Annotated in this window: 53 protein-coding genes and 1 riboswitch (2 of these 54 running past the window's edge); of the genes, 29 read left to right on the top strand and 24 right to left on the bottom strand. The window is 62.7% G+C overall.

The features are described 5' to 3' along the window. The 10 genes from V8G57_RS11250 to V8G57_RS11195 all read left to right on the top strand — a co-directional run. A protein-coding gene (locus V8G57_RS11250) for a cytochrome P450 (protein WP_342829452.1) crosses the window boundary here: on the top strand, positions 1-100 show its final stretch. The gene continues 1,187 nt to the left of window position 1, outside the view; 100 of the gene's 1,287 nt are visible here — the last part of the coding sequence; its start codon lies beyond the left edge, outside the window; the stop codon is at positions 98-100. Further along, positions 93-1,301, top strand: coding sequence for an 8-amino-7-oxononanoate synthase (gene bioF / locus V8G57_RS11245; protein WP_342829451.1), 1,209 nt, complete (start codon positions 93-95; stop codon positions 1,299-1,301). The genes V8G57_RS11250 and bioF overlap by 8 nt, the downstream gene beginning before the upstream one ends. Next, a complete protein-coding gene (gene bioA / locus V8G57_RS11240) occupies positions 1,294-2,673 on the top strand; it encodes an adenosylmethionine--8-amino-7-oxononanoate transaminase (protein ID WP_342829450.1) in 1,380 nt (459 codons plus the stop codon). The genes bioF and bioA overlap by 8 nt, the downstream gene beginning before the upstream one ends. Next, positions 2,666-3,412: a dethiobiotin synthase gene (gene bioD, locus V8G57_RS11235; protein WP_342829449.1), complete on the top strand. Its 747-nt coding sequence runs from the start codon at positions 2,666-2,668 to the stop codon at positions 3,410-3,412. The genes bioA and bioD overlap by 8 nt, the downstream gene beginning before the upstream one ends. Before the next feature lie 32 nt (positions 3,413-3,444). Continuing rightward, positions 3,445-4,491 carry a biotin synthase BioB gene (bioB, locus tag V8G57_RS11230; RefSeq protein WP_342829448.1) on the top strand — a complete coding sequence of 349 codons (1,047 nt, stop codon included), beginning with the start codon at positions 3,445-3,447 and terminating at the stop codon, positions 4,489-4,491. 21 nt (positions 4,492-4,512) lie between these two features. Then, complete coding sequence (locus tag V8G57_RS26260; RefSeq protein ID WP_425458264.1) at positions 4,513-6,531, top strand: acetyl/propionyl/methylcrotonyl-CoA carboxylase subunit alpha; 2,019 nt, start codon at positions 4,513-4,515, stop codon at positions 6,529-6,531. Positions 6,532-6,678: 147 nt separating this feature from the next. Then, positions 6,679-7,620 (top strand): 2-hydroxyacid dehydrogenase, encoded by a 942-nt coding sequence (locus tag V8G57_RS11210; protein ID WP_342829447.1) that lies wholly within the window; start codon positions 6,679-6,681, stop codon positions 7,618-7,620. Positions 7,621-7,631: 11 nt separating this feature from the next. Beyond that, positions 7,632-8,540, top strand: a complete 909-nt coding sequence (locus tag V8G57_RS11205) for a hydroxymethylglutaryl-CoA lyase (RefSeq protein WP_342829446.1) — start codon at positions 7,632-7,634, stop codon at positions 8,538-8,540. Positions 8,541-8,578: 38 nt separating this feature from the next. After that, on the top strand, positions 8,579-9,376 hold the full coding sequence (locus V8G57_RS11200; protein WP_092395653.1) for a basic amino acid ABC transporter substrate-binding protein: 798 nt from the start codon (positions 8,579-8,581) through the stop codon (positions 9,374-9,376). A 55-nt stretch (positions 9,377-9,431) separates the two neighbouring features. Continuing rightward, a complete protein-coding gene (locus V8G57_RS11195; protein ID WP_092395651.1) occupies positions 9,432-9,914 on the top strand; it encodes a YbaK/EbsC family protein in 483 nt (160 codons plus the stop codon). 20 nt (positions 9,915-9,934) lie between these two features. On the opposite strand, the gene creD is transcribed toward V8G57_RS11195, so the two are convergent. The 3 genes from creD to creB form a co-directional block, all read right to left on the bottom strand. Then, on the bottom strand, positions 9,935-11,266 hold the full coding sequence (creD, locus tag V8G57_RS11190) for a cell envelope integrity protein CreD (RefSeq protein WP_342829445.1): 1,332 nt from the start codon (positions 11,264-11,266) through the stop codon (positions 9,935-9,937). A gap of 129 nt (positions 11,267-11,395) precedes the next feature. Then, a complete protein-coding gene (gene creC, locus V8G57_RS11185; RefSeq protein WP_092395647.1) occupies positions 11,396-12,835 on the bottom strand; it encodes a two-component system sensor histidine kinase CreC in 1,440 nt (479 codons plus the stop codon). Continuing rightward, on the bottom strand, positions 12,832-13,548 hold the full coding sequence (gene creB / locus V8G57_RS11180) for a two-component system response regulator CreB (RefSeq protein WP_342829444.1): 717 nt from the start codon (positions 13,546-13,548) through the stop codon (positions 12,832-12,834). Before creB ends, creC begins: the two co-directional genes overlap by 4 nt. 82 nt (positions 13,549-13,630) lie before the next feature. On the opposite strand from creB, the gene V8G57_RS11175 reads away from it, so the two are divergent. From V8G57_RS11175 to V8G57_RS11165, 3 genes are all read left to right on the top strand, one after another. Further along, complete coding sequence (locus V8G57_RS11175; protein WP_371326563.1) at positions 13,631-13,855, top strand: DUF1289 domain-containing protein; 225 nt, start codon at positions 13,631-13,633, stop codon at positions 13,853-13,855. Continuing rightward, complete coding sequence (locus V8G57_RS11170) at positions 13,852-14,769, top strand: MBL fold metallo-hydrolase (RefSeq protein ID WP_342829443.1); 918 nt, start codon at positions 13,852-13,854, stop codon at positions 14,767-14,769. Before V8G57_RS11175 ends, V8G57_RS11170 begins: the two co-directional genes overlap by 4 nt. A gap of 133 nt (positions 14,770-14,902) precedes the next feature. Beyond that, positions 14,903-15,862 carry an NAD(P)H-dependent flavin oxidoreductase gene (locus V8G57_RS11165; RefSeq protein WP_342829442.1) on the top strand — a complete coding sequence of 320 codons (960 nt, stop codon included), beginning with the start codon at positions 14,903-14,905 and terminating at the stop codon, positions 15,860-15,862. Here V8G57_RS11165 and V8G57_RS11160 read toward each other — a convergent pair whose 3' ends face one another. The 7 genes from V8G57_RS11160 to hisC all read right to left on the bottom strand — a co-directional run bounded on the left by V8G57_RS11160 (position 15,863) and on the right by hisC (position 23,364). Continuing rightward, complete coding sequence (locus V8G57_RS11160) at positions 15,863-16,240, bottom strand: DUF1850 domain-containing protein (protein ID WP_342829441.1); 378 nt, start codon at positions 16,238-16,240, stop codon at positions 15,863-15,865. A gap of 3 nt (positions 16,241-16,243) precedes the next feature. Continuing rightward, positions 16,244-18,271, bottom strand: a complete 2,028-nt coding sequence (locus V8G57_RS11155) for a TRAP transporter permease (protein WP_342829440.1) — start codon at positions 18,269-18,271, stop codon at positions 16,244-16,246. 117 nt (positions 18,272-18,388) lie between these two features. Continuing rightward, positions 18,389-19,339 carry a TAXI family TRAP transporter solute-binding subunit gene (locus V8G57_RS11150; RefSeq protein ID WP_342829439.1) on the bottom strand — a complete coding sequence of 317 codons (951 nt, stop codon included), beginning with the start codon at positions 19,337-19,339 and terminating at the stop codon, positions 18,389-18,391. Between the two features lie 173 nt (positions 19,340-19,512). Then, positions 19,513-20,241: an alpha/beta fold hydrolase gene (locus tag V8G57_RS11145; RefSeq protein WP_425458263.1), complete on the bottom strand. Its 729-nt coding sequence runs from the start codon at positions 20,239-20,241 to the stop codon at positions 19,513-19,515. Next, positions 20,241-20,981, bottom strand: a complete 741-nt coding sequence (locus tag V8G57_RS11140) for a DUF4377 domain-containing protein (protein WP_342829438.1) — start codon at positions 20,979-20,981, stop codon at positions 20,241-20,243. Before V8G57_RS11140 ends, V8G57_RS11145 begins: the two co-directional genes overlap by 1 nt. A 59-nt stretch (positions 20,982-21,040) precedes the next feature. Beyond that, positions 21,041-22,189, bottom strand: a complete 1,149-nt coding sequence (locus V8G57_RS11135; RefSeq protein ID WP_342829437.1) for an MFS transporter — start codon at positions 22,187-22,189, stop codon at positions 21,041-21,043. 86 nt (positions 22,190-22,275) lie between these two features. Continuing rightward, the gene (gene hisC, locus V8G57_RS11130; protein ID WP_342829436.1) at positions 22,276-23,364 is read right to left on the bottom strand and encodes a histidinol-phosphate transaminase; all 1,089 of its coding nucleotides are present in this window, start codon (positions 23,362-23,364) and stop codon (positions 22,276-22,278) included. A 199-nt stretch (positions 23,365-23,563) separates the two neighbouring features. Here hisC and V8G57_RS11125 point away from each other — a divergent pair, with 199 nt between their 5' ends. From V8G57_RS11125 to V8G57_RS11095, 7 genes are all read left to right on the top strand, one after another. After that, positions 23,564-24,415 (top strand): mechanosensitive ion channel family protein, encoded by an 852-nt coding sequence (locus V8G57_RS11125; protein ID WP_342829435.1) that lies wholly within the window; start codon positions 23,564-23,566, stop codon positions 24,413-24,415. A gap of 308 nt (positions 24,416-24,723) precedes the next feature. Then, a complete protein-coding gene (locus V8G57_RS11120) occupies positions 24,724-25,776 on the top strand; it encodes a type II asparaginase (protein WP_342829473.1) in 1,053 nt (350 codons plus the stop codon). Positions 25,777-25,987: 211 nt separating this feature from the next. Beyond that, positions 25,988-26,959, top strand: a complete 972-nt coding sequence (locus V8G57_RS11115; RefSeq protein WP_342829434.1) for a glycosyltransferase family 2 protein — start codon at positions 25,988-25,990, stop codon at positions 26,957-26,959. 13 nt (positions 26,960-26,972) lie between these two features. Next, positions 26,973-27,398 (top strand): GtrA family protein, encoded by a 426-nt coding sequence (locus tag V8G57_RS11110; protein ID WP_342829433.1) that lies wholly within the window; start codon positions 26,973-26,975, stop codon positions 27,396-27,398. Next, a complete protein-coding gene (locus V8G57_RS11105; protein WP_342829432.1) occupies positions 27,388-29,547 on the top strand; it encodes a DUF6311 domain-containing protein in 2,160 nt (719 codons plus the stop codon). The genes V8G57_RS11110 and V8G57_RS11105 overlap by 11 nt, the downstream gene beginning before the upstream one ends. Positions 29,548-29,613: 66 nt before the next feature. Further along, positions 29,614-30,192 carry a DUF4337 domain-containing protein gene (locus tag V8G57_RS11100; protein ID WP_092395701.1) on the top strand — a complete coding sequence of 193 codons (579 nt, stop codon included), beginning with the start codon at positions 29,614-29,616 and terminating at the stop codon, positions 30,190-30,192. Positions 30,193-30,219: 27 nt separating this feature from the next. Next, positions 30,220-30,438 carry a DUF6500 family protein gene (locus V8G57_RS11095; RefSeq protein WP_342829431.1) on the top strand — a complete coding sequence of 73 codons (219 nt, stop codon included), beginning with the start codon at positions 30,220-30,222 and terminating at the stop codon, positions 30,436-30,438. Positions 30,439-30,499: 61 nt separating this feature from the next. Here V8G57_RS11095 and ettA read toward each other — a convergent pair whose 3' ends face one another. The 6 genes from ettA to V8G57_RS11065 all read right to left on the bottom strand — a co-directional run bounded on the left by ettA (position 30,500) and on the right by V8G57_RS11065 (position 38,480). After that, positions 30,500-32,167 (bottom strand): energy-dependent translational throttle protein EttA, encoded by a 1,668-nt coding sequence (gene ettA / locus V8G57_RS11090; RefSeq protein ID WP_092395611.1) that lies wholly within the window; start codon positions 32,165-32,167, stop codon positions 30,500-30,502. Between the two features lie 77 nt (positions 32,168-32,244). Further along, positions 32,245-33,135: an EamA family transporter RarD gene (gene rarD, locus V8G57_RS11085; protein ID WP_342829430.1), complete on the bottom strand. Its 891-nt coding sequence runs from the start codon at positions 33,133-33,135 to the stop codon at positions 32,245-32,247. A gap of 189 nt (positions 33,136-33,324) precedes the next feature. Then, entirely contained in the window at positions 33,325-34,563 is a 1,239-nt protein-coding gene (locus V8G57_RS11080) for a Bcr/CflA family multidrug efflux MFS transporter (RefSeq protein WP_342829429.1), read from the bottom strand. 182 nt (positions 34,564-34,745) lie between these two features. Beyond that, positions 34,746-35,984, bottom strand: coding sequence for an ArgE/DapE family deacylase (locus V8G57_RS11075; RefSeq protein WP_342829428.1), 1,239 nt, complete (start codon positions 35,982-35,984; stop codon positions 34,746-34,748). 44 nt (positions 35,985-36,028) lie between these two features. Further along, complete coding sequence (gene alr / locus V8G57_RS11070) at positions 36,029-37,135, bottom strand: alanine racemase (protein ID WP_342829427.1); 1,107 nt, start codon at positions 37,133-37,135, stop codon at positions 36,029-36,031. A gap of 58 nt (positions 37,136-37,193) precedes the next feature. Continuing rightward, positions 37,194-38,480 carry a D-amino acid dehydrogenase gene (locus V8G57_RS11065; RefSeq protein ID WP_092395601.1) on the bottom strand — a complete coding sequence of 429 codons (1,287 nt, stop codon included), beginning with the start codon at positions 38,478-38,480 and terminating at the stop codon, positions 37,194-37,196. A 137-nt stretch (positions 38,481-38,617) separates the two neighbouring features. Here V8G57_RS11065 and V8G57_RS11060 point away from each other — a divergent pair, with 137 nt between their 5' ends. Both V8G57_RS11060 and V8G57_RS11055 read left to right on the top strand, forming a co-directional pair. Beyond that, positions 38,618-39,109 (top strand): Lrp/AsnC ligand binding domain-containing protein, encoded by a 492-nt coding sequence (locus V8G57_RS11060; protein ID WP_342829426.1) that lies wholly within the window; start codon positions 38,618-38,620, stop codon positions 39,107-39,109. Positions 39,110-39,172: 63 nt separating this feature from the next. Then, entirely contained in the window at positions 39,173-40,561 is a 1,389-nt protein-coding gene (locus V8G57_RS11055; protein ID WP_342829425.1) for an amidohydrolase family protein, read from the top strand. Between the two features lies 1 nt (position 40,562). On the opposite strand, the gene V8G57_RS11050 is transcribed toward V8G57_RS11055, so the two are convergent. The 3 genes from V8G57_RS11050 to V8G57_RS11040 all read right to left on the bottom strand — a co-directional run bounded on the left by V8G57_RS11050 (position 40,563) and on the right by V8G57_RS11040 (position 42,556). Further along, the gene (locus V8G57_RS11050) at positions 40,563-41,213 is read right to left on the bottom strand and encodes an alanyl-tRNA editing protein (protein ID WP_342829424.1); all 651 of its coding nucleotides are present in this window, start codon (positions 41,211-41,213) and stop codon (positions 40,563-40,565) included. 81 nt (positions 41,214-41,294) lie between these two features. Beyond that, positions 41,295-42,149, bottom strand: a complete 855-nt coding sequence (locus tag V8G57_RS11045; protein WP_092395593.1) for a pirin family protein — start codon at positions 42,147-42,149, stop codon at positions 41,295-41,297. Positions 42,150-42,172: 23 nt separating this feature from the next. Next, the gene (locus V8G57_RS11040; RefSeq protein WP_342829423.1) at positions 42,173-42,556 is read right to left on the bottom strand and encodes a DoxX family protein; all 384 of its coding nucleotides are present in this window, start codon (positions 42,554-42,556) and stop codon (positions 42,173-42,175) included. 187 nt (positions 42,557-42,743) lie between these two features. Between V8G57_RS11040 and V8G57_RS11035 the strand changes: the two genes are divergently transcribed. After that, positions 42,744-43,655: a LysR family transcriptional regulator gene (locus V8G57_RS11035; protein WP_092395589.1), complete on the top strand. Its 912-nt coding sequence runs from the start codon at positions 42,744-42,746 to the stop codon at positions 43,653-43,655. Between the two features lie 39 nt (positions 43,656-43,694). Then, positions 43,695-43,792, top strand: a riboswitch (Fluoride riboswitch). Between the two features lie 75 nt (positions 43,793-43,867). Then, positions 43,868-45,181 (top strand): voltage-gated chloride channel family protein, encoded by a 1,314-nt coding sequence (locus tag V8G57_RS11030; protein WP_342829422.1) that lies wholly within the window; start codon positions 43,868-43,870, stop codon positions 45,179-45,181. Between the two features lie 35 nt (positions 45,182-45,216). Here the strand turns inward: V8G57_RS11030 and V8G57_RS11025 are convergent, their stop codons facing one another. Both V8G57_RS11025 and V8G57_RS11020 read right to left on the bottom strand, forming a co-directional pair. Then, a complete protein-coding gene (locus V8G57_RS11025) occupies positions 45,217-46,467 on the bottom strand; it encodes an Hsp70 family protein (protein ID WP_342829421.1) in 1,251 nt (416 codons plus the stop codon). A 118-nt stretch (positions 46,468-46,585) separates the two neighbouring features. Continuing rightward, complete coding sequence (locus V8G57_RS11020; protein ID WP_254784993.1) at positions 46,586-47,632, bottom strand: DUF2804 domain-containing protein; 1,047 nt, start codon at positions 47,630-47,632, stop codon at positions 46,586-46,588. Positions 47,633-47,983: 351 nt separating this feature from the next. Here V8G57_RS11020 and V8G57_RS11015 point away from each other — a divergent pair, with 351 nt between their 5' ends. The 5 genes from V8G57_RS11015 (at position 47,984) to V8G57_RS10995 (ending at position 55,468) form a co-directional block, all read left to right on the top strand. After that, complete coding sequence (locus V8G57_RS11015; RefSeq protein ID WP_342829419.1) at positions 47,984-49,429, top strand: Wadjet anti-phage system protein JetA family protein; 1,446 nt, start codon at positions 47,984-47,986, stop codon at positions 49,427-49,429. After that, positions 49,416-50,156, top strand: coding sequence for a DUF4194 domain-containing protein (locus V8G57_RS11010; RefSeq protein ID WP_342829417.1), 741 nt, complete (start codon positions 49,416-49,418; stop codon positions 50,154-50,156). Before V8G57_RS11015 ends, V8G57_RS11010 begins: the two co-directional genes overlap by 14 nt. Next, complete coding sequence (locus V8G57_RS11005) at positions 50,153-53,773, top strand: ATP-binding protein (protein ID WP_342829416.1); 3,621 nt, start codon at positions 50,153-50,155, stop codon at positions 53,771-53,773. The genes V8G57_RS11010 and V8G57_RS11005 overlap by 4 nt, the downstream gene beginning before the upstream one ends. A gap of 69 nt (positions 53,774-53,842) precedes the next feature. After that, the gene (locus tag V8G57_RS11000; RefSeq protein ID WP_342829415.1) at positions 53,843-54,391 is read left to right on the top strand and encodes a CcdC protein domain-containing protein; all 549 of its coding nucleotides are present in this window, start codon (positions 53,843-53,845) and stop codon (positions 54,389-54,391) included. A 36-nt stretch (positions 54,392-54,427) separates the two neighbouring features. Continuing rightward, positions 54,428-55,468: a 5'-methylthioadenosine/S-adenosylhomocysteine nucleosidase gene (locus V8G57_RS10995; RefSeq protein WP_342829413.1), complete on the top strand. Its 1,041-nt coding sequence runs from the start codon at positions 54,428-54,430 to the stop codon at positions 55,466-55,468. A gap of 39 nt (positions 55,469-55,507) precedes the next feature. On the opposite strand, the gene V8G57_RS10990 is transcribed toward V8G57_RS10995, so the two are convergent. The 3 genes from V8G57_RS10990 to V8G57_RS10980 all read right to left on the bottom strand — a co-directional run. After that, the gene (locus tag V8G57_RS10990; RefSeq protein WP_342829411.1) at positions 55,508-56,227 is read right to left on the bottom strand and encodes a DsbC family protein; all 720 of its coding nucleotides are present in this window, start codon (positions 56,225-56,227) and stop codon (positions 55,508-55,510) included. A gap of 37 nt (positions 56,228-56,264) precedes the next feature. Next, positions 56,265-56,792: a nuclear transport factor 2 family protein gene (locus V8G57_RS10985; RefSeq protein ID WP_342829410.1), complete on the bottom strand. Its 528-nt coding sequence runs from the start codon at positions 56,790-56,792 to the stop codon at positions 56,265-56,267. A gap of 101 nt (positions 56,793-56,893) precedes the next feature. Beyond that, positions 56,894-56,981, bottom strand: partial view of a hypothetical protein gene (locus tag V8G57_RS10980; RefSeq protein ID WP_342829408.1) — the 3' portion only. The gene runs 842 nt beyond the window's last position; the window shows 88 of its 930 coding nt (coding positions 843-930); its start codon lies off the right edge, out of view; the stop codon is at positions 56,894-56,896.

Genomic DNA, 56,981 nt, shown 5'->3' with positions numbered 1-56,981 from the left:
CGGCAATGCGGTGTACCGCAGCCTGAACCGGCTGCCGCTGTTGTTTGCGCGGCCGCCGGCAGCCGTGCGCGCATCCCAGGCGGAAGCCCAATATGCCTGAGCTGCTGACCCAGATCCGCGACCAGCTGGCGGCGCTGCAAGAGCAGAAGCTGTTGCGCAAGCGGCGTATCGTCGACGGGCCGCAGGGGCCGTTGCTGGAGGTCGAAGGCCGGCAATACCTGGCGTTTTGCAGCAACGATTATCTCGGCCTGGCGAACCATCCGGCGCTGCGCGCCGCCGCGCAGGCCGGGCTCGACCGATACGGGGTCGGCGCCAGCGCGTCGGCCCTGATCAGCGGCCACACCAGCGCAGTCGAGGAGCTGGAGCTGGCGCTGGCGGAATTTGTCGGCATGCCGCGCGCCCTGCATTTTTCGACCGGTTACATGGCCAACATGGGGACGATCCCGGCGTTGGCCGGTCCCGGCGATATCGTCTTCTCGGACCGGCTGAACCACGCTTGCCTGATAGACGGCGCCCGCTTGTCCGGCGCGCAGTTCCGCGTCTATCCGCATGCCGATGTGGAGAGGCTGGAACAATTGCTGGCCAAGAGTGAGCACCCGCGCAAGCTGGTCGTCACCGATGCGGTATTCAGCATGGACGGCGATATCGCCCCCTTGCCGGAGCTGCTGGCGCTGTGTGAAAAATACGATGCCTGGCTGCTGGTCGACGACGCCCACGGTTTTGGCGTGCTGGGTCCGCAAGGGCGCGGCAGCCTGGCGCATTTCGGTTTGCAGTCGCAGCGCATCCTGTACATGGGAACCCTGGGCAAGGCCGCGGGCGTGGCCGGCGCTTTTGTCGCCGGCGATGCGCTGCTGATCGAATGGCTGCTGCAGCGGGCGCGCACCTATGTGTTTACCACCGCCAGCCCGCCGATGCTGGCGAGCGCCTTGCTGGCGTCTGTCAGGCTGATGCAAGAGGAAGACTGGCGGCAGCAGCATTTGCGTGAACTGATTGCGCGCTTGCGCAGCGGGCTGGCCAGCTTGCCATGGCCGCTGCTGCCATCCGAGACGCCGGTGCAGGCGCTGATCGTCGAAGACAACCAGCTGGCGCTGGACCTGATGGCCGGGTTGCGCGAGCAAGGCATCTGGGTGCCGGCCATCCGGCCGCCGACCGTGCCCAAGGGTACGGCGCGCCTGCGCATATCGCTATCGGCGGCGCACAGCATTGAACAGGTGGATCAATTGGCCGGCGCTTTGCAGGCGCTGGCTGCAAATCATGCCGGCGCGGATTCGCGACGCATATCGAGGAGCACCGTTGGATAAAGTAACTGTAACAAATAAGGCAGCACAGCCGAGCCTGGTCCAGCGCAGCCTGGACAGCGTCTGGCATCCGTGCACCCAGATGCAGCACCACGAATCGGTGCCGCTGATCGCGGTCAGCCGCGGCCGCGGCGCCTGGCTGTACGACACCGACGGCAAACGATACCTGGACGGGATCAGTTCCTGGTGGGTCAACCTGTTCGGCCACGCCAATCCGCGCATCAATGCCGCGCTCAAGGACCAGCTCGACCAGCTCGAACATGCGATGCTGGCCGGCTTTACGCATGAACCGGTGGTGCAGTTGTCGGAGCAGCTGGCGGCGCGCACCGGCAATGTGCTGGGCCACTGTTTCTACGCGTCGGACGGCGCCTCGGCGGTTGAAATCGCCCTGAAGATGAGTTTCCACGCCTGGCGCAACGCCGGCTATGCCGACAAGCAGGAATTCGTTTGCCTGAAAGGCAGCTATCACGGCGAAACCATAGGCGCTCTGGCGGTTACCGACGTGCCCCTGTTCCGCGACGCTTATGGCCCCTTGCTGCGCCAGGCGCATGTGGTGGCCTCGCCCGATGCGCGCGGCGCACGCGATGGCGAAAGCGCCGAGGATGTCGCCCTGCGCGCTGCCGCCACGCTGGAAAAACTGCTGCAGCAGCGTTCCAGCCATATCGCCGCCATCATCATCGAACCGCTGGTGCAATGCGCTGCCGGCATGGCGATGCACGATCCGGCCTATCTGCGCGAACTGCGGGCTTTGTGCGACCGCTACAAAGTCCACCTGATCTTTGATGAAATCGCCGTCGGCTGCGGCCGCACCGGCACCTTCTTTGCCTCCGAGCAGGCGGCGGCTCCCGGTGAGCCACCGGTCTGGCCGGACTTCCTGTGCCTGTCGAAGGGCATCAGCGGCGGCTACTTGCCGTTGTCGCTGGTGATGACGCGCGATGAAATCTACCGGGCGTTCTACGATAACGACCTGGCGCGCGGTTTCCTCCATTCCCATTCCTACACAGGCAATCCGCTGGCTTGCCGCGCGGCGCTGGCGACGCTGGCGATTTTCGAGGAAGACGACGTGATCAACGCCAACCGCCGGCGCGCCCAGCGCATCACCGAGGCGCTGGCGCCGCTGGCGCAGCATCCGCAGGTGCGTCATTTCCGCCAGCGCGGCATGATCTGGGCGTTTGACGCGGTTATCGACAACAAAGCCATGGCGGCGACTTTCTCGCGTCGTTTTTTCGCCAGCGCGGTAGAACATGAATTGCTGCTGCGGCCGATCGGCAAGACGGTGTACCTGATGCCGCCGTATATCCTGGACGACCAGGAAATCGATCTGCTGGCAATCCGTACTGCCGCGGTTTTTGAAAGCGTGATCGGCCATGGCTAAATTGATCGCCAATCCGCAACAGGTAGCCTGGTTCATTGCCGGCACCGATACCGAAATCGGCAAGACGCTGATCGCCGGCGCGCTGCTGCACGGGCTGACAAAAACCGGCGTGCGCAGCGCCGGCATGAAGCCGGTCGCCGCCGGCGCCGAACTGCGCGACGGCGCCTGGCGCAACGACGATGCCGATGTCCTGGCGGCGGAAGCCAGCGTGGCGTTGCCGCAGGAACTGAGCACGCCGTTCCTGCTGCGCCAGCCGACCGCACCGCATATCGCTGCGGCGCAGGAGGAACGGAAGATAGAACTGGCGCATATCCTCTCTTGTTATCAGCAGATCTCCGCGCTGGCCGATGCGGTGATCGTCGAAGGCGTCGGCGGCTTCCGCGTGCCGCTCAACGATACGCACGACACCGCCGACCTGGCGCAGCAGCTCGGCTTGCCGGTGGTGCTGGTGGTGGGTTTGCGGCTGGGCTGCATCAGCCACGCGTTGCTGACGGCCGAGGCGATTGCCGCGCGCGGCTTGCAATTGGCCGGCTGGGTCGCCAACACGGTCGACCCGGCGATGCTCAATGCCGACGCCAATATCGCGGCATTGAAGAGCCGCATCGATGCACCGTTTCTAGGCCACGTGCCGCGCATGGGCGAACTGCCGGCCAGGGCGCTGGTCGAGGCCGCCGTCAGCCACCTGGATTTTTCATGTTTGCCGGGTTGGCCTGCGCCATCCGGCACTCACCCGATTTAACCGTATTCCCTCAACACAAAGGAAGTCAGATCATGTCATCGCAACCAATCACATTCCAGCCAGCCGCCAAACCGATGGTGCTGCCGGCAGACGCCAAATGGCCGGTGCAAACCGTGCTCGACCTGTTCAACCTGCCGTTCAACGAACTGCTGTTCAGGGCGCAGCAAATCCACCGCGAAAACTTCGACCCTAACGAGGTCGAACTGGCGACGCTGCTGTCGATCAAGACCGGCGGCTGCCCGGAAGATTGCGGCTACTGCCCGCAGGCGGCGCGCTACGACACCGGCGTCACCGCGCAAAAGATCCTGCCGCTCGATACCGTGCTGGAAGCTGCGCGCCAGGCCAAGGCGCACGGCGCAACCCGTTTCTGCATGGGCGCGGCATGGCGCGAGCCGAAAGACCGCGACCTGGAAAAGGTCGAAGAAATGGTGCGCGAAGTCAAGGCGCTCGGCCTGGAAACCTGCGCTACGCTGGGCATGCTGGGCGAAGGCCAGGCGGAACGCCTGAAGGGCGCCGGGCTTGACTACTACAACCACAATCTCGACACCGCGCCGGAAATCTATGGCGACATCATCACCACCCGCGATTACCAGAACCGCCTCGATACGCTCGACAGCGTGCGCGGCGCCGGCATCAAGGTGTGCTGCGGCGGCATCGTCGGCATGGGCGAATCGCGCCTGCAGCGCGCCGGCCTGGTGGCGCAGCTGGCCAACCTGGAGCCGTATCCGGAATCGGTGCCGGTGAATAACCTGGTGCAGGTCGAAGGCACGCCGCTGCACGGCATCGATCCGATCGACCTGTTCGAATTCGTGCGCACCGTGGCCGTGGCCCGCATCACCATGCCGAAGGCGCGCGTGCGCCTGTCCGCCGGCCGCCGGCAAATGGGCGAGGCGATCCAGTCGCTGTGTTTCCTGGCCGGCGCCAACTCGATTTTCTACGGCGACAAGCTGCTCACTACCGGCAATCCGGAAGTTGAAGAAGACCGCGCCTTGCTGGAAAAACTCGGCATGCATTCGCGTTCGTCGACATTCGATGCACGTTGCGAAGTGACCGCCGACAGCAACACCCAACCGCAATAAATAAAAAAAGGGGGAGACAGCATGTTTACCAAGATCCTGATTGCCAACCGCGGCGAAATCGCCTGCCGCGTGGCAGCCACCGCACGGCGCATGGGCATCAAGACCGTGGCTGTGTATTCGGATGCCGACGCCGGCGCCAAGCACGTTGCGGTATGCGACGAGGCGGTGCTGATCGGACCGGCCGCGGCCAAGGAAAGTTACCTGCGCGCCGACAAGATCATCGAAGTGGCTTTGGCTACCGGCGCGCAAGCCATCCATCCGGGCTACGGTTTCCTGTCCGAAAATGCGCAGTTTGCCCAAGCCTGCGCCAAGGCCGGCCTGGTATTCATTGGCCCGCCGGCTAGCGCCATTTCGGCGATGGGATCGAAGTCGGCCGCCAAGGAGCTGATGGAAAAGGCCAAGGTGCCGCTGGTGCCCGGTTATCACGGTGAAACCCAGGATGCCGATTTCCTGCAGCAGCAAGCCGACAAGATCACCTATCCGGTGCTGCTCAAGGCCAGCGCCGGCGGCGGCGGCAAGGGCATGCGCATCGTCGAGCAAAGCGCCGATTTCAAGGCTGCGCTGGCGTCCTGCAAACGTGAAGCGATCAACAGCTTCGGCGACGACAAGGTGCTGGTCGAACGTTACCTGACCCGTCCGCGCCATATCGAGATCCAGGTGTTTGCCGACAGCCAGGGCGATTGCGTTTACCTGTTCGAACGCGATTGCTCGGTGCAGCGGCGCCACCAGAAAGTGCTGGAAGAGGCGCCGGCGCCGGGCATGACGCCGGAACGCCGGCGCGCCATGGGCGAAGCGGCGGTGGCGGCAGCCAAGGCGGTCGGCTACGTCGGCGCCGGCACCGTGGAGTTCATCGCCAACCAGGACGGTTCTTTCTATTTCATGGAAATGAACACCCGCCTGCAGGTGGAACATCCGGTGACGGAAATGATCACCGGCCTCGACCTGGTCGAGTGGCAATTGCGGGTGGCTTCGGGCGAACCGCTGCCGCTCCGGCAGGATCAGCTGACACTCAGCGGCCATGCGCTGGAAGCGCGGATCTACGCCGAAAACCCGGACAAGGGTTTCCTGCCGTCGATAGGCACGTTGCGCCACCTGCGCACGCCTGCGGCGACCGAATTTGAAGTCAGCCAATCCAGCGCCAGCATCGTGCGCATCGATTCCGGCGTGCGCCAGGGCGACGCCATTTCGCCGTTCTACGATCCGATGATCGCCAAGCTGATTGTCTGGGGCCAGGACCGCCGGCAGGCATTGGCCGCGATGTCGACTGCGCTGGCGCAATACCAGATCGTCGGCCTCGCCAGCAACGTCAAGTTCCTGCAGCGCCTGGTCGCCGGCCAGGCGTTCTCGGAAGCGGACCTGGATACCGGCCTGATCGAACGCCATCACGCTACCTTGTTTCCCGCCGCCGTCCCGGTGGCGATCGAGGTCCTGGCGCTGGCGGCGGCATCGCTGCTGCTGTCGGAGCGCAACGCCGCCAACAATGCCGGCAGCGATCCGTGGACCAGCACCGACGGCTGGCGCCTGAACGGCAGCCTGCAGCGCCGGCTCGCCTTTGTCGACGACGGCCAGCCCAGCCCGCTCGACGTCACCTACGAAACAGGACGCTGGCTGCTGCGCCATGAGCAGTTCGAGGCACAGACCTTCAAGCAAATGACGGTGCTGCAGGAGGACGGCAACGCGATTGAAATCAGCCTGGGCGACAGGACCGTAGCCGGCACCGTGGTGCGGGAAGGCGAGCAGTTCCACGTGTTTTACGCCGGCAGCCAATACACGCTGGCGTATGTCGATCCGCTGCTGCACGCCGGCGACAGCGAAGCCGAAGGCGGCCGCCTGACCGCGCCGATGCCAGGCAAGATCGTCGCCCTGCTGGTGACGCAAGGCGAACAGGTAAAAAAAGGCGCACCATTGCTGATCATGGAAGCGATGAAAATGGAACACACCATCGCCGCCCCGGCCGACGGTCAGGTGGAAGAACTGCTGTACGCGGTAGGCGACCAGGTAAGCGAATCCGCCCAGCTGCTGGTATTCAAGGCAGCTTGACTATGCGCAAGCAGAGTTAAATGGGGTCAGAGTTTTTTTACGACAGCCTCATCGTCGTAAATTACTCTGACCCCATTTAACGGCCCACGGAGTACAAACCGTCGCATTCGTTTTGCACAAGCATCAAGATAGTTTGAGGACCAAATAGTGAAACTCCTGTTCTACGTCCCCCCCGGCAGCGGCCTGGAAAGCTGGATGGCCGACTTCAGCACCGCCCTGCCGCAAGCCGAAATCCGTTTCTGGCAGGAAGGCGACGACGCCCCGGCCGACTACGCCCTGGTCTGGCGCCCGCCGGCAGCCATGCTACGCGGCCGCAGCGACCTGAAAGCCATCTTCAACCTCGGCGCCGGCGTCGACGCCATCCTGCAGCTAGGCGACGCCATCCCGGCCAGCGTGCCGCTGATCCGCATCGACGACGGCGGCATGGCGATCCAGATGGCCGAATACGTGACGCATGCAGTCCTGGGCTATTTCCGCCGCTTCGATAAATACCGGGAACAAGCCGCACGCGGTGAATGGACGCAGCTGCCGGCTCCCGACAAGCGCGATTTCAGCGTCGGCATCCTCGGCCTGGGCGTGCTCGGCTCGCGCATTGCAGAATCGCTGGCGCATTTCGGCTTTCCCCTGAACGGCTGGAGCCGCAGTCCAAAAGACTTGCCTGGAATCTCTTGCTACGCCGGCGATGACGGCCTCGATGCTTTCCTGCGTGCATCGCGGGTGCTGGTATGCATCTTGCCTCTGACAGATTCGACGCGCGGCATCGTCAATCGCCAGAACCTGCAGAAACTGCAAACGGGCAAGGACGGCGCTTACCTGGTCAACGTTGCCCGCGGCGGCCACGTGGTCGAAGCCGACCTGCTGGCGGCGGTGCGGGAAGGGCAGGTCGCGGGAGCAACGCTGGATGTGTTCGACCATGAGCCGCTGGCGCCGGACCATCCGTTCTGGCAAGAACCGCGCATCAGCATCACGCCGCATATCTCGGCATTGTCGCTGCACCAGGACACCATCCTGCAGGTCCGCGACAAGATCCATGCACTGGAACAGGGCAACAGCGTGAACGGCGTAGTTGACCGCAGCAAAGGTTATTGAGAGGTGATGACATGACATTCCCCAGCAAGGTAAAGATCGTTGAAGTCGGCCCGCGCGACGGCTTGCAGAACGAAAAGGAAACCATCCCGGCCGACGTCAAGATCGCACTGGTCGACCAGCTCACCAAAGCCGGTTTCGTCAACATCGAAGCCGCGTCCTTCGTCTCGCCGAAATGGGTGCCGCAAATGGCGACATCGAGCGAAGTGATGGCCGCCATCCAGCGCAAGCCGGGCGTCATCTATTCGGCCCTGGTGCCGAACATGAAGGGCCTGGAAGCCGCGCTGGCGGCCGGCGCCGACGAAATGGTGATCTTCGGCGCGGCTTCGGAAGCGTTCTCGCAAAAGAACATCAATTGCTCCATCGCCGAATCGATAGAGCGCTTCCGCGACGTGGCGCAAGTCGCCAAGCAGGAAGGCAAGCGCCTGCGTGGCAGCATCAGCTGCGCTTTCGGTTGTCCGTACCAGGGCGAAGTCGGCATCGATTCGGTGGTCGACGTGCTGCATCGCTTGCGCGACCTCGGTTGCGACGAGATCGATATTGCCGACACCATCGGCGTTGCTACCCCGAACAAGGTCCATGCGGTGATGCAAAGGCTGGTGCAGGAATTTCCGATCGAACGCCTGTCCGGCCATTTCCACGATACCTACGGCCAGGCGCTGGCGAATATCTACGCCAGCCTGGAAGTCGGCATTTCGATCTATCACTCGTCCGTCGCCGGCCTGGGCGGCTGCCCGTATGCCAAGGGGGCGACCGGCAACGTGTCGTCGGAAGACGTGCTGTACCTGATGCAGGGACTCGGCATCGAGACCGGCATCGATCTCGATGCGGTAGTCGACGCCGGCCAGTTCATTTCGGCGCACCTGGGCCGCAAGGCGGTCAGCCGCGCCGGCAACGCCATCGCGGCCAAGCGCATCGCTTGAAAAATATCGTCGACTCATCAACAGGAAATGGAAATTTTATGAAACGCACCGTAATCAAGACAGCCTCCCTCATGCTCGCCGTACTGGCCCTGAGCGGACTAAGCGCATGCGGCAAGCATGAAGACAAGCCGGCGGCCGGCGCGGCGGTGAAGGAATATGTGGTCGGCACCGGCGCTACTTACGCGCCTTTCGAATATGAAAACGAGAACAAGGAGCTGGTTGGCTTCGATATCGACGTCATGAAGGCGCTGGCGGCAAAAGAAGGCATGAAGGTCAAGTTCATCAATACGCCGTTCGACGGCATTTTCACCGCGCTGGCGCAGGGCGACCGCGACATCATCATGTCCGGCCTGACGATTACCGAGAAGCGCAAGCTGACGGTCGATTTTTCAGATCCGTATTTTGAAGCGGGCCAGGTCATCGTCGTGCCGCTCGATTCGAAAATCCAGAAGATCACCGATCTCAAGCCGCTGACGGTCGGCGTCCTGCAAGGTTCGACCGGCGACGAAATGATGCAGAAGCTGTCAGGCGACAACAATGCCAATATCAAGCGTTTTGAGTCCAGCCCGCTGGCCTTGAAAGAACTTGAAACCGGCGGCGTCAGCGCCGTCATCGCCGACAAGGGCGCGGTAGTGCATTACCTGGCCAACAACCAGGTAAAGGGCATCCGCATGGTGATGGACGAGAATTTCCCGAAAGAGTTTTTCGGCATCGCGGTGAAAAAGGGCGACGCGGCGTTGCTGGCGAAAATCAACCAGGGCCTGGCCGCGATCAAGGCTGACGGCACCTACGACAAGCTGCACGCGCAATATTTCGACACCGCCAAATCCAAATAAGCTGGCCGCAGCGGCGATTTATCAGCCTGAAAATTTTCAATGAAATGAAAAGCGAATGACTACACTTCCCGACAGCGCGCAGCGCGTAGCCGACCTGCTGGCGGCAATCGGACATGACAAGCAAGTCGTGATGCTGCCGGAAACCGGCAAGACTTCAGCCGAGGCCGCCGCGGGATTGGGCTGCAGCGTCGCCGAGATCGCCAAGTCGATCGTGTTCCGGCGACTAACCGATGATGCTGCCGTGATGGTGGTGGCCAGCGGCAGCAACCGCGTCGATGAAGCCAAGGTGGCGGCGCTGGTCGGCCCGCTGGGAAAGGCCGATGCGCGTTTCGTCAAGGAGCGTATCGGCTACGCCATCGGCGGCGTCTGTCCTATCGGCCATGTCGGCAAGACGGTGATGCTGATCGATCAGGACTTGCTGGAATTGAACAGCGTCTGGGCGGCGGCGGGGCATCCGCACGCGGTGTTCAATCTGACGCCGCAGCAACTGGTGACGATGACTGCGGCGCCGGTGGCGGATGTGGCGTTGCGGGCCTGATCGGACAGGCACGGGCGTACTTAGCTGCCTTGCGCGATTTTCAGCGCGGATGTCTGATACCAGTCGATCTTGCGCGTCACGATCATGATGATCGCCAGGATTGCGAACAGCATCAGGCTGCCCAGCAACAGCGCATTGTCTTCCGAGATCAGCAGGCCATACAGCGTGCCGTACAGCAGCGTCAGCATGGCGCCGAAACCGAGGCCGCGGCGGAAGCTGCGCAGGACCTGGGCCAGATAAAATCCTAGCAGGCCGATACAGGCGGCGCTGGCGACCAGGTAAGCGATCCAAAAGGCAATGTGCTCGGACAGGCTGACCAGCAGCAGGAAGAATATCGCCAGTCCCAAGCCGACCAGCAGGTACTGGATCGGATGGATCGGCAGTTGCTTTATCGTTTCAAAAATGAAGAAACCGACAAAGGTCAGCAGCACGAACAGCAGCCCGTATTTGGTCGCCCGATCCGCCTGGGAATAGATATTCACCGGTTCGGCCAGCTGGATCTGCAGGCTTTCTATCGCGGTTTTGCCGTCGCGGCCGGTACGCAGCTCACGTTGTGCGTTGGAGGCTAGCGATGAGACTTCCCAGATAGCGTGAAATCCCTTTTCAGAGATATTGCGGACACGTGGCAAAAAACTGCCGCCGAATTGTGGATGCGGCCAGCTGGATGTCAGTTCGATGCGGTTGTTATCGCCAACTGGCGTGACCGCCAGGCTTTCGGTGCCGGCCAGGGTCAGGTCGAGTGAAAAATCCAGGCCGTCGCTCCCGGCAAGGCTGGTTGGCGACAAAGCCGCATGCATGCCCTTGCCGAAGCTGCCGGCGCCCTGTTCCAGCGCCAGCTGCTGTGTTCCCATTTTTATTGACGGCGAACCGATCAGCCCGCGCACATCGCTGATGCCGATTGCCAGGTAGGGCTGCAACAGGGTTATCTTGTCGGAAACCAGCTGTTCGGCCGACGGCAGCTGATAATCGATGCGGCCGCCGAAATGGCCTTGCAATTCGTACACAAGCACCTTGTGCAAACCGCGATAGCGTTCAGTCGGCAGCAGCTTGCCTTGCATCTGCAGATCTTTCGGGAAAAACAGGTATTCCCGGTCCTCGATACGGCTGCTATAGGTTTTTTTCCCATTGCCATCCTGGCCGGTCAATTCATCAATCTTGATTTTGTATGGCACCACCAGGACCGGTCCGGTGACGGTCTGGTTGCCGGCATAGCTGGCGGCAATTGACGCCACCGCTTCCTGGCGATAGCGCAGCCGGTCCTGCACGGTATCGTGGATCAGGCCGAGCGGGATCAGGATCAGCAAGGTCAGGAAAGCAATGGCCAGCAGTTTGAATATCAGGGGTCGGTTCATGGTCTCTCTCGGTCTGGGCAAAGTGACAGGGCGTCACGGTAAATCCGAGTGTAAGCAGAGCGTGTGAATCGATGACGGCGGCTGTGCGGCGTCAATCGGAGGGTATTGTGAAGCGAGCGTGAAGTTGGTCTAGGCCGCCTGGAACGGCAACGTCAGCCGCGCCTCGGCGCCGCCCGTGCTGCGGTTGCGCAAGGTGATCTGGCCGTGATGCAGCTGCGCCACCTGCTGCACGAAGCAGAGCCCGAGGCCGGTGCTTTTTTCATTGCTGGCGGGGCGGGGCAAAGAATAAAAACGTTCGAATACACGCTCCAGCGCATAGTCCGGGATGCCGGGACCGCTGTCCATTACGGCCAGCGTGACCACGCCGGCAACGCCGGTGTCGGCTTGTACGGTGATGACGCTGCCTGGCGGTGAAAAATCGATGGCGTTCTCAAGCAGATTGAGCAGGGCCTGGCGCAGCAGGAATAGCTCGCCGCGGATTTGCGGCAGTCCGGCCGTATTGGCGACCTGCACCGTCACTTTGGCCTGCTGCAAGCGCGGCTCCAGCAGCGCAATGACATCTGCCAGCAATTGCCCGAGATTGACGGCGACGATGTTTTCCAGCGCCTGCCGGTGTTCGATCGCCGCCAATGCCAGCATCTTTTCGATCAGCTCCGACAGCCGTTGCGACTGGCCGCGAATATTGTGGGCAAAGCGCCGCTGTTCTGCAGCGGGCAGGTCTTCATCCAGCAGCTCCGCCGCGCCGCGGATCGCCGCCAGCGGGCTTTTCATCTCATGCGTCAGGCTGTGGATGTAGTGTTCGACGTATTGCTTGCCCTCCAGCCTTTGCCGCATCGACTCCAGCGCCCGTCCCAGTTCGACGATTTCGCTGGCGCCCCTGGCCGGCGGCTGCGCCCGTTCGCCGGCAGTGACGGCGCGGGCGTAGCGCTGCAAGGCGCCCAGCGAGCGGCTGATCCACAAGGTGACCGCCAATCCCACCGCCAGCGACAGCACCAGCAGCAGGGCGCCCCAGCGCAGGATGGTCCGTTCGCTTTGCGAGATCGCCGGCTGCAAGGTGTTGTTCGGCTTGGCGACGGTGAGCACGCCGATCATCTTGCCTTGGTCGATGATGGGCGCGGCCACGTGCATGACGGTGCTGCTGTCGTCGTTGTCGACATCGCGCGTCGAGCGCACGCCGTAATTGCCGCGCAGGGTCAGGTAGACGTCGTTGCGGCGCGAGTAGTCCTGGCCGATGGCGCGTCCGGTCGAATCGAACTGCACGATCCCTTTCAGGTCGGTAACGTAGATGCGGTAATCCAGTGTGGTCTTGCGGAAGCTCCAGATCTTGGCGTTGATGTCGCGATGGGCGTATTCGCGCACCCGGCTGGCGAAGTTGCCGTCGGCGATGCGGTTCTGCTTCATGTCGTCGGCGGCCAGCTCGGCCAGGATGTTGGCAGTGTCCACCAGCGTGTCTTCCATCGCCTGCCGCACCGCCGGCTTGACCTCGGCCAGGAACACGCGCTGGATGAACACGCCGGCCAGCCCGACGATCAGGAAATAGCCGAGCAGGATGCGGATGCCGAGTTTCACGTGCTCGCCTGCTTGCCGTTCGGCGCCAGTTCTATCGAATAACCGAGGCCGCGATGGGTGTGGATAGGATCCGCGGCCGGCGCCACGGCTTTCAGTTTGATGCGCAAGGTCTTGACGTGGGTGTCGACGGTGCGGTCGGTGCTGTCGGGGGCATCGCGCCAGATCGAGTCCATCAGCTGCTGGCGGGTAAAGATGCCGCCCGGCCGGCTCAGCAGCATGTTCAGCAGCAGGTATTCGTAGCGCGTCAGCTGCAAGGCGTGGCCGCCGTAGCGGATGCGCATGCCGGCCTGGTCAAGCTCGAATTCGCCCAGCACGGCTGGCGGCGATGCGCTTGCGTCCGCGGCCGGCGCGGGATTCAGGCGGCGCAGCACGACCCGGATGCGGGCCGCCAGTTCGCGCGGCGAGAATGGCTTGACCATGTAATCGTCGGCGCCGATTTCGAGGCCGATCAAACGGTCGATTTCACTGCCGCGCGCGGTAAGGAAAATCACCGGCAGCGAAGAAAACTTGCGCAGCTCGCGGCAGACGTCGAAGCCGCTCATGTCGGGCAGGCCGACGTCCAGCACCGCCAGGTCGAAGCGGCCGCTGCGCGCCTGTTGCAGGGCGGCGCTGCCGAGCAGGCAGTGCTGCACCTGGAAACCTTCGCTGCTGAGGGCATAGATCACCGTGTCGGCAATCGCGCTTTCGTCTTCAGCCAGTAGAATATTGAGCATGCAGGTGGTCGCCATGGAGAGCTGTGGTGTCGCGTATTATAGGAATAAGCAACGGACAACCATCAGGATATTTCGAGACAGCGTGGAAAACAAGCAAATCAAGCCGGCCGGCGGCGCACTCAGCCAGGATCACGGCCCGGATTACAGCGCATCGCCCTGCATCAACGTGTGCGTGATGAACGCGGCCAGCGGCTTGTGCGACGGCTGCCTGCGCACCCTGGATGAAATTGCCGCCTGGAGCTGCGCCAGCGATGAACAGAAACGCCGCATCTGGCTGCAGATCAGGCAGCGGCGGGCGGCGGCATGACGGTGCTGCAATTGCCGCCGACCATGCGCGTGCTGGAGCGCGGCTGGCTGTCCTCCAATAACATCCTGTTCCTGGGACTTGAACAGACGGCGCTGGTCGACAGCGGTTACCTGAGCCATGCGGCGCAAACCGTGGCGCTGGTGGCGCACGGCTTGCAGGGGCGGCCGCTGGACCGTTTGCTGAACACCCATCTGCATTCCGACCATTGCGGCGGCAATGCCGCCTTGCAACTGGCTTACCGCTGCCACACCGCGATCCCGGCCGGGCAAGCCGAGCAGGTGCGCAGCTGGGACCAGGACGCGCTGAGCTACAGCGGCACCGGCCAGCAGTGCGCGCGTTTCAGTTTCGACGCCACCCTGCAGGCGGGCGACCTGCTGACGCTGGGCGATCTGCAATGGCAGGTGCTGGCGGCAGCCGGGCATGATCCGCATTCCCTGATTTTTTATTGCCAGGAGCATGGCGTCCTGATTTCCGCCGACGCCTTGTGGGAAAACGGTTTCGGCGTGATTTTCCCGGAACTGGACGGCGAATCGGGTTTTGCTGAAGAGCGGGCGACGCTGGAGTTGATCGCCACCCTGGACGTGAAGCTGGTGATTCCCGGCCATGGCAGTCCGTTCAGCGGCGTTGCCGCCGCGCTGGATACGGCGTTTTCGCGCCTGGACTACCTGGCCGCGGATCCGCAGCGCAATGCGCAGAACGCTATCAAGGTCTTGCTGAAATTCCTGCTGCTGGAGCGGCAGCAGATCAAATTGGCCGAGGTCCAGCCGATGCTGACGGCCTTGCCGCTGGTGGCGGCCGCCAACCGGCGTTACCTGCAGCTCAATGAAGCCGACCTGGGCGCATGGACGGTGGCGCAGCTGGTGCGCGCCGGCGCGGCTGAAATACGCGACGGTTTTTTGTGCAATCGACATTGAACCGCCTTGCAGCGGTAACCGGGAGGGCAGGCCGGGCCTGGGTTTTAGAGGACAAAATCTAGCACGATCGTACTTTTTGTCCGCGTTTTCTCCCTATAATAAAAACTCTTGATATCTACTACCAGAGGTCGTCATGGCATTGCCAGCAGCGTTGCAAAACCTGAGCTTACCCGTCATCGGCTCGCCGATGTTCATCGCCAGCGGCCCGGCCCTGGTGGCCGCCCAATGCAAGGCGGGCATTGTCGGCTCGTTCCCGGCGCTGAACGCCCGGCCGGCGGAGTTGCTCGATACCTGGCTGACCGACCTGCAGGCTGAAATGGCGGCCTACCAGGCTGAACATCCGAATGCAAAAGTGGGGCCGATCGCGGTCAACCAGATCGTCCATCAATCGAACGACCGCCTGGCGCATGACGTCGCCGTCTGCGTCAAGCACCGGGTGCCGATCATCATCTCCAGCCTGCGCGCGCCGCCGCCGGAAATGATGGATGCGATCCACGGCTACGGCGGCATCGTGCTGCATGACGTGATTTCGATCCGCCACGCGCAAAAGGCGCTGGAAGCCGGCGTCGACGGCCTGATCCTGGTGGCGGCCGGCGCCGGCGGCCATGCCGGGCCGTTGTCGCCGTTTGCGCTGGTGGGCGAAGTGCGTAAATTCTTCAAGGGACCGATCGCTCTGTCGGGCGCCATCGCCACCGGCGATGCGATCCTGGCAGCGCAGGCGATGGGCGCCGATTTCGCCTACATCGGCTCGCGCTGGCTGGCGACCAAGGAAGCCCATGTCGACGACGCCTATCGCCAGGCGATCGTGGAATCGACAGCAGCCGACGTGGTGTACACCAACCTGTTCACCGGGGTCCACGGCAACTACCTGAAAAAGTCGATCGTCAACGCCGGCCTCGATCCTGACAACCTGCCGGAAGCGGATAAATCGAAGATGAATTTCGGCTCGGGCGGCACCGGCGCCAAAGCCTGGCGCGATATCTGGGGCGCCGGCCAGGGCGTGGGCCTGATGGACGATGTGCCCAGCGTGGCGCAGATGGTGGATCGTTTGCAGACCGAATACCAGGCTGCGCGCCAGCGCTTGGCGCTGTAATCAGTTCGCCTGCATGTTTTTATCGCAGGCCCATAATCTCGTAACTGCCGCCGTCGGCGGTACGATCCCAGTCAATGACTGGCAGCGATCCCGGGTGCAGAATTGATAGTCAGGCGTGAATTCTGAACGCGTCAGCAGCAATTCCGGCATGGCTTGCCGGGGTTGCCAACGCCAGAACCCGTCTTTCAATACGCTCGCAAGCGGCGGCTCCATGCCCGCGCCGCTGCCTTGCACGCGAGCTTCTTCCAGCACCAGTGCACCGGCTTCCACGCGATAACTCTCTTCCCAGCGGATTTTTTCCACCGAGTGCTGCCAAGCCAGCGTAAAGCTGGCAATGGCGAGCACGGCTTTAGCGCTGCCGCTGGCCAGGCAGAGCATGATTCATGACCGGCTTTGCGCAGACATGGGGACAGCGGCAGCATTGCGCCAACGCCACCAATGCTGCACCAATAAAACCAGGGCGACGGCAAAACCCGATTCATCGCTAAACGGCAGCTTCACCACCAGCACGCAGGCGGCGGCAATCATTGCGATGCGTTCCCACCAGGCCAGGCGTCCGCGCCAAAAACCAATCGTTCCCATGCCCCATAAAGTCACTGCCAGCAAGGCCTTGACACTGATGTAAGCAATCGCGCCCCAGGTCGGATCGCCTTGCAGCATCAACGCCGGGTCGTATACGGCCATGAAAGGCACCAGGAACCCGGCAATCGCAATTTGCAACGCCTTCATGCCGATCGCCATGCCGGAAGCGCGCGCGATGGGCGATGCGGCAAAAGCGGCGAGCGCGACCGGCGGCGTCAGGTCTGCCATGATGCCGAAGTAAAAGACAAACATGTGGGATACGATCAAAGGCACACCCAAATCCAGCAATGCAGGTGCGGCAATGGAGCTGGTGATGATGTAGTTGGGAATGGTGGGGATCCCCATGCCCAGCACCAGGCATGTCAGCATCGTCAGCAGCAGCGACAGCATCAAGCTATGCTCGCCGAGGTCGATGATGTGGCCGGCAACCGTGGTGGCGACGCCGGTCAGGGAAATGACGCCGATGATCACGCCGACCAGGGCGCAAGCGATGCCGACAGGCAAAGCATGCAAAGCGCCGTGATACAAGGCATCTACCGCGGTTTTGAGGACGCCGCGGTCGCGTCCCAGGAAAATCAGCACGGCCAGCACGGTCACCACGGCAAAAATCGCTGTAACCCCGTATTGATTGAACGTCGCGCAAGCCGCACCCAAAGCGAGCCAGAACATCACGCGCCATAGCGTTGCGCTGATCCGCGACGCCAGGCCGCTGCCGAGGATCAGCACCACTGTCAAAGCCAGGCCCACCATGCCGGAAAACAGCGGCGTGAAGCCTGAGAACAGGAGCGCGACCAAGACCGCAAGCGGCAGCAATAAATACCAGCGTGCGCGCAATGCGGCCAGGGGATTGGGGCAATCTTCCTTTGCCAGTCCCTTCAAGCCTGCGCGGCCGGCTTCCAGGTGCACCATCCAGAATACAGTGAAGAAATACAGCAAGGCAGGGATCAGGGCTGCCTTGGTGATATCCAGGTAGGGGACATTGATCGTTTCCGCCATGATGAAAGCCACCGCTCCCATGACTGGCGGCATGATCTGCCCGCCCATCGAACTGGTGGCTTCCACTGCGCCGGCAAACTCGCTGCGATAGCCGAAGCGTTTCATCAGCGGAATCGTGAACTGGCCGGTGCTGACCACGTTTGCAACGCCGGAGCCGTTGATGGTGCCCATCAAGCCGGAGGAAATCACCGACACTTTTCCCGGCCCGCCGCGCGAGCTGCCGACCAGGCCAAGCGCCAGATCGTTGAACAATTTCAGCATGCCTGCCTGTTCCAGGAAAGCGCCGAATAAAATGAACAAGAAGATATAGCCTGACGACACATAGGTCGGCGTGCCATACAAACCTTCTGTACCAAAGGCCAGCTGCGAAATCACTTGTTCCAGGCTGTAGCCGCGATGCTGGAAGCTGCCGGGCAGATATTCGCCAAACAAGGCATAGGCTAGAAATGCCAGGCAGATGCCCGGCAATGCCCAGCCCATCATGCGGCGCGAAGCATCGAATACCAGTATCAGCGTGGCGATGCCGATGATCCAGTCCCATTGATTGAGCTCGCCGGCCCGCAAAATCAACTCGCCTTCGTATATCCAGTGGTAAAACGCCAGGCCCAGGCCGCACAGGCCAAGCGCGATGCCCAGCCAGCCGGGGCGTTCCTGTTTCACGCCGCGCAAATCGTATTGGCAGTAAATCAGCAGAAATAAAAAGCCGACATGCAGTGCGCGCACCACGGTTGTGGAAACGGGGCTGAACGCTGCCGTGACAAGCTGAAATGCGGAAAACGCCAAAGCGCCGTAAAACAGCAGCCAGAATAGGCGTGACGGGGATTGTTCCATGCGAGACTCCTGAATTGTTTTCGCGCCGGGCGTAAGGGAAAAGCAGATCGCATGCGCCCGGCAGGCTCCGCTGTGGCAGCCTTGGCTTGCGGCTTTGTCGTGCAGCCGCGAATTGTTTTAATCGATCAAGCCTTTTTCACGGAAATAGCGTTCCGCGCCAGGATGAAAAGGAATCGGCAAGCCGCTGGCTGCATTGGCCAAGGCGATCGTTTTCGCTGCGTTATGCGCATTGCCCAACTGATCGATATTGTCGTAAAGCTGCCTGGTCATTTCATACGCCGTAGCTGCCGTCACCTTGTCATGCGTTACCAGAATATTGTTGATCGCCACGGTTGGCACGGCCGCATCCTGGCCGGTGTAGGTTTTTGCCGGCAGGCTGGATGCCTGGTAGGCCGGATTGCCGATCTTGGCGACGACATCTGCCGGCACGGGGATGAAGACCACGGGAATTGTGGTCGACAGGTCGCGGAAAGCAGCCATGCCCAGGCCGGATGATTGCAGCGTGGCGTCCAGTTGGCGATTCTTCATCAGCTCGACCGATTCGGAATACGGCAGGAATTCAGTCTTTGCAAAATCTGCGTATTTCAGGCCGGCAGCGGCAAACACCGCGCGGGCATTGAGTTCGGTACCCGATTTCGGCGCTCCGACGGAAATGCGTTTGCCTTTCAAGTCGGCCAAGGTGCGGATGCCGCTGTCGGCGCGGGCAACGATGTGGATGTAGTTGGGATAAATTGCGCCAATCGCGCGGATTTTCTTCAATGGCTTGGGAAAGCCGGCTTCGGCCACGCCGGTCCAGGCATCGTTGACGCTGTCGGCCAAGGCAAAGCCGATTTCACCGCGGCCGCGTTCGAGCAAATTCAGATTTTCCACCGATGCCTTGGTGGCTTGCACCTGGATTTTGGCCTCGGGCAGGGCTTTGCCATATAGCTGCGACATGGCGACACCGAGCGGGTAATAGACACCGCTGGAACCGCCGGTCAAAACATTGACGAATTGCTGCTGCGCATGGGCTGCCGTGGCAGGAACGCCGAGGCATGCGGCAAAAATGAGAGTGTGGGCCAACTTCATGACGGTCTCCTTGATTATTAAAAAAACAAGGTTGATACCCTACCATCAAAAAGTGGTCTTTTTACTATCTTGGGATATTTATATTATCGAAAGATCATCTTTTTTTAAAATCCAATATTGCGTTATGGCAACTTATGGCGACAACATGATCTGACCGGTCCTGTAGCGGGATATCAGCGATTGACTGACTGCGACAGCCAGCCGGACAGGATCTGCAGCAATTCCCCGGGTTTCTCCAGCGGCGTCATATGGCCGCAGTCCTCGATCACTACCATGCCGGCGGCGGGAATCCGGGCCGCCATCAGCTCTGCTTCGGCGATGCTGCTGAGCTGGTCGTTGCTGCTGGCGACAACCAGCGTCGGGCAGCGGATGTTCTCCAGTTCGGCGTAACCATCGCTGCGCAGCGCCGACAACTGGCGGATGAAGACTTCCTTGCCGTTGCGCAGAGCCATCGCCTGCAGGCGGTCCAGCAATACCCGGTCATGCGCCCGGTCCGGGTGCAGCGACGATGCCAGCGCGCGGCTGGTCAAGCCCTTGAACGGCACTTGCCTGGCCAGTTCCAGCTGCATCCGGTTGCCGGCGATTTCACGCGGATCCTGCTGGCGCGCCGAAGTATTCAGCAAGGCCAGCGCGATCACCCGTTGCGGCGCCTGCTGCATGATGGCCTGCGCCACGTAGCCGCCCATCGAAAAACCGACCAGCACGAAACGCGGCGGCGCGTTTTGCAAGACGCGCGCCGCCATGGCGCTGATCGAATCATCCTGGCCGAGATCGCCGAAATGCAGCTGGCCCAGCTGCGCCAGGCCGTCGCGCATGTCGTCCCACAGGGTCTGGTCCAGCATGAAGCCGGGCAGCAGCAACAGCTGCGGCAAGCCGTGGTCGTGGTTATCAGGCAGCGCCATTATTTCTTGACCACTTCCTGTTCCACTACCATGTCGAGGGTCCACTTGACGGAGCTGGCGTCGGCCGGCGGATTGGCGACCTGCTCTTCGAGGATGCGCAGGCGGTAAGCGATGCCGGGTTCAAAATTGAAGCCCTGGATATTGCCGTACCAGAGCTGCCATGGATCTTCCTTGCGTTCGCGGACCTGCAGGCAGGTGGTGCGCATGACGTCGGCGCTGCAAGGGACCTTCTGCGATGCGATGTAAACGAACTTGATCTTGGCCGCGGCGCCCGGTTTTTCGCGCGCATGGAAACGCATGACCTGGCCATCCAGGGTTTTCATTTCCATCTGCTGGCCGGTTATTGCGTATTGATTGACTGCCTGCAGCTTGTCGAGGAAATCGGCCTCGAACTGCATCGCCGGTTCAGGGCAAGCCATGCGGGTGGTGACTGCCTCGACGATCGTCAGCTGGCCTGGGCCGCGCACCGAGTAGGGTGCTGAGAACTGGTTGCAGCCGGCGCGGCCGCTGACGCGTCCCTTGCCGTTTTCCTGGCTGAAATTCAGGATCACCGGCTCGCCGTTGTCGCCGTGCGGCACGGCATGCCCGGTCCAGTTGGTCAGTTCCCAGCGCGACGCTGCCAGCGCTGCATCGCTGGCGGCCGTGGACTGGGTGCTGGCGCAGGCCGCCAGGGCAAGGCCGGCAGCGGCGCCAAGCGCCAGGCAGCGGACCAGGGAACGGGGAAACGAGGCAAGCGTCATGTGGACTCCATGCAGTAGGTTGGCGTACAAACGCGAGCGGATATTTTAGCGTAACGACATCATTCGAGCCATCTGGCGCGGCCGGCCGCCAGCGCCACCGCAATGCAGAGCACGCCTACCAGCGACAAGGCCGCGGGCAGGCCGAAGCCATGCGCCAGGAAGCCGATGATCGGCGGCCCGATCAGGCCGCCGGTATAGCCCATGGTGGTGACGCCGGCCAGCGCGGTCGGGCCGTGGCGGCCGGCGGCGCTGAAGATGAAAGGGAAGATGGTGGCAACGCCAGCGCCGGTCAGGGCAAAACCGGCGATGGCGAGCGGCGCCTGGCTGGCGAGCAGGGCGACCAGCATGCCGAGGCCCGCCGTCAAGGCGCCGCCGGCCACCACGCGGCGGGCGCCGAACGATTCCTTCAGCTTGTCGCCGATTATGCGCGTCAGCAGCATCATGGCGGCGAAGCAGGCAAACGCCAGCGGCGCCACGCCGTCGCTGGCAGACAGGCGGTCTTTCATGTAGACCCCGCTCCAGTCGGCCACCGAACCTTCGACGATCGCGCCGCCGAAGGCGACCACGCCGAGCGCAATCAGCGGGCCGTGCGGCAGCGCGAAGTGTTTTTTGCCGGCGATGAATTGCGGCCGGTCATTCGGCAAGGCGCGATAGCACAGGCGCAGCGGAACCAGCACACACAGAGCAACCAGGCCGAAGTGCAGCAGCGGCCTGATTTCCATGCCGGCGATGGCGCTGCCGAGCAGGGCGCCGGACAGCGTGCCGACGCAAAACCAGGCATGCAGCTGCGACATGATCGAGCGTCCGGCAAGCCTTTCCGCTTCGGCGCCGAGCGCATTGATGGCCACATTGAAGCAGCTGGAACAGACCCCCAGGCACAGCATCGCCAGCATCAGCCATGGCAGCGACGGCGCCAGCGCCAGGCAAGGAATGGTCGCCAGCAGCGCCAGGCCGGCGTACCAGCAGGCGCGGCGCGCGCCGTAATGGCCTACCAGCCAGGCCGCCAGCGGAAAAGAGCCGACTGCGCCGATGCCGCCGCCCAGCAGGAACAGGCTGAGGCTGGCGGGATCGAGCTGCAGGTTGTCGCGCAGCGCCGGGATGCGCGACACCCAGCTGGCGTAGATCACGCCCAGCAACAGGAACAGCAGCGGCAGGGCGGCCTGGCGCATGCGGGTGTCGACGGCGGGCGGCGCTATTGGGATGGACATTGCGGAAGGAGTTGGAAGCCGGTGGAAACAGCGAAATAACAGCGAAATGGCGATGGATGGCGGCGCACCGCCATCCACGGCGAGGATCAGAAATCGGCCGGCATGTCTTCCAGGTGCGCCTGCAAGGCGTCCAGCAGCGCCTGGCAAGCTTCATCCGTGCCCACGGTGATGCGCAGGAACTGCGCGATGCGGGCACTGCCGAAATGACGCACGATGATGCCGTCGGCGCGCAGGCGGGCGGCAAGCTTGGCGCCGTCGTGGCGCGGATGGCGGGCGAACACGAAGTTGGCGGCCGACGGCAGCACGTCGAAGCCGAGCGCGGCCAGGCCGCCGACCAGGCGCTCGCGGCTGGCGATGACGGCTTGCCGGGTTTTGTCGAAATGCGCCTGGTCCTTGATCGCCGCCGTGGCGCCGACGATCGCCATGCGGTCCAGCGGATAGGAGTTGAAACTGTTCTTGACCCGCTCCAGCGCCGTGATCAGGTCCGGGTGGCCGATCGCAAAGCCGACCCGCAAGCCGGCCAGCGAACGCGACTTGGACAAGGTCTGCACCACCAGCAGGTTGGGGTAGCGCGCCACCAGCGGGATAGCGCTGTCGCCGCCGAAATCGACATAGGCTTCATCCACGATCACCACGCAGTCGGGCTGGCCGGCGACCAGCCTTTCCACTTCGTCCAGCGGCAGCAGGCAGCCGGTAGGCGCATTCGGGTTGGGGAAGATGACGCCGCCGGCGGCGGTGTCCAGGTAGTCGTCGACCCGCAACGAAAAATCTTCGGCCAGCGGCACGGTGCGGTAAGCCACCTGGTACAGGCCGCAGTAGGTTGGATAAAAACTGTAGCTGATGTCCGGGAACAGGATCGCCTGTTCATGCTGCAGCAAAGCCTGGAAGGCATGCGCCAGCACTTCGTCGGAACCGTTGCCGACGAACACGTGGGCCGGCGTGATGCCGTGCGCGGCGTTCTGCTCGGCCAGCGCCAGCTTGAGCGGCTCGGCGTCCGGGTTCGGATACAGCCGCAGGTTGTCGCCCAGTTCGGCGCGCATGGCTTCCAGCGCCAGCGGCGACGGACCATACGGGTTTTCATTGGTGTTGAGCTTGACCAGCTTGCTCAGCTTCGGTTGTTCGCCGGGGGTGTAAGGCGTCAGGCGGCTGACGATGGGACTCCAGAATTTGCTCATTGTGTCGCTAAAGAAGGTAAGGGCTGCTGCTGCGCGGGTTGGCGAATCAGCCATATGGTAGCAAACCCGGCGCGGTCTGGCTGGGATTCGCGGGTTGTGCCGGGAGCAACTGGTAACATACAGGGCTCGATACGCGGATCTAGTGGGCTGCAACAGCCCACTGGCCTGCGCTATTTCATACAAGCAACAGGAGCTGCCCTTGAACATATTAGCCGTCAACCAACTCTCTTCGATCTGGAATTTCCTGCTCGAATCGTCCTTGCACTACGGCCTCAATGCGGTGCTGGCAATCTTCACGCTGGCAGTCGGCTGGTGGCTGTCGTCGCGTTTCGCCAATGCGCTCGACCGGGTCATGCTGCGCGCCAGCCTGGACGCCACCCTGCGTCCGGTGCTGCGCAGCCTGCTGCTGTGGCTGGTGCGCCTGGTCACGCTGGTTGCCGTGCTCGGCCAGTTCGGCGTGCAGACCGCCAGCATCGTCGCCGTCCTGGGCGCCGCCAGCTTGGCGATCGGCCTGGCTTTGCAGGGGACTTTGCAAAACATCGCGGCCGGCATGATGCTGCTGTTGCTGCGGCCGTTCCAGGTCGGCGAATACATCTCCAACGGCAGCATCGAAGGCACCGTCGATGAAATCGGCCTGTTTGCCACCAAGCTGACCAAGGCCGACGGCATCTGCCTGTTCGCGCCGAACAACCAGCTGTGGAACAGCGCGCTGACCAACTTCAGCCGCAACAATACGCGCCGCATCGACATGCCGGTCGGCATCAGCTACAAGGACAATCCGGCGGTCGCGATCCAGGCCCTGAAGGAACTGCTGCTGGCGGACGAGCGCATCCTGGCGGCGCCGGCGCCGTTCGTGGTGGTCACCGACCACGCCGACAGTGCGGTCATGCTCAATCTGCGGGCATGGACCACGACTTCCCAATATTGGGATGTACGCTGGTCGATCGCCCAAAAAGTCCAGGCCGCGCTGGCGGCGGTGAACTGCACGATCCCGTTCCCGATGCGCGAGCTGCATATCACGCGTGAAGCGGAAGCCAAGCTTGCCGCGTGACGGGCGTGCTTCTTGCTCATGGATTGCTCGTTGATTGCTAGTTGATTTTTTGGCAGGAAACCGATCCGGTTAAGCCTTTTCTTATTGAAGTGATTGCATATAATAATTATGCATAATCCTATGCATAAATGGCATTAGATCGCTTTGCCGACTTTAGCTACAGTTCCGCGGCGCGGCAGCGCGTTGCAGAACGTTGAAATGCCGCGTGACCGCTTTCGGCTCAGCCGGCGGTCCACAACAATCAACAGATCAGGAGATTTATGTCTACCCGCAAACTTACACTGCGTACCCTCAATTCCTACGCATTGATGATGTTCGGCGCCTTGTTGCTGTCCACTTCCGTGGCGCATGCGCAGGACAGCCAGGCCAAACTGCCTAACGTGATGATCCTGGCTACCGGCGGCACCATTGCCGGCACCGGCGCCGACAGCACCACCACGGTCGGCTATACCTCGGCCACCGTCGGCGTTGAGAAACTGATCGCAGCGGTTCCTGAGCTGAAGAAAGTCGCCAATGTCAAAGGCGAGCAGGTATTCCAGATCGCCAGCGAAAGCATGACCAACGACCACTGGCTGAAGCTGGCCAAGCGCGTCAACACCTTGCTGGCGCAACCGGACGTGGACGGCATCGTCATCACCCACGGCACTGACACGATCGAAGAAACCGCTTATTTCCTCGACCTCACCGTCAAGAGCCGCAAGCCGGTAGTGGTGGTCGGCGCCATGCGTCCATCGACCGCGATTTCCGCCGACGGCCCGATCAACCTGTACAACGCCGTGCTGCTGGCTGGCAGCAAGGATGCCATCGGCAAGGGCGTGCTGGTTTCGCTCAACGACCAGATCAACTCCGCGCGCGAAGTGAGCAAGACCAACACGTCGACGACCGACACGTTCAAGTCGACCGAACTCGGCATGCTGGGTTATATCCAGGGCAACAAGGCGTATTTCTACCGGCAATCGACCCGCAAGAACACGGTCGACACCGAGTTCGACGTCAGCAAGCTGGACGTGCTGCCGCAGGTTGACATCATCTACGGCTACGCCAACATGACCCGCGCCGCGCTCGACGCCCAGGTCGCCTCCGGCGCCAAGGGCATCATCCAGGCCGGCGTCGGCGACGGCAGCATTGCCGCGCAAATGAAAACGCCGCTGGTTGAAGCACGCAAGAAGGGTGTGATCATTGTCCGCGCCAGCCGCGTCGGCCAGGGCATCGTGGCGCGCAACGGCGAAGCCAACGATGATGAACTCGATTTTGTAGTGGCTGACACGCTGAATGCGCAAAAAGCACGCATCCTGCTGATGCTGGCGCTGACCAAGACCAGCAACACCAAAGAAATCCAGCGCATGTTCTACACTTACTGATTGTCGTGTTGCAAGCCGAGGCGGCGCTGGCCGTCCCGGCTGCAGGCCCAGGCAAGTAAAAGCCGGCTGAATCGGATTGACGATTTGGCCGGCTTTTGCGTTTACCGCGCTGCTCGCCTGCAACAGCGCTTGCAGCAAGGGTTTTGCGCTGTTTCCGGGCAGAATGATGCTAATATGAGCAGACGTACAAGTGATAATCCCAGACCAGGCAATGCACGTTAACTCCCCAGACCAAGCGCCACACAAGCCACTGTTATCGCTGGTGGTCCCCTTTTACAACGAGAGCGCTGCCGTTGCCTGTTTCTTCCAGCGGATAACGCCCATACTGGCCGTCCTCGACACGCTCGATTACGAGATCGTCTGCATCAACGACGGCAGCGCCGACGATACCTTGGCGCAGCTGATCGCCATCGCCGACCGCGACCGCCGGGTACGGGTGATCGACCTGTCGCGCAATTTCGGCAAGGAAGCTGCCCTGACCGCAGGCTTGAACGAAGCATTGGGCGACGCCGTGATTCCCATCGATGCGGACCTGCAGGATCCGCCCGAAGTGATTCCGCTGCTGGTCGAACAATGGCGCAACGGCTACGAAGTGGTGCTGGCCAAACGCGCCAACCGCGATAGCGATTCCTACATGAAGCGCAAGACCGCCGGCATGTTTTACCGTTTGTACAATGCGGTCTCGGACATCAAGCTGCCTGAGAACGTTGGGGATTTCCGCCTGGTCGACCGGCAAGTGCTGGATGCGCTCAAGCAGCTGCCGGAAAACCGGCGCTTCATGAAAGGGCTGTTTGCCTGGGTCGGCTTCAAGACCGTCACGGTGGAATACGCGCGCGAAGCGCGCAGCGCCGGAGAGTCGAAATTTTCCGGCTGGCGCCTGTGGAATTTTGCGCTGGAAGGCATCACCAGTTTCAGTACCGTGCCTTTGCGCTGGTGGACTTATTTCGGTTCGGCGATTTCACTGTTCGCCTTTATCTACGGCCTGGTGATCATTTTCAAGACGCTGATCCACGGCATCGACATGCCGGGTTATGCATCCATCCTGACGGTGGTGCTGTTCCTCGGCGGGATCCAGCTGATCGGCATCGGCGTCCTCGGTGAATATATGGGCAGGACCTACCTGGAATCAAAAGGCCGCCCGATTTACCTGATTCGCCGCCGCTACCAGAAAACCGAAGACTAGCAGCAGGATGGTTATGCATCGCTTCAGGCGGTTCCTGATCTATGCCGCCGCCGGCGGCGTGGGCACGGCATGCCAGTACGCCGTCCTGATCCTGCTGGTGCAGGGCGGCCTGTCGGGACCGGTGCCGGCTTCGGCGGCGGGCGCCCTGGCCGGCGCGATCGTCAACTACGGGCTGAATTACTGGGTCACCTTCAAGAGCCAGGCCGGCCACCTGCAAACCGCCAGCCGCTTCGGCCTGATCGCCGCCGCCGGCATCGCCCTGAATACCGGCCTGATGCACCTGCTGACCGTGCAGCTGGCGCTCAATTACCTGCTGGCGCAGATATTCTCTTCAGCGGCCGTGCTGGTGCTGACTTATTCCGCCAATACGCTTTGGACCTTCGGATCGAAACGTCCGCGCGACAAGGACGTCTCCCATCGTTCCCGACATGATGACTAGAAAATTTCCTCCCATACTGCTGGCGGCGCTGATCGGCCTTGCCGCTTTTGTGTTCTATACCGGCGGCGCCATCGTCTGGCCGACTTCCACCGAGTGGCTGATGCGCGGCGATTTCGGCCAGCATTTCCTCGGCTGGAATTTCTTCCGGAATACGCCGATGCTGCAATTTCCCCTTGGCGCCAACCTGGCCTACGGCGAACTGCTCGGCAGTTCGATCGTGTTTACGGATTCGACGCCGTTGTTCGCATTCCTTTTCAAGCCCTTCGCGGCGCTCCTGCCGCAACCGTTCCAATATATCGGCATCTGGCTTGCCCTGACCGTCGTGCTGCAAGCGGTTTTTGCCTACAAGCTGCTGTCCCTGTTTTCCGCCGAGCGCCTGACGCTGTTTCTGGCGACCGCGTTTTTCGTCATCGCGCCGCCGTTATGGTGGCGCATTTACCTTGAAGCGGAATCCTTGTCGGCGCACTGGCTTATCCTGGCCGGCCTATACCTGTATTTCGGCGCAAGATTTCGCTGGCGCGGCTGGCTGCTCTTGCTCGGCGCGGCATCGCTGGCGCACGCCTACCTGCTGGCCATGGTGCTGGCGATCTGGATCGCCGACCTTTTGCAGCGCTGGCTGAAAAAGCAGGTTTCGCCGTGGGCGCTGGCAGGCCTTGCCCTGTCGACCGCCGTTTGCCTGGGGTTGCTCATGTGGAGCACCGGCTACTTCATGCTGCGCGATGGCCTGAGCCAGCCGGTCGGCTTGAGTTATTACCGCATGAGCCTGCTGGGACTGATCGACCCCATCGCCTGGTGGTCGACAGTGTTGCCGGACCAGCCTCGCGGCGGCGGCGAGTTCGACGGCTTCAGTTTCCTGGGAGTGGGGATGCTGGCCTTGCTGGCCGTTGTGGTCGTTTTATCGGTGTCGCGGTCGGTGCGCAGCAATGCCGCCCAGCGTCCGGCGCCGGCCTGGCGCTGGGCGACATTGCTGCCGCTGCTCATCGTCGCCTCGGGGTTGACCTTGCAGGCGCTGAGTTCTTATATCGGCTGGGCCAACCATGATGTGCTGGTATACCCGCTGCCGGCTTTCCTGCAAAAGATCCTGGGCATATTCAGGGCGTCGGGCCGCATGTTCTGGCCGGTGTTTTACATGATCTACGTTGGCGTGTTTTACGCTGCCTTCAAGCTGCTCGACAAGCGCTGGCTGCCATATCTGCTGGGCGCGCTGCTGGTGCTGCAGCTGGCCGACAGCAATGACGCCGCGCTGAATATCCGCAAAAGCATGCGCGAATACCGATGGACTTCGCCTCTGCAGTCCGCTTTCTGGAAACAGCTCCCGCCAGGCTACCGGCGGATTGCAATCACCATGCCGGCAGTGTATTCGCCCGACTATTTCCCGATCGCCCTGTTTGCTTCGGAGCAGCGCCTGACCATCAACCACGGCTATTTCGCCCGGATCGACCAGAGCCGTCTGGTGACAGAGCAGCGCAAGGCTACCGAAACCGTATTTACGGGCCGCTACGATCCGCAAACCTTGTATGTGTTCCTCGGCGATGCGCTTTCTCTCTCGCTCTGGGAGCAGGCGAAACTCACCGCCGGCCCGGATGACCTGGTTGCGGAACTTGACGGCTACCGGATACTGGCGCCAGGCTGGAAACGCTGCAGCGAGTGCCAGCGTTCGAATCCGGCCTATGCCGCGGCGGCGCCAGCGCCGCCGGCTGACTACACGCTCGGTACGGCCATCGATTTCCGTACTGGCGGCAATGCCGGCCCCTATCTCACCGGCGGCTGGTCGGCAGCGGAAACCTGGGGCACCTGGACCAACAGCAATGCAGCAGCGGTGTGGCTGAACGTACCTGGCGTGCCAGGGCAAGCGATTGCCGCCGACCTGACGCTGGAAGTGCTCGGCCAAGCCTACGTCATGGCCAAGCACCCGCAGCAGACCATCCAGGTTTCCGCCAACGGCCAGGCCCTGGGCGAGCTGCATTACACTACAAAAATCAACCGCGGCAAGCAAAGCCTGCGGATTCCGGCGGGGCTGCTTGAGAAAAACCATGGCAGGCTGCTGCTCTTGTTCACCGTGGCGGAAACGGTTTCGCCGTTGCAGGTGATGGAAAACAAGGACATGCGGGGCCTCGGCCTGGGGGCCATATCGATGGTGGTCCGCTGATTTCGGCTCCGGCCACGATCATTGCATTTACAATTGCCGTTTAACCTGTTTGCCGAGACCACAGCCATGTCCGAAGAATTCGAAGTTCCCAGTCCGCATGAACACCATATCGAGCACGTCACCGAGCACGCCCACGGCAGCGGCGACAATTTCGCCGGCAAGATCGCGGTGATGACGGCAATCATGGCGACCGTCGGCGCCTTGTTCAGCTACCAGGCCGGTTCCACCGAGAGTGCGGCGGCGATGAACAAGAACAACGCTGCCATCAAGAAAACCGAAGCGGCCAACCAGTGGAATTACTACCAGGCCAAGTCCAGCCGCCAGAACCTGGCTGAGCTGGCGACCCATATTCCGGGCGTCGACGCCGCGCACTACAGCGCTGAAGCAGCGCGCTACAAGAGCGAAAAAGAAGTCGTGCAGAAAAAGGCGGAAGCGCTCGAAGCCGAGGCCAGCGAGTGGGATGAAAAATCGGAGCTGGCGCTGCACCAGCATCACCGCTGGGCGCAGGCGATGACGGCGATCCAGATTGCTATTTCACTGGCGGCGATTACTTTGCTGACGCGCAAGGAGTGGCTGAAAAAGATGGCGTACGGCGCCGGAGCGCTCAGCGTGGTGCTGGGCACGCTGGCCTGGCTGCATATTTAACTGCGGTTGGGTAAAGAAGGAAATCCGATGAGGGCAAGCTTAAAAGAGAAAATAATTGATATATGCAACAAGAAAATCAATGACAAGGGCTTGGATGCAGGATTGTCGTTTTATGCATTCTTCGCGAACAAGAATGATAATCCAGCGTTACTCATGGAAGCTGCCGAATGGTGGATCATGACACATCAGCTGGACCATTTTGAAAAAGCGGTAAAGATCAAAAAAATGGTCGAGGAAATGGCTTAAGCCATCCACGTCAGAAAAACAGAAAGCGCAGCGCGCCTTCTGTTCCGTCACATCAAATCAATCAGCGCGTCACCGGCTTGTAGCGGATCCGCTTAGGCTTGGCGCCTTCTTCGCCCAGGCGCTTGCGCTTGTCGGCTTCATATTCCTGGTAATTGCCGTCGAAGAACGACACCTGCGATTCGCCTTCAAACGCCAGGATGTGGGTGGCGATGCGGTCCAGGAACCAGCGGTCATGGCTGATCACCATCACGCTGCCGGCGAATTCCAGCAAGGCGTCTTCCAGCGCGCGCAAGGTTTCGACGTCGAGGTCGTTGGACGGTTCATCGAGCAGCAGCACGTTGCCGCCTTGCAGTAGGGTCTTGGCCAGGTGCAGCCGGCCGCGTTCGCCGCCGGACAGGTTGCCGACGATCTTTTGCTGGTCGCCGCCCTTGAAGTTGAAGCGGCCCAGGTAAGCGCGCGAAGGCATTTCAAAACGGCCGACGGTGAGGATGTCGGCGCCGCCCGAGACGTCTTCAAATACGGTCTTCTGGTCCGACAGGGAATCGCGCGACTGGTCGACGATCGATACCCGGGCGGTAGTCCCAATCACCACTTCGCCGCTGTCCGGCTGTTCCTTGCCGGTGATCATCTTGAACAGGGTTGATTTACCGGCGCCGTTGGGGCCGATGATGCCGACGATGGCGCCGGCCGGGATGCGGAAGCTGAGGTTGTCGATCAGCATGCGGTCGCCGAACGATTTCGACACGTTCTTGAATTCGATCACTTCATTGCCCAGGCGCTCGGCTACCGGGATGAAGATTTCCTGGGTCTCGTTGCGCTTCTGGTATTCGTGTTCGCTCAGTTCATTGAAACGCGCCAGGCGGGCCTTGCTCTTGGCCTGGCGGCCTTTCGGGTTTTGCCGGACCCATTCCAGTTCCTTGGCGATGGTTTTCTGGCGCGACGATTCGGTTGCTTCTTCCTGCTTCAGGCGGTTGCCCTTTTGCTCCAGCCACGAACTGTAGTTGCCCTTCCACGGGATGCCGTGGCCGCGGTCCAGCTCCAGGATCCATTCGGCGGCGTTGTCGAGGAAGTAGCGGTCATGGGTGATGCCGACCACGGTGCCGGGGAAGCGTTGCAGGAATTGTTCCAGCCAGTCCACCGATTCGGCGTCCAGATGGTTGGTCGGTTCGTCCAGCAGCAGCATGTCGGGTTTCGACAGCAGCAGGCGGCACAGCGCCACGCGGCGCTTTTCACCGCCGGACAGGACGCCGATCTTGGCGTCCCAGGGCGGCAGGCGCAAGGCGTCGGCCGCCATTTCCAGCTGCAGGTCGAGGTTGCCGTCGCCGGCGGTGGCCAGGATATCTTCCAGCCGCGCCTGCTCCGCCGCCAGCGCGTCGAAATCGGCGCCTTCTTCGGCATAGGCAGCGTACACCGCATCCAGCTTGGCTTGCGCTTCAAACGCTTCGCCCAGCCCGCCTTCGACGGCCTGGCGTACGGTCTGTTCCGGGTCGAGCTGCGGTTCCTGCGGCAGGTAGCCGATGTTCAAGCCCGGCATGGGCACCGCTTCGCCCTGGATATCCTTGTCGATGCCAGCCATGATTTTCAGCAGGGTCGATTTGCCGGAACCGTTCAGACCGAGCACGCCGATCTTGGCGCCGGGGAAAAACGACAGCGAGATATCTTTCAGGATTTGACGTTTGGGCGGCACGATCTTGCCGACCTTGTTCATTGTGTAGACGTATTGGGCCATGGGGAGCAATGATGATTAAGTGAATAGACAAGCAGTAAAGAGCTACCTGGACTGCCAAGAATAACCGATGTGGATGCTTAAGTCGAAGCGGCGGGGCGCGCTGCAAATGTCCGCCACAGGCCTTCGACCGAATACAGGGCCAAAGCCACCCAGATGACGATGAATCCTGTCAGCCTGGCGCCGTCCAGCTCCTCGTTATACAGCCACACGCCCAGCAGCAGCTGCAGCGACGGCGTGATGTATTGCAGCACGCCGACCAGCGACAGCGGGATGCGGCGGGCGCCGGCGGCGAACATCAGCAGCGGAATCGAGGTGATCGGGCCGGCGGCGACCAGCAGCCACCTGGTCGATATCGAGGCGCTGGCGAAGGTATTGTGGTCCTGCGCCGTAGTATACGCCAGGTAAGCCAGGGCCAGAGGCAGCGCCAGCGCCGTCTCCAGCGCCAGGCCGGGCAGCGCGCCGAGGCTGGCGGTCTTGCGCAGCAGGCCGTAACTGCCGAACGTCACGGCCAGGGTCAGCGCGATCCATGGCGGGTGGCCGGCTTGCCAGGTCAGCCACAGCACGGCCGCGGCGGCCAGGGCGATCGCCAGCCATTGCAGCAGGCGCGGCCGTTCGCGCAGGAAGATGAAACCGAGCGCCACGCTGACCATCGGGTTGATGAAATAGCCGAGGCTGGCTTCGACGATGTGGTTGTTGTTGACGGCCCAGATGTAGGTGGTCCAGTTGGCGGTCAGCAGCAGCGCGCTGGCGGCGAAGCCGCCGATGACGCGCGGCTGGCGCAGCACTGGGCCGACCCAGGCCCACTGCTTGCGCACGGTCAGCACGATCGCCAGGAACAGGAACGACCACAGCATCCGGTGCATGACGATGTCGACCGGCGGAATCTCGGCTTCCAGCGCCTTGAAGTAAATCGGGAACAAGCCCCACAGGATGTAGGAGGCGATCGCATAGAACATTCCTGCTTGCATGGTGTGGGTCTGTAAAAAGGTGAGGGAACGGCGCCGGGTTTCAGTGATGTTTCTGCCACTTGTTTCAGGCGCATTTAAACAACATCCAGCATTTTACGCATAAGCGGCGCGCCCGACGCGCAAGATGCGCATATGGGCGCCCAGTCAGACAGCCATTAATTCCTGGAAATGCGCCCGCCGTCCGCGCGCTCATGGCTGCGCCGCAGCCTGCAGCAGGCGGCGGTGTTCAGGCCGCGCCACGAAACGGTGCAGCAGCAGGCCGCCGACGCCGCAGCTAGCCATCACCACCATCAGCGGCAATGCCGTGCCGTCATGCCACAAGCTCATGCTGACGCCGGAGGTGATGCCGAGCGTGAACTGCAGGGTGCCCATCAGCGCCGACGCGGTGCCGGCCTGCTTGCCTTGCTGCGACAAGGCGATCGCCGATGCGTTCGGGCTGATGAAACCGTAGCAGGCCAGGTAGCCGAAGAAACCGGCCAGCAGCACCGGCAGGCTGTTGACGCCGCAAGCCACCAGCAATGCTATCGACAGGCTCAGCAGGGCCGGCAGCCACAGGGCGCGGCCAAGGATGGTGTCGAGCGAATATCTGCCGACCAGCCGGGCGTTGACCTGCGAGGCGGCGATCAGGCCGAAGGCATTGGCGCCGAACACGAAGCCGAAATGCTCAGGCTTGATGCCATGCAGTTCGATCAGCACAAAGGAGGAGCCGGTAATGTAGGCAAACATGCCGCCCTGGAGCAGGCCGCCGACCAGGCTGTAGGCGACGAACTGGCGGTCCAGCAGCAGCCGGCCGTATTGTTTCAGGGTGCGGCCCAGGTGCAACGGCGCTGCCTGGCGGCGGTCCAGCGTTTCCTGCATGGTGTAGTGGATCGCCACCAGGCAAAACAGGCCGAAGGCGGCCAGGCCGCCGAAAATCACGCGCCAGCCCCAGAACTTGAGCACGCTGCCGCCGATCAGCGGCGCCAGGATAGGCGCCAGGCCCATCACCAGCATCATCAGCGAAAACGCCCTGGCGGCGCCGGTGGTGCCGAGCCGGTCGCGGACCACGGCGCGCGCGATCACCATGCCGGCGCAGCCGCCCAGGCCTTGCAGGAAGCGGAACACGATCAGCGCAATGACGTCTTGCGACACCATGCAGGCGAGCGAACCCAGCAGGTACAGCGCCATGCCGACATACAGCGGCGGCTTGCGGCCGAAACGGTCGCTCAGCGGCCCGTAGAATATCTGGCCGACCGCGAGCCCGACCAGGAAGCTGGCCAGGGTCAGCTGCACCAGGTTGCTGCCGACCCCGAACTGCTGCGCGATGGTCGGGAAGCTCGGCAGGTACATGTCGATCGACAGCGAGCCGATGGCGGTCAGCGCGCCAAGTAAAAGAAGCCAGCCCGGGAGCAGTTTCTCCGGGGCTGAAGTTGCAGAAGTGTTTGTCATGGGATGCTTGGAGTAGCGCCAGTTGCTGGCGCTGGGTTAAATATGTACGGCGGGTGAAAGCGCTGGCAGGAACTGCCGGGATGCGGCACAGACATGATCTTGTGCGCTCGAGCGATGGCTAATCTTACACCAACATCGGGATGTCTGCCGGGAGGTGCTCGGGGCCGCCCGGCAATCGTGGTCTATTGCGCGAGGAAATCGAGCAAAGTCAGCGCCACCACTTTGGTGGCTTTGCGCAGGTCGTCCAGCGCCAGGTTTTCATCGGCCTGCTTGGCGTTCGATTCCATCAGCGTACGCGGACCGGCGCCGTACAGCACCACCGGAATGCCGTGTTCGCCGTACAAGCGGGCATCGGTATAGAGCGCCGAGCCAATGGCCGGAATCGCTTCGCCTAAAACGGCTTGAGCATTCTTTTGCACGCTGGCCAGCAGTTTTTCGTGGCCCGGCAGCGGACGCAGCGCGCGCGCCAGCAGCAGGCGCCTGATGTCGACGCGGATGCCCGGCAGATCGGCGACAGCGGCAGCGATCATGGCCCGCACGTCGGCTTCGACAGCCGCCGGGTCTTCTTCCGGGATCATGCGGCGGTCCATCTTTAGCACCACCTTGCCCGGCACCACATTGGTGTTGGTGCCGCCGTCGATGCGGCCGACGATCATGGTCGGATGGGTGATGCCGGGAATGGCCGAACTGATTTTTTTCAGGTCGGGCAGCTTGGCGTAGATCGCCTGCAGGACCTTGGTCGCTGCCTGCAATGCGTCGTGGCCGGTTTCCGGCATCGAGCCGTGGGTCGCCTTGCCGTGCACCGTCACCTCGAATTGCAGGCAGGCGTTGTGCGCGGTGACGACGTTGTAGCTGAAGCCGGGGCCGATCACCAGGTCCGGTTTGGTCAGCTGGTTTTCCAGCAGCCAGGCCGGCCCCAGCAAGCCGCCGAATTCTTCGTCATAAGTGAAGTGCAGTTCGAGCGCGCCCTTGAGCGGCACGCCGAGCGCTTCCAGTGCGCGCACGGCAAAAATATAGGTGGCGAAATCGCCTTTGGACACCGTGGTGGCGCGGCCGTAGATGCGGCCGTTTTCGATTTCGCCGCCATACGGCTGTTTGGTCCAGCCTTCGCCTGGCGGCACCACGTCGCCGTGGGCGTTCAGCGCCAGCACCGGGCCGGCGCCGGCATACTGGCGGCGGATGATCAGGTTGGTGATGCTTTCCATGCCGTAGTCTTTGACGGCGGCGGCCGGCACCTGGTGCTTCTCGGCCTGCCAGCCCCAGGCGGCGACCAGCTCGGCCACGGCGTCGGCGTGTGGCGCGTTGTTGCCGGGCGGGGTGTCGGTGGGAATGCGGACGATCTTTTGCAGGAATCCGACTTCTTCGTCAAAGTGGCCGTCGATCCAGTTGAGCAGCTGGTCGGATAAGGTTGTATTGGACATGGCGTGAAATTAAATGATTGCAGGAGCGGGTTCGAGAGCTGGCATCACTGCCCGACATACTCCCGATAGTAGCGCATTCCCAAGCCGGTCAGGATTTCATAGCCGATGGTGCCGGCCAGCCGCGCGACGTCGTCGACCGGGCGGCTGGGACCGATCAGTTCGACCAGGGCGCCCGCCTGCAGCCGTTCGGCGGCAATGCCGGTGACATCGATGGTGATCGAATCCATGGAGACGGTGCCGACCATCGGCGCGGCCTTGCCGTCGATGAACACGACGCCGCGGTTGCTCATGCCGCGCAGCCAGCCGTCGGCATAACCGACGCCGACGGTAGCGATCTGCCGCTGTTCCGTGGCGCTATAACTGATGCCGTAGCCGACATGGTCGCCGCGTTCGATGGTGCGGGTTTGCAGGATACGGCCATGCAGGGCGGCTACCGGCTGCAGCGGATTGGCGGCGCCGGCCACCGGCGCGATGCCGTACAGCGCGGCGCCGGGGCGGACCAGGTCGAACTGATAATCGGCCCCAAGAAAAATCCCGGAAGAGTTGGCCAGGCTGGCCGGCACCTGCGGCAGGCGCTGCCGCAGCGCCTTGAAACGCGCCAGCTGGCTGGCGTTCATCGGATGGTCCTGGTGTTCGGCGCAAGCCAGGTGGCTCATCAGGAACAGCGGCGGGATGGTTTGCTGGTACAGCGGGTCCGCCAGCCAGGCTTCGGCTTCGGCCGCCGGCAAGCCCATCCGCGACATGCCGCTGTCGACCTGGACGATGGCCGGTAGCGGCCGCTGCAGCGCTTGCGCCAGCGCATGCCAGTCCTGGATCTGCTGCAGGCTGTTGAGCACCGGCGTCAGGCCGCGGCTGATGAATTCCTGCCCGGTGCCGGGCGGCGGCCCATGCAGCACGAATACTTGCGCGGTTGCCGGCAGATGCGGTCGCAGTGCAATGCCCTCGTCGAGGTGGGCGACAAAGAAGTGGCGGCAGCCTTCCGCCGCCAGCGCCGGCCCGACCCGTTCCGCGCCCAGGCCATAGGCGTCGGCCTTGACGGCGGCGCCGCAGGCAGCCGATCCGGCTTGCTTGCGGAGCAGGCGATAGTTACTGCGCAGGGCGTCGAGATCGACGGTCAGGATCGCGCCTGCATGTGCCGCTTGTGGATGCATGATGTATATCGTTCAGAAAACGGTGGTGACAGTGATATCTGCCGCGGCAGCAACCGCGTCAGGCGTAAGCGGGGTGCTCGCTTTGCGCGCCATGCCTGCTGTAGCGGCCGACCGCCAGGTCATCCGCGGCAATCGCCGGCCGCTTGCCGGAGATCAGGTCGGAGAGCAGCTGCGCCGAACCGCAAGACATGGTCCAGCCGAGCGTACCGTGGCCGGTGTTGAGGAACAGGTTGCGGATATGGGTGGCGCCGACGATCGGCGTGCCGTCCGGCGTCATCGGCCGCAAGCCGGTCCAGAAACTGGCGGCGGCGGTGTTGCCGGCGCCCGGGAACAGGTCGTTGACCACCATCTCCAGGGTGGCGCGCCGTTTCGGCTTGAGGGTCTTGTTGAAGCCGACGATCTCGGCCATGCCGCCGACCCGGATGCGGTTGTCGAAACGGGTGATGGCGATCTTGTAGGTTTCGTCGAGGATGGTCGAGACCGGCGCCGCTTCGGCGTCGACGATCGGCACCGTGATCGAATAACCTTTCAGCGGATACACCGGGATATCCAGCAGCGAGCCGAGGAAGCCGGTCGAATAGGCGCCCAGCGCCACCACGTAGCTGTCGGCCTGCAGGTGCTCGGGGCCGCACTGGACACCGGCGATTTCGCCGTTGGCCAGGGTCAGCGCATCGATCTGCAGGTTGTAGCGGAAGCGCACGCCCAGCTCTTCGGCCATCTTGGCCAGCCGGGTAGTGAACATCTGGCAGTCGCCGGTTTCATCGTTCGGCAGGCGCAGGGCGCCGCTCAGCTTGTGCTTGACCGCTTCCAGCGCCGGTTCCGCCAGCGCCAGCTGGTCCGGCGTCAGCAACTCGAACGGCACGCCGGTGTCTTGCAGGACCTGGATATCCTTGGCGGCGTCGTCCAGCTGCTGCTGGCTGCGGAACACCTGCATGGTGCCGAGCTGGCGGCCTTCGTAAGCGATGCCGGTATCGGCGCGCAACACCTTGAAGCAGTCGCGGCTGTATTCGGCCAGACGCACCATGCGTTCCTTGTTGACGGCGTAGCGGGCCGCGCTGCAGTTGCGCAGCATCTGCCACATCCAGCGCAGCTGGAACAGGGTGCCGTCGGGGGTGATCGAAAGCGGCGCGTGCTCTTGCAGCATCCACTTCAGTGCTTTCAACGGGATGCCGGGCGCAGCCCAGGGCGAGGCGTAGCCGGGGGAAATCTGGCCGGCGTTGGCAAAACTGGTGTCTTGCGCCGGACCCGGCAGGCGGTCGATGACCGTTACTTCGTGGCCGGCGCGGGCCAGGTAATAGGCGCTGGTGACGCCGACCACACCGCTGCCAAGAATGAGCACCCGCATCTTGATTCTCCCTAACGCCTGAATTGGTTTTTATTTACAGTAATAAGCGCTATGCTAATAGCTAATTTACAGCATTTGTTACTGTATAAATCGATATATTCAGGATTTAACACTAAAAATACCAGCAAATTCGAGACATGAGAATCTACAAGGAATCAAGCCGCGCCCTGGACAAGCTGGACCGCCATATCTTGCGTTTGCTGCAGCAGGACGGCCGCATGTCGATGAAGGACCTGGGCGAGCAGGTCGGCTTGTCGATCACGCCGTGCATCGAGCGCGTCAAGCGGATGGAACGCGACGGCGTCATCGACGGTTATTACGCCCGCGTCAACCCGGCCGCGGTCGGCGCCAAGCTGCTGGTTTTTGTCGAGATTACGCTGAATCAGAAATCGGCGCATGCCTTCGAGCAGTTCCGGCGCGAAGTGCTGCGCATCCCGGAGGTGCTGGAATGCCACCTGGTGTCCGGCGATTTCGATTACCTGATCAAGGCCCGCATCCGCGAAATGGCGGAGTACCGCAAACTGCTGGGCGACATGCTGCTGCAGCTGCCGGGCGCGGCGCAGTCCAAGAGCTATGTTGTAATGGAGGAAATCAAGGAAACGCTGGCATTGTCGATGGAAAGCAAGTAGCGGCGTCTTCCTCGGTTTCATCTCGTGGATTCATTCAAATTACAACGCCAACGGAGACCGTAATTGAAACTACTCGCCTTGATCGCGGCGGCTGCGCCGCTCCTTCTTTGCCCGCCTGCCTTCGTGCAAACGCCGCAACCGCAGCCCGCGGCAATTACCGCATTCGTCGCGGTCAACCTGCTGCCCATGGACACCGACCGTATCGTGCGCAACCAGACCGTGCTGGTCGAGAACGGCAAGATCGCCGCGATCGGGCCGGCGGTGCCGATTCCAAAGGACGCGCGCATCGTCGACGGCCACGGCAGCGCGTTCCTCTCACCCGGGCTGGCCGACATGCACGTCCACTCGGACACCACCGGCGACATGCTGGTCTACCTGGCCAACGGCGTCACCACGATGCTGAACATGGGCGAGGCGTCTAACGGTTTCATGGCGGAAGTGCGGCCTGAAATCAATCGCGGCAAGCTCGCCGGACCGCATGTTTATGCCGGTTTCCTGGTCGACGGCACACCGCAGTACGGCCACTTCGTGGTGGCGACGCCGGAGCAGGCGCGCGCCATCGTCGGCCTCGCCAAAACCAACGGCTACGAATTCATCAAGGTCTACAACAACCTGTCGCCGGCCGTGTTCCAGGCGCTCGTCGAGGAAGGCAAGAACCAGCAGATTGCAGTCATCGGCCACGGCGTCACCCGGGTCGGGCTGGAACGCCAGCTCGACGCGGGGCAGGTCCTGGTGGCCCATGCCGAAGAATTTTTTTATACGACGTTCTCCCATCCTGAGAAAAAAAACGCGGACGCATCGGGGCAAATGAACAGTGCGCCTGATCCTGCCGAGATTCCGGCGGCGATCGCTTTCATCAAGCGCAACAAGGCTTTCGTCACGGCCGACCTCATCACCTATGCAACGATTGCGCAGCAGTGGGGCAAGCCGGAAGTCGTCGAGGGTTATCTGCGCGCGCCCGAAACCCGGTACGTGTCGCCGGCGCGGCGGATTCGCTGGCGGGAGGATGATTATGCGGAACGCCAAGGCAGTCTTGACGCCCGGGTCGCATTCCTGAAACGTTTCATCAAAGAGATGGCGCAGGCCGGCGTGCCTCTGGTGACAGGCACCGATGCGCCGGCCATTCCCGGCCTGGCGCCCGGTTTTTCCTTGCACGATGACCTGCACGCCCTGGAGCAGGCCGGCCTCAGCAGGTACCAGGTCCTTTCCGCCGCCACCCGCACGCCGGGTGAACTGATTCGCCGTTCCGTGCCCGACGCTGAACCGTTTGGCACGATCGCAGTGGGCAACCGCGCCGACTTGATGCTTTCCGCGAAAAATCCGCTGGACGATCTCTCGACCTTGCGGACCCCGCTTGGCGTCATGGCCAACGGCAACTGGCATCCTGAGCCCGAGCTGCGCGCGCTGCTGGAGCAGGTCGCGGGCAAGTACGAGCGCGCCTTCAAGCCCTGATTCAGGCGGCGCCGTCCAGCAAGCTGATTTCGATGCGCTCCTTGCCCTTGCCGATATTCTTGCGTTTCAGCCTGAGCGCGCCGACCTCGGCGGTCGAGCGCGGATGGGTGCCGCCGCAGGCCATCCTGGCGAATCCGGCGACTTCCCAATAGCGCCGCTGCGCCGCTTCATCGGTGAAGGCGGTGACGATAGGCAGGTCGGCCTGGAGCAGGGCGGCCACCTCGCTTTCGATCTGCGGCAGCAGCACGGCGATGCTGCCTTCGTGGGCAAAGTCGATGCGCCCTTTGTCGGCCGAGATATGGGCGCCGATGCGTTCGATGCCGGGCCGCAGCTTGTACACCAGCTGCAGCACCATCTCGGCGGCGAAGTGCAGCCGCATCAGGCGATAGCGGCGGTCCCAGTCGATCGCCACCTCGACGGCGCTGCCGGCCTGCAGGCCATGTCCCGGAGCCAGCGTGTAGAGAATGTCCAGGCCGTCTTTTTCCGCGGACAGCACGGGATGCCCGGCCACGGTGCCGTGGTCGCTTTCCTGGCCGCCGGAAAAGGCGAAGAAAATGGTTTCCGCGAGGCGGATGCGGTCGCTGTCGACGGCCACGACCTTGGTGTCAAGCGTGGTGCGGTAGGGATCTTGCCAGAAGAGCTTGTGTGTCATGGCCGGCCGGAATGATGAAATGTCCGGTAAGCATAACAAAAGGGGCGAGTGGATTGCTCGCCCCTTTCTCTTTTCCGGCTCTCAGATCTTGCCGTCGCGGAAATCCTGGATCGCCTGCTCTACCTGTTCGCGGGTGTTCATCACGAACGGCCCCCACTGCGCAATCGGCTCGTTGAGCGGCTTGCCGGCAATCAGCAGGAAGCGGCTGTTGCCTTGCGCCTGCAGGCTGACGCCGGCGGCATCGGCGCTGTTGCTCAGGATCGCCATGCGGCCGGCCGGTGCGCTGCGGCCGTCTTCGCCGATGCGCAGCGCGCCCTCGAACACATACAGGAAGGCGTTGTGCCTGGCCGGGATCGGCAATTCCAGCTGCTGGCCGCCCTCCAGCTGCACGTCCAGGTACAGCGGCTCGGTGTGCGGCCTTTGCACCGCGCCGGCGGTGCCGAAAGCGGCGCCGGCAATCACCTTCACCTTGACGCCGGGCTGCGGCGAAACCTGCGGAATCTGGTCGGCCTGCAGGTCGCGGTAGCTGGGGGCGACCATCTTGTCGCCGGACGCCAGGTTGAGCCACAGCTGGAATCCGCTCATCAGGCCGTCTTCCTGTTCCGGCAGTTCCGAGTGCACCAGCCCGCTGCCGGCCGTCATCCACTGCACGCCGCCGGCCTGCAGCAAGCCTTCGTTGCCGGCATTGTCGCGATGGCGCATGCGGCCGGCCAGCATGTAGGTGACGGTTTCAAAGCCGCGGTGCGGATGGTCGGGGAAACCGGCGAGATAGTCTTCCGGTTTGTCCGAATGGAAATTGTCGAGCATCAGGAACGGATCAAGCCGGCGCTGTAGGTCGTTGGTGAGGACCCGCACCAGGCTGACGCCGGCGCCGTCCTGGGTGTTGATGCCGGTGACCAGGCGTTCGAGCTGGCGGTTGAAAAGAGGTTTGTTCATAAATTTCTCCGGGCAGGTCGCGCTTATTTTTTCGCATCCGTATCGACCGCCGCCAGCATGAGCAGGGCGCCGATGATCGAGATGTTTTTCAGGAAATGATTCAGCTGGTTTTGCACGCCGGCTGGATCGGCCTGCCAGAAACGATGCGCCGCCAGGGTGGCGCCGACCGTGAACAGCGCTACCACGAGCGCTGCGGGACGCGCATTCCAGCCGGTCATGATCGCCAGGCCGCCGCCGACTTCGACCAGGATGGTGACAAGCACGGCGAAAGTCGCGAATGGGATGCCGAGGCTGCTCATGTAGCCGACCATGCCGGAAAACGCGGTGATTTTCAGGAGGCCCGAAATGACGAACAGGGAGGCCAGCAGGACCCGGCCGATACGATACAGTGTTGGTGAAGTTTGCATGATGGTTCCAGTCTATAAAAGGGTTTTAAAGGGTTTCGATGTGAGTAAGCGTTTGCAAGCCGCTGTATCGAGTGATGATTGCGTATCTGGTGCAGCGGACGAAACCATCTTATGCCCCTTATTCCTGGCCGCATATTGATAATCTTGAGATAATCAATATCTAATTATTGGATATTGTTGGATCGCCATGAATATCGAACGGCTATCGCTGGATCAATTGCGGGTGTTCGCCCAAGTGGCCGACAGCGGCAGTTTCCTGGCCGCGGCGAAGGCGCTGAAGCGCGCCCAGTCGGCAGTCAGCTATGCCATCGGCACGCTGGAAAACCAGCTTGGATTGCCCTTGTTCGACCGCAGCAGCTACCGGCCGCAGCTGACGGCCGCCGGCATCGAGCTGCTGCGCGATGCGCGCCAGGTGCTGGACCAGGTCGATGCCCTGCAGGCGCGCGCGGCCGCCTATGCGCACGGGCAGGAACTGGAAATCACCCTGGCGCTCGATGTGTTTTTCCCGACCGCGGCGCTGGTGATGTTGCTGGGCGATTTCCGGCAGGCGTTTCCCGGCGTTACAGTGCGGCTGGAGATCGAAGCGCTGGGTTCGGTCGCCGAGCGCGTGCTCGACGGCGTGGCGATGCTTGGCGTGCTGGGCACCTTGCCTATCGTTCCCCCCAATCTGCTGCGCATCAGCTTGCCGACGGTGCTGCTGGTCGGCGTCGTGGCGCCGGCCCATGCGCTGGCGCAGTTCAGCGGCCGCATCCCCGGCCATGTGCTGGAGCAGCAGGTGCAGCTGGTGCTGAGCGACCGCAGCGCGCTCACCGCCAACCAGGATTTTTCGGTGCATTCCTCGCTGTCCTGGCGCATGAGCGACCTTGGCACCAAGCACGCCTTGCTGCGGGCGGGCATGGGCTGGGGCTACATGCCGCGGCACGTGGTGGCGGACGACCTGGCGAGCGGCCGGCTGGTGCTTATCCAGACTGCCGGCCATCCGCCGGAGGGAGCGGCGCTGCCGATGCAATGCGTGTACCGGCCGGACCGCGAAGTCGGGCCTGCGCTTGCCTGGTGGCTGGACGCACTGGCGAAGCTGACCAGCTTCGACCCGGCTTGAGGCTTGCGCCGGACATCGGTGTCCGGCACAATGCTGGCGTAGCATTTCGGAGATGGCATTCCTCCCTGAACCGCCGCTTTTGACTTGAGCCTTCGCAAACTCTCCAGCCAAACGCAGCTGATGATGCCTGCAAGTTCCTGGACGGGATCTGCAGGCGTGCGCGCTTTCCTTGCCATCCAGGTTTGAGTCCTTCAAATCTCGCACCTTTATCCATGAAAAAAACAAATTATCCTGAACAGCTGCTGATGCTGGTGTATCTCGCGCGCTGGCTGGTGCTGGCGTCGGTGGTCGGCGCGCTGGCCGGCCTGGCGTCGGCAGCGCTGCTGCTGTCGCTGGAGTGGGCCACGGATACCCGCAACGCGCATCGCTGGCTGTTGTGGCTGTTGCCGCTGGCGGGGTTTGCGGTCGGCCTGGCGTATCACTTGCTGGGCAAGTCGGTGGAAGGCGGCAACAACCTGCTGATCGACGAAATCCACGATCCCCGGCGCATCGTGCCGAAACGCATGGCGCCGCTGATCTTGCTGGGCACCGTGATCACCCACCTGTTCGGCGGCTCGGCCGGCCGCGAGGGAACGGCGGTGCAGATGGGCGGCGCCCTGGCCGACATGGTGACCCGCATCGGCCGGCTAGGGCCGGACGAGCGCCGCATCCTGCTGATGGCCGGCATCAGCGCCGGTTTCGCTTCGGTGTTCGGCACGCCGCTGGCCGGCGCGGTGTTCGGGCTGGAAGTGCTGGCCATCGGCCGCTTGCGCTACGACGCCATCCTGCCGTGCTTCATCGCCGCCATCGTCAGCGACCAGGTGCCGGCATTGCTCGGGGTGCACCACACCCACTATGCGATCCCTTTCGTGCCGCATTTCAGCATCGCGATCTTCGCCGCGACGCTGGCCGCCGGCATCGTGTTCGGCCTGGTCGGCATGCTGTTCGCGCAAGCGACCCACGGCTTGTCGCGCCTGGTCAAGCGTCTCATCAAGTTCCCGCCGCTGCGGCCGTTCGCCGGCGGCGTGGCCGTGCTGCTGCTGGCTTTGCTGCCGGGCACCGACAAATACCTGGGGCTGGGGATTCCGACCATCGTCGAGGCATTCGAGAAACCGCTGCCGCTGTACGACTTCGCCGGCAAGATCGTGTTTACGGTGACGACCCTGGCGTCCGGCTTCAAGGGCGGCGAGGTGACGCCGCTGTTCTATATCGGTGCGACGCTGGGCAACGCCCTGGCGCAGCTGCTGTCGATGCCGGTTCCGGTGCTGGCCGGTTTGGGATTCGTGGCGGTCTTCGCCGGCGCCGCCAATACGCCGATTGCGTCGACCATCATGGCGATCGAATTGTTCGGACCGGAGATCGGCGTGCTGGCCGGCATTGCCTGCGTCGTCAGCTATCTGTTTTCCGGCCATACCGGGATTTACCACGCGCAGCGGATCGGCCACGGCAAACGCCTGGCGATCCCGGAAGGCATGCGCCTGTCGGAGCTTGCCGGCTTGCGCAAGCGCGGCGGCAAGGCGGATAAAACCGACGACAGCGCCGGCTAGCAGCCGATCATCCTAAGTCCGACAGGCTGCCAGGTTCAGCCGAACTTGCGCACCGCATCCAGCGCCAGGCCGGCGCCGATGCTGCCGAACAGGTCGCCTTCGACGGCTTTTGCCGCCGGCACCAGGGCCGCGATCTTGTGGCGCAGCAGCTGTACGCCGCTGGAGCCGCCGGTAAAAAATACCGTATCGACTTGCGCCGGCGTCACGCCGGCGTCGCGCAGCAGGTTGCCCACGGTGTCTTCCACCGTGCCCACCAGGTGCGCGATGCTATCGTTGAACTGCTGGCGCGTCAGGCTCAGGGCCTGGCCGGGAGCGATGCGGTCCAGGCTGAGCTGCACCGTTTCGGCGTCGGACAAGCCGATCTTGCCTTGCTCCACTTGCAGCGCCAGCCAGTGCCCGGCGCGTTGTTCCACCAGGTCCAGCAGCCGGCTGAATTTCTCGCGTTCGACTGTTTCGCGCTGCACGTCTTTCAGCTGCAGCCACGCCTTGCGGGTATAGATCTGGTTGATGGTGTGCCAGGTCGCCAGGTTGAAGTAATAGCTGGACGGCACTTCGCTGTTGTTCACCAGGCGGCTGCCCAGTCCCAGCATCGGCATCACGCTGGACAGGCTCAGGTATTTATCGAAATCGGTGCCGCCGATGTGCACGCCGCCGGTAGCCAGGATGTCGTCGCGCCGTTCGCTGTTGCCGGCGCGCTGCGGCGACAGGCGCACCAGCGAAAAGTCGGAGGTGCCGCCGCCGATGTCGGCGATCAGCACCAGTTCCTCGCGCTCAATGCTGGATTCATAGTCGAAGGCGGCGGCGATAGGTTCGTACTGGAAGGCGATGTGCTGGAAACCGACGGCGCGGGCGATTTCCGCCAGCGTATCTTCGGCGCGCTGGTCGGCGGCCGGGTTGTCGTCGACAAAAAACACCGGGCGGCCCAGCACCACGCTCTGGAAATCCTTGCCGGCAGCCTGTTCGGCGCGGGTTTTCAGTTCGGCGATGAAATGGCTCAGCAGGGCGCGGAACGGCAGCGCGCGGCCGCCGACCTCGGTCTGGGCGTCGATCAGGCTGGAGCCGAGCAGGCTCTTCAGGGAGCGCATCAAACGCCCCTCGTAGCCGGCCAGGTAAGCGCTCAGCGCGGCGCGGCCGAAACTGAAGGCGTCATCCTCGGCGTTGAAGAACACCACCGAAGGCAAGGTGACCTTGCCGTCTTCCAGCGGCAGCAAGGCGCTTTGTCCGGGCCTGCTCCAGCCGACGGTGGAATTAGACGTGCCGAAATCCACGCCGCAAGCATTTGACATCGCCATGCCTCACAAATGAAAAATTGGCCGGCAATGGTATACCAAACATATTGGCGATGCAGGGGAAATGCGGCAGGTGTTGGAAAATTGCGAATCGCTATGTTGGTGCACGGCAACGTCACCAGCGCGAGAAGTGTTCCTCGGTCACGCCCACCAGGTGCTCCACCGGACGCGGCGCGGCGTTGCGCTCCGGCTTGACCCAGCCGCTGAAACTCCCTATCGGCTGGATATAGCGGGTGGCGGCGACCAGCAGGTTCTTGTTTTCGTGGCGCGCGCCTTCCGGCATGAACTGCAAGTCGAGCAGGCCGTCGTCGGTATAGATATGCCACGGCGCCAGCGGCGCCGCCAGGTCGTACTCGAACCGCACGTGGCCGAGCGCATGCAGCTGGCCGTCCAGCCACAGCACGTTTTCCTGCTTGCCGAAATAACCGGCCTGCAGGTTGAAGCCGATATCCAGGCCATGGGCGGAGGCCCAGCGCCACTCTGTATTGCGCGCCAGCAGGCCGTTCGAATAGTCGAAGCTGGCGACGCCGCCGTCCAGCTCATAACGCTCGTCGCCCGCGCGCACTTCGCCGGTCAGCGGCATGCCCGGCGATTTCTGGGTGGCGTGCACCGAGCCGTGCACAATCGGGCCCACTGCCAGGAACAGGGGGGCGGCCTGGCTGGCGTCGAATTGAGCCTCGAGCTCGAACTGCTCGCATTGCACGCTGAGCTGGTATTTGCCGCCATCCTCGGCGCCGGCGAGCGGCGGCTGGTAATCGATGCGGTTGCCGAAACAGTGGAAACGGCTGGCGCCGTCCGGCCGGTCGCTGACCCTGGCGCTCAGGCCAGGTATGCCGTCTTGCGAAAAACCGGCGATCTGCTTGCCCAGCTGGCGGTCGAAGACGTAGGCGAAAGCGGTATTGGTCCAGCCGACGTCGACAATCGCGATCCCGCACAACAGCCGCGGCGTCGACAGCGCCACGTATTGCCAGCGTTTGTGATGGAAGCGCCGCCACAGCTTGCCGCGCGCATAGGGCGGAGCCAGGGTCGACCAGTCGATGGTCCCGGTCTGGCCGGCATAGCGCCCCATGCATGGCTGGCCGTCGGCAGCGATGACATTGGCCGGAGCCGCGGGCAGGGACAAGGGGATCATGGGCGGCGGCGGCGCATCAGTGCGCGCCAAGCGGTGTTGCCAAGGCTGCCAGGCCGCTGGCGCCCGGTTTGCGCTGGATCGTCATGCTGGGATGGCTGGTGGGGCGGCTCGATGGCACGGTGTCTCCTGGCGGATAGGCGGGGAATGTCTGGCGGCATTCTAGCAATGGATGTTACGGATGGCCCGGCTTTCTGTCCACTGTATAAAATACCGGCTCGATATAGCCGGTGCGCGCCGGCGCGACCCTTTACAATGGCGGGTTAGGCTTTAATTTACACAATTACGCCGCCGGCAATATCGCCAGGCGCCAATACCCGATATATTTTCGTTTTTGCAACGCATTTTTGTAACGCATTTCCGTAGCTAAGGCAGGCAACCCGATTGTTTTTTGAACCAGACCGACTTAATTTTTTCAGGCCGCTGGCCGGCAAGCACCGCGGCGTGGTGGTGGCTTGCGTGCGTGCGCTGTATGAGCGGCTGCACGGTCCCAGCGCCGATTATGGCCAGAACCTGACGCGCGACGGCTTGCGCGACCTGCTGCTGCCGGTGGTGCAGGAGTCGCGCCAGGTCATGCTGGCGCAGGAAGAGGCAGCGGCGGACGCAGGGCTGGCCGACGACGATCTGATTCCCGCCGGCGCTGACGACCAGCAAAGCAGCAGCGCATTGCTGCGCACCCTGCTCAGGGACGGCTGGCTGGAGACCTTCGGCGACCGCGCCGGCCTGGTCACCGCCTACCGCTTCACGCGCGCCGGCAAGCTGTTTGCCGAAGCGTTCTGGGCCATAGACCGGCGCAGCGCGCGTACCCGCCAGCGTAACGTGCGCAGCTGCCGCAATGCGCTCAACGCCGCGTTGCGCAATGTCGACGCCTACGACCTGATCGACGCCTACGACTACGCCGAAAAAGTGATCAGCGACTTGTCGGAAGGCGTCGATTATTTCCAGGAGCTGGTGCGGCGCCTGATGCTGGAAGCATCGCAAACGCCATGGGACGGTTTCATGGAATTCCTCGACCGCTTCGAAAAGGAATTCAAGAAGCAGCTCACGGCCGACAGCATCGAACGCCATCGACAAGCGATCCGCGACGTGATCGCCCGTTTGCACAGCCTGGAGCATGACAAGTCGCAGGCGCTGGAAGACCAGCTCAACGATATCGCGCGCTGGGCCAGCCAGGAACGGCAAGGGCCGTCAACGCTGGAATGGATGCTGGACCGCATCGAAGAAATGGTGGAAGCGGCTTGCACCACCAAGCATCCTGAACTGATCAAGGCCATGAGCGTCTACATGCAGCGCGCCGCCAGCATCGTGCAGCAGGCGCTGATGCTGCGCGGCGGCCAGACCCGGCAAGCCTACAGCGTGGCGATCGGCAAGACCGCCAAGCTCAGCGGCGCGGCGCAGGACGCCTTGCTGGAACGGATCGGCGCCGCCATCGCGCCGGCCGAAATCCGCCTGCTCGATCCGGCCGGCTTCAAGCTGCGCAGCGCTTCGCAGCGGCGCAAGGCGCTGACCGTGACGGCACAGCCGAAAGTGACGCGCGACGCCCGGCTGGCGGCGGCCATGTACCGCGCCGAGGCCGACGCCTTCGCCCTCTCCAACGACGACATCGTGCACCGGATCCGCGCTGAGCTGCGCTTGCGCGACCGGCCGATCCGGCTGTCGACCTTGCCGGTGGCGACCACCACCGACGTCCTCAACAACATGCAGGTGGTGGAAGCCGTGCGCGGCGCGCGCGACGGCCGGCTCACCGTGCAGAAATTGCCGAGCAAGCTCTGGAACGAGTTTTATGCCGGCGACGATTACCAGATCGAGATGAAACATGACCCTGAATGAAACACTGCACCAGCAGCTGGCGCTGCACAGCCTGTCGCTGGAGCGTTTCCGCGAAATCGTCGGACGCCTGTTCGCCGCCGGCATCGTGCTGCGCGAGGAAGACGGCGTCGAGCAGCGCCTGTACGACGATGCGCGCCGCATCGAAACCTGCCTGGGCGATTATTTCCAGCTCGGCGGCTTCCGTCTTGAGCACAACCTGAAAGGCGAATTTTTTCGCCTGTATGCGCCCGGCGCCGAAGTGCCGGGTTTGCCGGAAGACGGACTGGAAGCGGTGCCCGGTTTGCGCGCCCGGCTGTCGCCGGATTTTGTCGCGGCGGCGCTGGCGCTGCGCTTCCAGTACCAGCAGGGTTTGTCGGAAGGCGGCAACCGCCTGACGGATTCCGGCGAGGTGCTGACGCGCTTCGAGGAATTGTCGGCGACCCTGCAGACGCAATTGAAGCGCGCGCTGCCGCCCACCAGCATCGAGCGCCAACGCCTGCTCAACGATCTCAAGCGCCATCGCCTGATCCGGCTGGCGCCGAATTTTTCGATGGACGATGAGGACGCCCTGCTGGCGATCCGGCCGACCATCCTCGGCATCATCAGCGACGACATGCTGGAAGCCGCGCTGGAATCGGAGCCGCTGCCGGCCGGCGCCGGCAGCGAGGCAGAACCTGTGAGCCTGCAAGTCGAAGCCGAAGCGGAAGACGAATTTACAGCGCAAGGCATAGAAGGAAACGTGGAATGAAGCTGGATAAACTGATCCTGGTTAACTGGGGCGCCCTGCGCTCGCAGGAATACCCGATGGGCAACATGACTTTGCTGACCGGCCCCACCGGCTCCGGCAAATCGACCATGCTGGACGCCTTGCAAACCGTGATGACGGCTGTCTACCAGAATATTTTCAGCTACAACCCGGGCCAGGACGAGACTACCCAGGGCGCGCGCAACGGCAAGACAAAACGCACCCTGTGGTCTTACATCGTCGGCGCCGAGGATAACCTGTTCGCCCGTCCCAACGGCGCGCACGGCTACATCGCCGCGGTGTTCAAGCCGAGCGAGGGCGAGGAAGGGCGCGAATTCACCGCGCTGGTGGCGGCTTCCGCCCGTGTCGACGGCGCCGGCGAGCGCCGCCAGGCGGTGTCGGAACGTCTGGCGCTGCTGATCATCGACGGCGTCGCGCTGCAGCTGGGCGACCTGACGTCGACCGAGATCGACGGCGGCATGGCGGTGGTGGCGGTGGAAAAAATCGAACATCACCTGGCCGGGAAATACCGCGGCATCACCAATTTCCGCGACAGCAAGCGCGAGTACCTGTGCCAGCTGTACGGCCGCTTCCGTGGCCAGAAAACCGTCTCCTTCGCCGAAGCGGAAAGCGCGGCGCGGGCCTGGAGCCAGTCGATCGCGCACAAGCCGATCGGCAGCGTCGACGACCTGGTCAAGCACCAGATCCTGGAACTCGACACTAGCCAGCTGTCGCAGCGCATCGGCCAGATCAGCAAGCTGATGCGCCAGGTCAACGAGCTGCGCAAGGAAGGCGAACGCCTGAGCGACAACGTCAAGCGCCTGGAGCTGCTCGGCAAGGCTGTCGGCGACACGGCGCGCGCGCATCAATCCGCCAGCCAGTCGCAGCTGCTGGTGTCGTCGCTGGCCCTGCGCGAAGACCAGCGCCAGCTGGAAGCCGCTACCTCGGCCATCGAGGGATTGCAGGCGCTGATCGACGATGAAACCGAGAACGCCGACAAGCTGGAGCAGGACCGCGGCGCCAAGAACCGCAGCCTGACGCAGATCCATGCGCAGATGATGGGCATCCCTGCGGCCGAACAGAAGAGCCGGATCCAGAACCAGATCGAGCAGAACGACGGCAAGATCAAGGCCGTGTTCAGCGCGTTGCAGCACAACGCGCTGGCCGCCCAGCAGCTGGAAACCGCGGCGCGCAGCGTGGCCGGCATGCAGATTCCGCCGGAACAGAAGGAAATCGCCAACGCCGCGCGCCAGGTAGTGCTGGCGTTGTCGGCAGCCGGCACGCTGGACCTCGCGACCCACCTGCGCAGCATCGCCGAGCTGGCCAAGGCGGACGAAGTGGACGTGCTGAAATCGCTGATGCTGGTCAGCGGCTTTGAAGGCGTCGATGCCGCCTTGGGGAAACTGCACGCTGCGCTGGCCGGCACGGAACACAGTTTCGTTTCAGCCTTGCACACGCAGATTGCGCAGCTGCGGACGGCCGAGCACGACGCCTTGCGCCACGAAAAAGACGCCGCCTCGCGCAAAGCCAATCTGGCCGAAGGCGGCGCCGACTATCCGCAGCATATCCGCCATGCGCTCAAGGAGTTCCGCTCTGAGCTGGGCGCGGCGCGGGCGCAGGTATTGTGCGACCTGGTGGAGCCTTTGTCGATCGAGTGGCAGGCGGCGATCGAAGGGTATCTCGGCGGCGCCCGTTTCAACCTGGTGGTGGACCAGGCGTGGGAGGGCAAGGCCATCGATTTCGTGCGGCAGAAGAAACTGCGCGCCAATGTGATCCAGGGCAGCTTCTGCCTGAAAAACCTGAAAATCGAAAGAACCCCGAGCGACTCGATCGTGCACGAACTGAGCACCGAGCATCCGATTGCCCATGCCTATCTGCACGACCAGTTCGGCCAGGTGGTCAAGGTAGCCGATACCGAAGCCCTGCGCCATACTTCGCGCGGCCTGACCCGGGACGGCAAGGGCAGCGGCTCGCGCACCATGTTCACCGCCGATACCGACCTGCTGGTGTTCGGCCAGGAAGCCAAGCGCCTTGCCAAGCAGCGCGCCGAACAAGAGCATGCGCACGCAGAGCAGGAGCTGACCCGGATACGCGCCCAGCTGCGCGAGCTGCAGGGCGCGCTGGCCTTGATGGGGCAGCTCCAGTGTCCGTCGTTTGCCGCGATCGACGAACTGGAAAACCTGGTGCGCGAGCTCGACGCCGCGCGCCAGGACCTGGGCCGGCTTGACCTGACCCAGGTCAGCAAGCTGGAAGACGAGGCGGAAGCCCTGGGCATTGAAATCGCCGCCCTGGAAGCCCGCAAGACCGCTTGCAGCAAGAATATCGGCGGCCATGAAAAGGCCATACAGGGCCACCAGGCCGCGCTGACGCGCCTGCATTTCGGCCTCGGAGCCAAGCAGGCGCGGGTCGACAGCGATACCGAAAAACTGCGCGACCTGTGCATCGTCAACGGCAGCCTGTCTTTCACCGCGCTGACGGACGAAGTGGCGGCGTGGGTAAACGCAGGCAGCCATTCGCAATCGCAGGCCGCCGCCGGCGTCGCCAAACAGACCGCCCTCAGCTGGCAGCTGTATGGCGACGCCCGCAACGCCCTGGGCGAATACCACGCCCATGCGCGCATTGACGAACGGTTTGAAACGGCACAGGGCGACGATCTGCGCGATGGCGATTTCACGCCGCTGTACGCGCTGATGGTGACCTTGCAGGAACGTACCCGAGCCCAGCTGACGCGGCAGAAAGATATCGGCCTGATCAAGAACCTGGAGCAGCTGCGCACGGCCGAAGCGTCGTTCAACGATGTATTCACCAAGCAGTTCTGCTACGAAATCCGCAATGCGGTCGATACCGGCGTGCGCACCTTGAAGACGCTCAACACCGAACTCGACAAGCTCAAGTTCGGCACCGATAAATTCCGCATCGACTGGTCGGAATGGATACCGGAATTCAAGGCTTACTATGATTTCTTTTGCGCCACCTCGGAAATGTCGGATACGCAGGAAGCCGGCAACCTGTTTGCCGATCCTGTCCTGAGCGCGGAAAACTGCCAGGTGCGCGATCGCCTGGTGCAATTGCTGCTGTCGGACGACGAAGACAAGGCGGTCAAGGAACTGCAGCGGGTTGCCGATTACCGCAACTACCGCCGCTATGAAATCTACAAGGAATCCGATACCGGTTCGCATGTGCGTTTGTCGGAATGGGGCACCGGTTCCGGCGGCCAGCTGGAAACGCCGGCTTACATCATCCACGCGGCCGTCGTCACCAACCGCCTCAAGCGTTTCGAGAAGGGCGCCAGCCTGCACCTGCTGGTCAACGACGAATCGTTCGCCAAGATGGATGAAGGGCGCGCGCGCGATGTCTTGAAATTCCTGCGCGACAACCTTGGCATGCAACTGATCTGCGCCATGCCGACCAAGCACGCCGGCGCGATCAAGCCGGAATTCTCGCGCGAATGGAGCTTCAGCCGCACCGTGGCGGACGGCAACGGCGAAGTCGGGTTTGTCTCGGAGTCGGACGAACGCGAACTGCGCTCGGACAAGCTGCGCGAACTGTGGGAACTGCGGCGGGCCCAGGTGCGGGAGCAGGCGCAGATCAATTTCGAGGCAGCCGAGCAGGCTGCGTGAACAGAGGGTAATTGCCCTGGCATTAAACTGGGTTAGACTGGCGCGATCAGCCGCATTGGGGAGAAATCCATGGCAATTCCCGTTCATCCTTCCTTGTTTGTGTCGCTCGGCATCGCCGCGCTGGTGGTCTGGCGTTTGTATTCGCGGATCCGGCGCATGGTCGGCCGGCAGAAACTGTCGGCCGTGAGGCCGTGGATCACCATTTGCCTGTTTACCTGGCTGATGGGCATGCTGTCGCTGGCGTCCCTGGCGCATCCGGACCATCTGGCGGCAGTCGCCGGCGGCATTGCCCTGGGCATCGGGCTGGGCGTTTATGGCCACCGCCTCACGCAATTCGAACAAACGCCGGCCGGCCTATTCTATACGCCCAGCGCCCACCTGGGCATTGCGCTGTCGCTGCTGTTCGCCGGCCGCATCGTCTATCGCCTGGCCCAGTTCTACCTGGCGCCGGGACCGCAGGTCTGGACCCCGAGCCAGTTTTCCGGCAGTCCGCTGACCTTGCTGATCTTCGGCATCCTGGCGGCTTACTATGTCACCTACGCGATCGGCCTGCTGCTCTGGCGCCATGGCCTCAAGCCGGGCGCTGGCGTGCCGCTTTCGGGACCGGAAAATACCTGAACCACCAACCCTTTTTACCCAATGAAAGGAAAGCCCTTGCCCGCCCATGCCCCTGTATTGAAAATGCTGCGCCAGGCAGCTTGCGCCTTGCTGGCCGGCGCCGCCTTGATGGCCACCGCCGGCGCGGCGCCGCCGGCAAAGAGTCATTGTCTGAGCGAATGCAGACCGCGCATCGGCATCGTTTCGGCGTTCGGCGCCGAAGCCGATATCCTGCTGGAACAGACGCAGAAGAAGCGTGACTGGAAGATCAACGGCAATCGCTTCACCACCGGCGAACTGCGCGGCAACCAGGTGGTGATCGTGCTGAGCGGCGTCAGCGTGGTGAACGCCACCATGGTGACGCAGCTGATGATGGATCATTTCCATATCGAGCGCTTGCTGATGAGCGGCATCGCCGGCGGCGTCAATCCGGCCAGCCATGTCGGCGACGTTACCGTGCCGGAGAGCTGGGCGATGCCGATGGAAGTCTACTGGAACGGCGACGGCAGCTTGCCTTCGCCTTGCGGCGCGGCGGGCGATGTCAGCTGCCTGGGTGTCAAGCTGGCGGCCGACAACGGCAAGCCGCGCCCGGATTTCAAGTTCGATACTCCCAATGGCCCGGTCAGCAGCGGCCTGTTCATGCGCGACAATTTCGTCATGAATGCAAGCAATGCGCCGCAAGGAGAATTCCGTTTCGAGTTCCAGGCCGATCCCGAGATGCTGGCGCTGGCCCGTACCTTGAAGCCAGGGCTGGCGAAATGCGGACCGAAGAATCCATCCCTGTGCGTCAGCGTCCAGCCGGAGTTGCGGGTTGGCGGGCGTGGTGTTTCCGGCAGCGCTTTCCTGGCCAATCCCGGCTACCGGGCCTATCTGTTCGATAACCTGCAGGCGCAGGTGGTGGATATGGAAACCGGTGCTTTTGCCCAGGTGGCGTATGCCAACCGTGTGCCTTTCATTGCGTTCCGCAGCTTGTCGGACCTGGCGGGCGGCAATGATTTCAAGGATGTCGGCGCCTTCTTCGGCAGCGGCCTGGCGGAGACCAACGAGGCTAATGTCACGCTGGCCTTCCTGGAAGCCTGGAGCCGCCGCCGGCGCTGACCGGCGCCAGCCTGCGGCGTTTGCGGCAGGCTGCCCAGGCTACTTCATGGAAGCCAGTTTCTGTTCCAGGGCCTTGGCGTCAAGCGCGCTGCCGGTGCGGCTGCCATCCGAAAAATACACCGTGGGCGTGCCGACGATACGCAGCTTCTTGCCCAGCGCCAGCACTTTGTCGTTTGGCGTCGAGCAGGCGGCCGCGGCCGCTGCTGCGGCTTTGCCGTTTGCCATCCAGTCGTTCCACGCCTTGCTGCGGTCTGCCGAGCACCAGATATCGCGCGACTTCACCACCGAATCGTCGGACAGGATATTGAGCAGGAAAGTATAGATCGTCACATTGTCGATTCCCTGCAAGGTCTTGTGCAGGTTCTTGCAGTAAGGGCAGTTCGGATCCTCGAATATCGCCAGCACCCGTTTGCCGTTGCCTTTGACAGTCTTGACCGCGGCGTCGAGCGGCAGGTCGGCGAAATTGATCGCTGCGAGCTGGTCCACCCTTTCTTTGGTCAGGTCCTTGTAGGTGCGGGTATCGATGACTTTGCCGACTACGATGTAGTCGGCGTTTTCATCAGTGTAGAAGATATCGCCGTTGGTGCGCACTTCATACAGGCCGGCATAAGGCGTCTTGGTGATCGAATCGACCTTGATGCCGACGCCCATGCGCGGCTCGATCAGTTGCTTGATGCGGGCTTCCTGCGCGGTTTCGGCGGCGGCGCCGGCGGCCGCCAGGGCGAGCAGCAAGGGCAAGGTATTCTTGAAGCGGATCATGGCGTTTCCATTGCTAAGAAAGAGACAGGGTTCAGTGTCAGATTTTTTTCTTGGCGTCGATGCCGGACAGGTCTGCCCCCGGCACTTTCTTGTGCTGCGCGTCGGCCGGCGCCGCGTAGCGGGCCGCCAGTTTCCAGTCGCCGTCGACCTGTTTCCAGGTATCGACGACAAATATGTTCTTTGCCAGCGGGCTGGCGGCGGGAACATCCAGCGACCACAGGAAGCTGACGACCATCAGATTGCCGTATTCATGCACTGCCATCTGTTGCACCTGCGACGCAAACGGCGCCTGCTTCAGGGCGCTGGCGATCCATTCCGCGCGCGGCGTCGGCCGGGCGGGAGCGGCAGCGGTGCGCAGTTCATAATCGTCGGCAAGGCGTTTATCGATGACGCCGCTGTTGCGCTGCTGGACAGCGTCATTCAATTCGTTTTCCAATGTGCTGAAAATCTGCACCGTGCGGGTGATGGTCGGTATGGTTCTCTGGAGCGGAGCGGCGGCTTGCTGTGCGAAGCCGGATAGCGGGTTTGCCAGCAGCAGCGCCAGCAGGAGAGGAAATTTTTTCATGGCATGGACTCGGGCGGTTGAATCGGAAAGAGCATCAGCTGAAGCTCCGCCGCAGAGCGCTCCGCGGCGGAATTCCATGTTACATCACAGCCATCGTGCCATCACGGATAGTGCTGGGCGCAGGCCTGGCTTGGCAGCAGTGTCCAGTTCTGCTGGATCAGGTACTTCATGGTGCCGAAGGTCTGGTTG

The sequence above is a fragment of the Collimonas rhizosphaerae genome, from assembly GCF_038896935.1.
Classification (GTDB): domain Bacteria; phylum Pseudomonadota; class Gammaproteobacteria; order Burkholderiales; family Burkholderiaceae_D; genus Collimonas; species Collimonas rhizosphaerae.
This window is presented reverse-complemented; position numbering and strand designations above follow the sequence as displayed.

Excerpts from the sequence above, each read along its gene's own strand:
- V8G57_RS11025 (WP_342829421.1), bottom strand. The coding sequence starts at position 46,467 with ATGTCAAATGCTTGCGGCGTGGATTTCGGCACGTCTAATTCCACCGTC.
- V8G57_RS11145 (WP_425458263.1), bottom strand. The coding sequence starts at position 20,241 with ATGGCGCTGCCTGATAACCACGACCACGGCTTGCCGCAGCTGTTGCTG.
- V8G57_RS11205 (WP_342829446.1), top strand. The coding sequence starts at position 7,632 with ATGACATTCCCCAGCAAGGTAAAGATCGTTGAAGTCGGCCCGCGCGAC.
- V8G57_RS11035 (WP_092395589.1), top strand. The coding sequence starts at position 42,744 with ATGAATATCGAACGGCTATCGCTGGATCAATTGCGGGTGTTCGCCCAA.
- V8G57_RS11100 (WP_092395701.1), top strand. The coding sequence starts at position 29,614 with ATGTCCGAAGAATTCGAAGTTCCCAGTCCGCATGAACACCATATCGAG.
- ettA (WP_092395611.1), bottom strand. The coding sequence starts at position 32,167 with ATGGCCCAATACGTCTACACAATGAACAAGGTCGGCAAGATCGTGCCG.
- creD (WP_342829445.1), bottom strand. The coding sequence starts at position 11,266 with ATGAACCGACCCCTGATATTCAAACTGCTGGCCATTGCTTTCCTGACC.
- V8G57_RS11170 (WP_342829443.1), top strand. The coding sequence starts at position 13,852 with ATGACGGTGCTGCAATTGCCGCCGACCATGCGCGTGCTGGAGCGCGGC.
- V8G57_RS11065 (WP_092395601.1), bottom strand. The coding sequence starts at position 38,480 with ATGCGGGTGCTCATTCTTGGCAGCGGTGTGGTCGGCGTCACCAGCGCC.
- V8G57_RS11075 (WP_342829428.1), bottom strand. The coding sequence starts at position 35,984 with ATGTCCAATACAACCTTATCCGACCAGCTGCTCAACTGGATCGACGGC.
- V8G57_RS11110 (WP_342829433.1), top strand. The coding sequence starts at position 26,973 with ATGCATCGCTTCAGGCGGTTCCTGATCTATGCCGCCGCCGGCGGCGTG.
- V8G57_RS11200 (WP_092395653.1), top strand. The coding sequence starts at position 8,579 with ATGAAACGCACCGTAATCAAGACAGCCTCCCTCATGCTCGCCGTACTG.
- V8G57_RS11000 (WP_342829415.1), top strand. The coding sequence starts at position 53,843 with ATGGCAATTCCCGTTCATCCTTCCTTGTTTGTGTCGCTCGGCATCGCC.
- V8G57_RS11030 (WP_342829422.1), top strand. The coding sequence starts at position 43,868 with ATGAAAAAAACAAATTATCCTGAACAGCTGCTGATGCTGGTGTATCTC.
- V8G57_RS11080 (WP_342829429.1), bottom strand. The coding sequence starts at position 34,563 with ATGACAAACACTTCTGCAACTTCAGCCCCGGAGAAACTGCTCCCGGGC.
- V8G57_RS11135 (WP_342829437.1), bottom strand. The coding sequence starts at position 22,189 with ATGTCCATCCCAATAGCGCCGCCCGCCGTCGACACCCGCATGCGCCAG.
- V8G57_RS11160 (WP_342829441.1), bottom strand. The coding sequence starts at position 16,240 with ATGCTCTGCCTGGCCAGCGGCAGCGCTAAAGCCGTGCTCGCCATTGCC.
- bioF (WP_342829451.1), top strand. The coding sequence starts at position 93 with ATGCCTGAGCTGCTGACCCAGATCCGCGACCAGCTGGCGGCGCTGCAA.
- V8G57_RS11150 (WP_342829439.1), bottom strand. The coding sequence starts at position 19,339 with ATGAAGTTGGCCCACACTCTCATTTTTGCCGCATGCCTCGGCGTTCCT.
- bioB (WP_342829448.1), top strand. The coding sequence starts at position 3,445 with ATGTCATCGCAACCAATCACATTCCAGCCAGCCGCCAAACCGATGGTG.
- V8G57_RS11195 (WP_092395651.1), top strand. The coding sequence starts at position 9,432 with ATGACTACACTTCCCGACAGCGCGCAGCGCGTAGCCGACCTGCTGGCG.
- V8G57_RS11040 (WP_342829423.1), bottom strand. The coding sequence starts at position 42,556 with ATGCAAACTTCACCAACACTGTATCGTATCGGCCGGGTCCTGCTGGCC.
- V8G57_RS11010 (WP_342829417.1), top strand. The coding sequence starts at position 49,416 with ATGACCCTGAATGAAACACTGCACCAGCAGCTGGCGCTGCACAGCCTG.
- creB (WP_342829444.1), bottom strand. The coding sequence starts at position 13,548 with ATGCTCAATATTCTACTGGCTGAAGACGAAAGCGCGATTGCCGACACG.
- V8G57_RS11105 (WP_342829432.1), top strand. The coding sequence starts at position 27,388 with ATGATGACTAGAAAATTTCCTCCCATACTGCTGGCGGCGCTGATCGGC.
- V8G57_RS11045 (WP_092395593.1), bottom strand. The coding sequence starts at position 42,149 with ATGAACAAACCTCTTTTCAACCGCCAGCTCGAACGCCTGGTCACCGGC.
- V8G57_RS11155 (WP_342829440.1), bottom strand. The coding sequence starts at position 18,271 with ATGGAACAATCCCCGTCACGCCTATTCTGGCTGCTGTTTTACGGCGCT.
- V8G57_RS11115 (WP_342829434.1), top strand. The coding sequence starts at position 25,988 with ATGCACGTTAACTCCCCAGACCAAGCGCCACACAAGCCACTGTTATCG.
- V8G57_RS11140 (WP_342829438.1), bottom strand. The coding sequence starts at position 20,981 with ATGACGCTTGCCTCGTTTCCCCGTTCCCTGGTCCGCTGCCTGGCGCTT.
- V8G57_RS11165 (WP_342829442.1), top strand. The coding sequence starts at position 14,903 with ATGGCATTGCCAGCAGCGTTGCAAAACCTGAGCTTACCCGTCATCGGC.
- V8G57_RS11005 (WP_342829416.1), top strand. The coding sequence starts at position 50,153 with ATGAAGCTGGATAAACTGATCCTGGTTAACTGGGGCGCCCTGCGCTCG.
- V8G57_RS11095 (WP_342829431.1), top strand. The coding sequence starts at position 30,220 with ATGAGGGCAAGCTTAAAAGAGAAAATAATTGATATATGCAACAAGAAA.
- V8G57_RS26260 (WP_425458264.1), top strand. The coding sequence starts at position 4,513 with ATGTTTACCAAGATCCTGATTGCCAACCGCGGCGAAATCGCCTGCCGC.
- V8G57_RS10990 (WP_342829411.1), bottom strand. The coding sequence starts at position 56,227 with ATGATCCGCTTCAAGAATACCTTGCCCTTGCTGCTCGCCCTGGCGGCC.
- V8G57_RS11120 (WP_342829473.1), top strand. The coding sequence starts at position 24,724 with ATGATGTTCGGCGCCTTGTTGCTGTCCACTTCCGTGGCGCATGCGCAG.
- V8G57_RS11050 (WP_342829424.1), bottom strand. The coding sequence starts at position 41,213 with ATGACACACAAGCTCTTCTGGCAAGATCCCTACCGCACCACGCTTGAC.
- V8G57_RS10985 (WP_342829410.1), bottom strand. The coding sequence starts at position 56,792 with ATGAAAAAATTTCCTCTCCTGCTGGCGCTGCTGCTGGCAAACCCGCTA.
- hisC (WP_342829436.1), bottom strand. The coding sequence starts at position 23,364 with ATGAGCAAATTCTGGAGTCCCATCGTCAGCCGCCTGACGCCTTACACC.
- rarD (WP_342829430.1), bottom strand. The coding sequence starts at position 33,135 with ATGCAAGCAGGAATGTTCTATGCGATCGCCTCCTACATCCTGTGGGGC.
- V8G57_RS11060 (WP_342829426.1), top strand. The coding sequence starts at position 38,618 with ATGAGAATCTACAAGGAATCAAGCCGCGCCCTGGACAAGCTGGACCGC.
- alr (WP_342829427.1), bottom strand. The coding sequence starts at position 37,135 with ATGCATCCACAAGCGGCACATGCAGGCGCGATCCTGACCGTCGATCTC.
- bioD (WP_342829449.1), top strand. The coding sequence starts at position 2,666 with ATGGCTAAATTGATCGCCAATCCGCAACAGGTAGCCTGGTTCATTGCC.